Source organism: Deltaproteobacteria bacterium, from assembly GCA_019309545.1.
Classification (GTDB): domain Bacteria; phylum Desulfobacterota; class Desulfobaccia; order Desulfobaccales; family Desulfobaccaceae; genus Desulfobacca_B.
Genome location: JAFDGA010000012.1, coordinates 112527 through 163476, shown reverse-complemented (window position 1 = coordinate 163476; position 50950 = coordinate 112527). Strand labels below are relative to the sequence as shown.

The 50950-nt window shown below is 54.7% G+C and carries 52 protein-coding genes and 2 tRNA genes (1 of these 54 running past the window's edge); 11 read left to right on the top strand and 43 right to left on the bottom strand.

The window, feature by feature from the left end:
• Window positions 1-1388: UDP-N-acetylmuramate--L-alanine ligase (locus JRG72_05875; GenBank protein ID MBW2134748.1), on the top strand; the 1388-nt coding region annotated here is incomplete at its 5' end.
• A gap of 11 nt (window positions 1389-1399) precedes the next feature.
• Here JRG72_05875 and JRG72_05870 read toward each other — a convergent pair.
• Window positions 1400-2425: a tRNA 4-thiouridine(8) synthase ThiI gene (locus JRG72_05870; protein MBW2134747.1), complete on the bottom strand. Its 1026-nt coding sequence runs from the start codon at window positions 2423-2425 to the stop codon at window positions 1400-1402.
• A 314-nt stretch (window positions 2426-2739) separates the two neighbouring features.
• On the opposite strand from JRG72_05870, the gene JRG72_05865 reads away from it, so the two are divergent.
• Window positions 2740-4215, top strand: coding sequence for a GAF domain-containing protein (locus tag JRG72_05865; GenBank protein ID MBW2134746.1), 1476 nt, complete (start codon window positions 2740-2742; stop codon window positions 4213-4215).
• Between the two features lie 41 nt (window positions 4216-4256).
• On the opposite strand, the gene larE is transcribed toward JRG72_05865, so the two are convergent.
• Together larE and JRG72_05855 are read right to left on the bottom strand one after the other, a co-directional pair.
• The gene (gene larE, locus JRG72_05860; GenBank protein MBW2134745.1) at window positions 4257-5069 is read right to left on the bottom strand and encodes an ATP-dependent sacrificial sulfur transferase LarE; all 813 of its coding nucleotides are present in this window, start codon (window positions 5067-5069) and stop codon (window positions 4257-4259) included.
• Window positions 5069-6238 (bottom strand): homocysteine biosynthesis protein, encoded by a 1170-nt coding sequence (locus JRG72_05855; GenBank protein ID MBW2134744.1) that lies wholly within the window; start codon window positions 6236-6238, stop codon window positions 5069-5071. The genes larE and JRG72_05855 overlap by 1 nt, the downstream gene beginning before the upstream one ends.
• A 58-nt stretch (window positions 6239-6296) precedes the next feature.
• Between JRG72_05855 and JRG72_05850 the strand changes: the two genes are divergently transcribed.
• Entirely contained in the window at window positions 6297-6947 is a 651-nt protein-coding gene (locus tag JRG72_05850) for a MarC family protein (GenBank protein MBW2134743.1), read from the top strand.
• Here JRG72_05850 and JRG72_05845 read toward each other — a convergent pair.
• Window positions 6941-8254, bottom strand: a complete 1314-nt coding sequence (locus tag JRG72_05845) for a B12-binding domain-containing radical SAM protein (GenBank protein MBW2134742.1) — start codon at window positions 8252-8254, stop codon at window positions 6941-6943. The genes JRG72_05850 and JRG72_05845 overlap by 7 nt on opposite strands.
• A 182-nt stretch (window positions 8255-8436) precedes the next feature.
• Here JRG72_05845 and JRG72_05840 point away from each other — a divergent pair, with 182 nt between their 5' ends.
• Window positions 8437-9321 carry a class I SAM-dependent methyltransferase gene (locus JRG72_05840; GenBank protein ID MBW2134741.1) on the top strand — a complete coding sequence of 295 codons (885 nt, stop codon included), beginning with the start codon at window positions 8437-8439 and terminating at the stop codon, window positions 9319-9321.
• Window positions 9322-9360: 39 nt separating this feature from the next.
• Here JRG72_05840 and JRG72_05835 read toward each other — a convergent pair whose 3' ends face one another.
• Window positions 9361-9660 carry a hypothetical protein gene (locus tag JRG72_05835; protein MBW2134740.1) on the bottom strand — a complete coding sequence of 100 codons (300 nt, stop codon included), beginning with the start codon at window positions 9658-9660 and terminating at the stop codon, window positions 9361-9363.
• Between the two features lie 328 nt (window positions 9661-9988).
• On the opposite strand from JRG72_05835, the gene JRG72_05830 reads away from it, so the two are divergent.
• A complete protein-coding gene (locus JRG72_05830; GenBank protein MBW2134739.1) occupies window positions 9989-10411 on the top strand; it encodes a cupin domain-containing protein in 423 nt (140 codons plus the stop codon).
• Between the two features lie 18 nt (window positions 10412-10429).
• On the opposite strand, the gene JRG72_05825 is transcribed toward JRG72_05830, so the two are convergent.
• The gene (locus tag JRG72_05825; protein ID MBW2134738.1) at window positions 10430-11404 is read right to left on the bottom strand and encodes a ketopantoate reductase family protein; all 975 of its coding nucleotides are present in this window, start codon (window positions 11402-11404) and stop codon (window positions 10430-10432) included.
• A 20-nt stretch (window positions 11405-11424) separates the two neighbouring features.
• On the opposite strand from JRG72_05825, the gene JRG72_05820 reads away from it, so the two are divergent.
• Window positions 11425-11709, top strand: a complete 285-nt coding sequence (locus JRG72_05820) for a transcriptional regulator (protein ID MBW2134737.1) — start codon at window positions 11425-11427, stop codon at window positions 11707-11709.
• Window positions 11710-11753: 44 nt separating this feature from the next.
• On the opposite strand, the gene glmS is transcribed toward JRG72_05820, so the two are convergent.
• The 20 genes from glmS to JRG72_05720 all read right to left on the bottom strand — a co-directional run bounded on the left by glmS (window position 11754) and on the right by JRG72_05720 (window position 28366).
• Window positions 11754-13583 carry a glutamine--fructose-6-phosphate transaminase (isomerizing) gene (gene glmS / locus JRG72_05815; protein ID MBW2134736.1) on the bottom strand — a complete coding sequence of 610 codons (1830 nt, stop codon included), beginning with the start codon at window positions 13581-13583 and terminating at the stop codon, window positions 11754-11756.
• 115 nt (window positions 13584-13698) lie between these two features.
• Entirely contained in the window at window positions 13699-15060 is a 1362-nt protein-coding gene (gene glmU / locus JRG72_05810) for a bifunctional UDP-N-acetylglucosamine diphosphorylase/glucosamine-1-phosphate N-acetyltransferase GlmU (GenBank protein ID MBW2134735.1), read from the bottom strand.
• A 141-nt stretch (window positions 15061-15201) separates the two neighbouring features.
• Window positions 15202-15609 (bottom strand): F0F1 ATP synthase subunit epsilon, encoded by a 408-nt coding sequence (locus tag JRG72_05805; GenBank protein ID MBW2134734.1) that lies wholly within the window; start codon window positions 15607-15609, stop codon window positions 15202-15204.
• Window positions 15610-15633: 24 nt separating this feature from the next.
• Entirely contained in the window at window positions 15634-17046 is a 1413-nt protein-coding gene (gene atpD / locus JRG72_05800) for a F0F1 ATP synthase subunit beta (protein ID MBW2134733.1), read from the bottom strand.
• Between the two features lie 29 nt (window positions 17047-17075).
• Entirely contained in the window at window positions 17076-17945 is an 870-nt protein-coding gene (gene atpG / locus JRG72_05795; GenBank protein ID MBW2134732.1) for an ATP synthase F1 subunit gamma, read from the bottom strand.
• Between the two features lie 41 nt (window positions 17946-17986).
• Window positions 17987-19507: a F0F1 ATP synthase subunit alpha gene (locus JRG72_05790; protein MBW2134731.1), complete on the bottom strand. Its 1521-nt coding sequence runs from the start codon at window positions 19505-19507 to the stop codon at window positions 17987-17989.
• A complete protein-coding gene (locus JRG72_05785; GenBank protein ID MBW2134730.1) occupies window positions 19508-20059 on the bottom strand; it encodes a F0F1 ATP synthase subunit delta in 552 nt (183 codons plus the stop codon).
• Window positions 20056-20664: an ATP synthase F0 subunit B gene (locus JRG72_05780; protein ID MBW2134729.1), complete on the bottom strand. Its 609-nt coding sequence runs from the start codon at window positions 20662-20664 to the stop codon at window positions 20056-20058. Before JRG72_05780 ends, JRG72_05785 begins: the two co-directional genes overlap by 4 nt.
• Window positions 20661-21089, bottom strand: a complete 429-nt coding sequence (locus JRG72_05775) for a hypothetical protein (protein ID MBW2134728.1) — start codon at window positions 21087-21089, stop codon at window positions 20661-20663. The genes JRG72_05780 and JRG72_05775 overlap by 4 nt, the downstream gene beginning before the upstream one ends.
• 133 nt (window positions 21090-21222) lie before the next feature.
• The gene (rodA, locus tag JRG72_05770; GenBank protein MBW2134727.1) at window positions 21223-22326 is read right to left on the bottom strand and encodes a rod shape-determining protein RodA; all 1104 of its coding nucleotides are present in this window, start codon (window positions 22324-22326) and stop codon (window positions 21223-21225) included.
• Window positions 22327-22335: 9 nt separating this feature from the next.
• Window positions 22336-22941 (bottom strand): recombination protein RecR, encoded by a 606-nt coding sequence (gene recR / locus JRG72_05765; protein MBW2134726.1) that lies wholly within the window; start codon window positions 22939-22941, stop codon window positions 22336-22338.
• A gap of 12 nt (window positions 22942-22953) precedes the next feature.
• Window positions 22954-23265, bottom strand: a complete 312-nt coding sequence (locus tag JRG72_05760; GenBank protein MBW2134725.1) for a YbaB/EbfC family nucleoid-associated protein — start codon at window positions 23263-23265, stop codon at window positions 22954-22956.
• On the bottom strand, window positions 23262-24863 hold the full coding sequence (gene dnaX / locus JRG72_05755) for a DNA polymerase III subunit gamma/tau (protein MBW2134724.1): 1602 nt from the start codon (window positions 24861-24863) through the stop codon (window positions 23262-23264). Before dnaX ends, JRG72_05760 begins: the two co-directional genes overlap by 4 nt.
• Window positions 24864-24978: 115 nt before the next feature.
• Window positions 24979-25071, bottom strand: a tRNA-Ser gene (locus JRG72_05750).
• 107 nt (window positions 25072-25178) lie between these two features.
• Window positions 25179-25272 (bottom strand) — tRNA-Ser (locus tag JRG72_05745).
• Between the two features lie 63 nt (window positions 25273-25335).
• A complete protein-coding gene (tadA, locus tag JRG72_05740; protein ID MBW2134723.1) occupies window positions 25336-25887 on the bottom strand; it encodes a tRNA adenosine(34) deaminase TadA in 552 nt (183 codons plus the stop codon).
• A gap of 115 nt (window positions 25888-26002) precedes the next feature.
• A complete protein-coding gene (locus tag JRG72_05735; GenBank protein MBW2134722.1) occupies window positions 26003-26338 on the bottom strand; it encodes a hypothetical protein in 336 nt (111 codons plus the stop codon).
• A 1-nt stretch (window position 26339) separates the two neighbouring features.
• Window positions 26340-26663 carry a hypothetical protein gene (locus tag JRG72_05730; protein ID MBW2134721.1) on the bottom strand — a complete coding sequence of 108 codons (324 nt, stop codon included), beginning with the start codon at window positions 26661-26663 and terminating at the stop codon, window positions 26340-26342.
• 45 nt (window positions 26664-26708) lie between these two features.
• Entirely contained in the window at window positions 26709-26966 is a 258-nt protein-coding gene (locus JRG72_05725) for a hypothetical protein (protein MBW2134720.1), read from the bottom strand.
• Between the two features lie 47 nt (window positions 26967-27013).
• Complete coding sequence (locus JRG72_05720; GenBank protein MBW2134719.1) at window positions 27014-28366, bottom strand: amidohydrolase; 1353 nt, start codon at window positions 28364-28366, stop codon at window positions 27014-27016.
• Window positions 28367-28692: 326 nt separating this feature from the next.
• Here JRG72_05720 and JRG72_05715 point away from each other — a divergent pair, with 326 nt between their 5' ends.
• On the top strand, window positions 28693-30051 hold the full coding sequence (locus JRG72_05715; GenBank protein ID MBW2134718.1) for an NAD-dependent succinate-semialdehyde dehydrogenase: 1359 nt from the start codon (window positions 28693-28695) through the stop codon (window positions 30049-30051).
• 50 nt (window positions 30052-30101) lie between these two features.
• Here JRG72_05715 and JRG72_05710 read toward each other — a convergent pair whose 3' ends face one another.
• The 8 genes from JRG72_05710 to thrS all read right to left on the bottom strand — a co-directional run bounded on the left by JRG72_05710 (window position 30102) and on the right by thrS (window position 38352).
• Window positions 30102-31298: an aminopeptidase P family protein gene (locus JRG72_05710; protein ID MBW2134717.1), complete on the bottom strand. Its 1197-nt coding sequence runs from the start codon at window positions 31296-31298 to the stop codon at window positions 30102-30104.
• Window positions 31298-31870, bottom strand: coding sequence for an LUD domain-containing protein (locus tag JRG72_05705; GenBank protein ID MBW2134716.1), 573 nt, complete (start codon window positions 31868-31870; stop codon window positions 31298-31300). Before JRG72_05705 ends, JRG72_05710 begins: the two co-directional genes overlap by 1 nt.
• A 17-nt stretch (window positions 31871-31887) precedes the next feature.
• Entirely contained in the window at window positions 31888-33204 is a 1317-nt protein-coding gene (locus JRG72_05700) for a lactate utilization protein (GenBank protein ID MBW2134715.1), read from the bottom strand.
• 858 nt (window positions 33205-34062) lie between these two features.
• Window positions 34063-35076: a phenylalanine--tRNA ligase subunit alpha gene (gene pheS, locus JRG72_05695; GenBank protein MBW2134714.1), complete on the bottom strand. Its 1014-nt coding sequence runs from the start codon at window positions 35074-35076 to the stop codon at window positions 34063-34065.
• Window positions 35077-35131: 55 nt separating this feature from the next.
• Window positions 35132-35485 carry a 50S ribosomal protein L20 gene (gene rplT / locus JRG72_05690; protein MBW2134713.1) on the bottom strand — a complete coding sequence of 118 codons (354 nt, stop codon included), beginning with the start codon at window positions 35483-35485 and terminating at the stop codon, window positions 35132-35134.
• A gap of 15 nt (window positions 35486-35500) precedes the next feature.
• Window positions 35501-35698 carry a 50S ribosomal protein L35 gene (rpmI, locus tag JRG72_05685; GenBank protein ID MBW2134712.1) on the bottom strand — a complete coding sequence of 66 codons (198 nt, stop codon included), beginning with the start codon at window positions 35696-35698 and terminating at the stop codon, window positions 35501-35503.
• Window positions 35699-35897: 199 nt separating this feature from the next.
• Window positions 35898-36407 carry a translation initiation factor IF-3 gene (locus JRG72_05680; protein ID MBW2134711.1) on the bottom strand — a complete coding sequence of 170 codons (510 nt, stop codon included), beginning with the start codon at window positions 36405-36407 and terminating at the stop codon, window positions 35898-35900.
• Complete coding sequence (gene thrS, locus JRG72_05675) at window positions 36382-38352, bottom strand: threonine--tRNA ligase (GenBank protein ID MBW2134710.1); 1971 nt, start codon at window positions 38350-38352, stop codon at window positions 36382-36384. Before thrS ends, JRG72_05680 begins: the two co-directional genes overlap by 26 nt.
• A gap of 644 nt (window positions 38353-38996) precedes the next feature.
• Here thrS and JRG72_05670 point away from each other — a divergent pair.
• Complete coding sequence (locus JRG72_05670; protein ID MBW2134709.1) at window positions 38997-39182, top strand: hypothetical protein; 186 nt, start codon at window positions 38997-38999, stop codon at window positions 39180-39182.
• Between the two features lie 571 nt (window positions 39183-39753).
• Window positions 39754-41118 (top strand): chromosomal replication initiator protein DnaA, encoded by a 1365-nt coding sequence (gene dnaA, locus JRG72_05665; GenBank protein MBW2134708.1) that lies wholly within the window; start codon window positions 39754-39756, stop codon window positions 41116-41118.
• 5 nt (window positions 41119-41123) lie between these two features.
• On the opposite strand, the gene phoU is transcribed toward dnaA, so the two are convergent.
• The gene (gene phoU, locus JRG72_05660) at window positions 41124-41807 is read right to left on the bottom strand and encodes a phosphate signaling complex protein PhoU (protein MBW2134707.1); all 684 of its coding nucleotides are present in this window, start codon (window positions 41805-41807) and stop codon (window positions 41124-41126) included.
• A gap of 215 nt (window positions 41808-42022) precedes the next feature.
• Here phoU and JRG72_05655 point away from each other — a divergent pair, with 215 nt between their 5' ends.
• Window positions 42023-42961: a 2-dehydropantoate 2-reductase gene (locus JRG72_05655; protein MBW2134706.1), complete on the top strand. Its 939-nt coding sequence runs from the start codon at window positions 42023-42025 to the stop codon at window positions 42959-42961.
• Between the two features lie 154 nt (window positions 42962-43115).
• On the opposite strand, the gene JRG72_05650 is transcribed toward JRG72_05655, so the two are convergent.
• The 3 genes from JRG72_05650 to mnmG form a co-directional block, all read right to left on the bottom strand.
• On the bottom strand, window positions 43116-43730 hold the full coding sequence (locus tag JRG72_05650) for a protein-L-isoaspartate(D-aspartate) O-methyltransferase (protein ID MBW2134705.1): 615 nt from the start codon (window positions 43728-43730) through the stop codon (window positions 43116-43118).
• A gap of 173 nt (window positions 43731-43903) precedes the next feature.
• Entirely contained in the window at window positions 43904-44605 is a 702-nt protein-coding gene (locus JRG72_05645) for a ribulose-phosphate 3-epimerase (GenBank protein ID MBW2134704.1), read from the bottom strand.
• Window positions 44606-44745: 140 nt separating this feature from the next.
• Window positions 44746-46638 carry a tRNA uridine-5-carboxymethylaminomethyl(34) synthesis enzyme MnmG gene (gene mnmG, locus JRG72_05640; GenBank protein MBW2134703.1) on the bottom strand — a complete coding sequence of 631 codons (1893 nt, stop codon included), beginning with the start codon at window positions 46636-46638 and terminating at the stop codon, window positions 44746-44748.
• A 126-nt stretch (window positions 46639-46764) separates the two neighbouring features.
• Here mnmG and JRG72_05635 point away from each other — a divergent pair, with 126 nt between their 5' ends.
• On the top strand, window positions 46765-46959 hold the full coding sequence (locus tag JRG72_05635) for a hypothetical protein (GenBank protein ID MBW2134702.1): 195 nt from the start codon (window positions 46765-46767) through the stop codon (window positions 46957-46959).
• A 51-nt stretch (window positions 46960-47010) separates the two neighbouring features.
• Here the strand turns inward: JRG72_05635 and JRG72_05630 are convergent, their stop codons facing one another.
• The 5 genes from JRG72_05630 to JRG72_05610 all read right to left on the bottom strand — a co-directional run.
• Window positions 47011-47400, bottom strand: coding sequence for a hypothetical protein (locus JRG72_05630; protein MBW2134701.1), 390 nt, complete (start codon window positions 47398-47400; stop codon window positions 47011-47013).
• Between the two features lie 131 nt (window positions 47401-47531).
• On the bottom strand, window positions 47532-48803 hold the full coding sequence (locus JRG72_05625; protein MBW2134700.1) for a glutamyl-tRNA reductase: 1272 nt from the start codon (window positions 48801-48803) through the stop codon (window positions 47532-47534).
• A complete protein-coding gene (gene ccsB / locus JRG72_05620) occupies window positions 48800-49630 on the bottom strand; it encodes a c-type cytochrome biogenesis protein CcsB (protein MBW2134699.1) in 831 nt (276 codons plus the stop codon). The genes JRG72_05625 and ccsB overlap by 4 nt, the downstream gene beginning before the upstream one ends.
• Window positions 49631-49691: 61 nt before the next feature.
• Window positions 49692-50375: a bifunctional precorrin-2 dehydrogenase/sirohydrochlorin ferrochelatase gene (locus JRG72_05615; protein MBW2134698.1), complete on the bottom strand. Its 684-nt coding sequence runs from the start codon at window positions 50373-50375 to the stop codon at window positions 49692-49694.
• Between the two features lie 167 nt (window positions 50376-50542).
• A protein-coding gene (locus JRG72_05610) for a YdcF family protein (GenBank protein MBW2134697.1) crosses the window boundary here: on the bottom strand, window positions 50543-50950 show its 3' portion. Its footprint extends 369 nt past the window's final position; the window shows 408 of its 777 coding nt (coding positions 370-777); its start codon lies beyond the right edge, outside the window; the stop codon is at window positions 50543-50545.

Below are 50950 nucleotides of genomic sequence, written 5' to 3'. Positions count from 1 at the left end.
ATCTGCTCGGCATCTGCGGCACCGGGATGGCGGCCCTGGCCGGGATCCTCAAGGAACAGGGATACCGGGTCAGCGGCTCCGATGAGCATCCTTATCCGCCGATGAGCACCTTTCTGGAGAATTTGCAGATTCCGGTGCTGGGCGGCTATCGCCCAGAAAATCTCAGCCCGCGGCCGGACCTGGCAGTGATCGGCAACGTCATCCGGGCCGAAAATCCCGAGGCCCAGGCGGTGCTGGCCCAGGGCATCCCCCGCCTGTCGATGCCGGAGGCCCTGAACCGGTTTCTGGTGCGCGATCGCCAGGCCCTGGTGGTCAGCGGCACCCATGGCAAGACCACCACTGCCTCGCTGTTGGCCTGGCTGCTGGACGCGGCCGGGCGCGACCCGGGCTTTATGATCGGCGGCATCGTCAAGAATTTTCAGTCCAATTACCGGGTCGGGCAAGGGCCGTTCGTGGTGCTGGAAGGCGATGAATACGACACCGCCTTTTTTGATAAACGCCCCAAATTTTTGCTTTTTCAGCCCCGGTTGGCTATCCTCACCTCGATAGAGTTCGATCATGCGGATATTTATGCTGATCTAGGGCAGGTGACCCAGGCCTTTGAGACCTTTGTGACCCAGATGCCCACGACCAGTGAGTTGGTGGCCTGGGGCGATGCTCCTTTGGTCCGATCGGTGAGTGGACACAGCCCTGTTCCCGTCTGGTTCTATGGTCTGAATTCTAATGCTGCCTGGCAGGCCCGGGACCTGGAGCCGTTTGGGGCCGGGATGCGCTTTAGGGTTTATCGGCAGGGGAAATTTTGGGAGCGATTCTATGCCCCTTTGGCGGGCCGCCATAATGTCCTCAATGTTCTGGCGGTGCTGGCCAGCCTGAGCTCGCTGGGAATCGACCGGCAGATGCTCAAAGCGGCCCTGCCGGACTTTGCCGGGGTCAAACGCCGCCTGGAAGTGATCGGCGAGTTTGGCGGCATTACCGTGGTGGATGACTTTGCCCACCATCCCACCGCGGTGGCGGAGACCTTAAGAGCGGCCCGGGGCCGTTTTCCGGGCCGCCGCCTGGTCGCCGCCTTTGAACCCCGGACTAATACCAGCCGCCGCCGGATCTTCCAGCAGGATTATGTCCAGGCCTTTAAGGAGGCTGACCTGCTTCTGGTGCGTGAACCGCCGGATCTATGGAAAGTTCCCGAAGACGACCAATTTTCCTCGGTTCAACTGGCCGCGGAGCTGGAGGCTCAGGGTCAGCGGGCCCGCTATTTTCTGGACACCGATAGCTTGCTGGAAGGGCTGCTAACCGAAGCTACGTCTGGGGATATTATCCTGGTGATGTCCAACGGCAGTTTTGATAATCTAATCCCCCGCCTGATCCATGCTTTAACCACGGCAGCCTAATTCCCCCGAACTCAGTGAATCAACAGTTCGTGGAAAACCTGCTTAGGCTGGCGCCGGGTCATAACCACCTCCCGGCCATTCGGCCCCTCCACAATCACCGGAATTGGCTTTTCCTCCGGGGCATCGCTGTAGCTGGTGCAGATGGCCGCAGCCTTTAGCACCGAGGCCTCAGAATTAGCATTAGGAATTAAGGCTAAAGGGCCAGGGAAATTGCTGACCCGGAGACAGAGGTCAGTGGCCTGGCTAAGGGCGGCGATAGCCTCATTATCGCGTTGATGGCGGCCTACGACTAGCTTGGTCGAGGGACTTAAGCGGAAATGCCGTCCCCACTTGAGAAGCTCCAGATCGCGACGGCTGATCTGTGGCTGGTGCTGAAGCAGGTCCCGGAGCCGGGCTGCAAAACCGGCGTTAGTCAACAAACACCCCCCGGCCGGAGAGGGATAGTTGGTGATGCCATATTGGGCGGCCAGGGCCATCTGCCGTTTGCGGCCACGGCCGCTGAGATTCAAAAGCTGGTTCCGGTCCACCAGACCCTCTAATTCGGGCCGAGTCGGTTTCAACAGCCGGGCACATAACGGCCGCAGCAGCACATCCGCGTAGCCGGACTCCCGGGCAACGAGATTGAGCGCCCCCTTATGCTGGCTGAAAGGCCGCTGCCCCAGGACCTCGCCAGTAAATAAAAAATCATATCCGGCCGCGGTCATAATCTTCCCGCCTTCGCGCAGCATCAGGATATGACAGTCGATGCAGGGATTGAGCTCCCGGCCAAAGCCATGGGGCGGCTGGCGCAGCAAGGGGAGAAACTTTTCGGTCAGGTCCTCGACTTTAAGCGGCAGGTCTAGCTGGGCTGCCGACTCCAAGGCCCGCTCAGCCCCGAAAAAGGGGGTGGTCCAGACCAGTCCGGTAACCGCGATCCCCTGGTGCCGCAGCAGAGACACTGCCAACATGCTGTCCAGACCGCCGGAAAACAGTCCGAGTGCGGTAATATGCTTCATCAATAGGGGTAACTCTCCAGATCCGATCTCCAGACATATCATACCAAGAATTTAATAATAAGTCGCAAGCAAAGGGATATTTTTGTAGGGGCTTGATTTATCAAGCCCTTGAGGGTGCAATGCCTCATTAAGGGAGAAGGGAATGTCAGATCAATTATAAAAATCAGATCTGAGATTTAACTATAAAAGATTTTTGCGGGGAGGTTAGGGGGATCGCAGGCCTCCCCGCAAGCTCCTTTCCACCCCCTAAAGGATAGCCGGGGCGTTGGTCAAAAAGAATTTTCCCAAAAAAGATAAATATTAAATATAATATATTCATTAAATAAATCGAAGGCCCGGGTGGGAGACAGGTCGGGATGACGGTCCGCAGCGGAAAAGACTGTCTGGATTCAGGTATCCATATTCAGAATTTAATTGATATCGGGATCGCCCTCAGCAGTGAAACCGATCTTACCAGGTTATTAGAAAAGATTGTCTCCGAACTGCGCCGCTGGACCCAGGCCGATGGAGGCAGTCTCTACTTGCGGGAGGAAGATGCGCTCCATTTCGCAGTCGCCCAGAATGATACTCTGGCTCGCCTTCGGGGTTGCGATTGCCAGCTTTTTAAGCCCTACCGAATCCCTATCAATGAGGGGAGCATTGCCGGTTATGCCGCTCTTACCGGCACTATTCTTAATATTCCCGATGTCCGTCAACTTCCACCGGAGTTCCCTTATCACTTTAATGCCTCCTATGACATCCGTTTTGAATATCAGACCTGCTCTCTTCTGGTCGTGCCCCTTAAGGATCATTTGGGGGAGGTATTGGGGGTGCTGGAACTGATCAATGCCTTGAATGATCAGGGGGAGGTGATCCCCTTTGATCCCCGCTACGATGATATTGTCCGCTCACTGGCTTCACAGGCGGCGGTGGCCATTAATAACGCCCGTCTCATCCAAACTATCAAGGGTCTGTTTGAAGCATTGATGATCTATTCGGTTTCGGCCATCGATGCTCGCAGCCCCCATACTGCTGGACATTCCCGCCGGGTGGCGGCCTATTCCCTGGCGCTGGCCCAGGCCATCAACGAGGCTGCGCAGGGCCCCTTTGCCGAGGTGAATTTCAGCGAGCCGGAGTTGGAGGAGTTACGCTTCAGTGCCTGGCTGCATGATATCGGAAAAATCGGAGTTCGGGATTGTGTCCTGGACAAAAACCAGAAGCTGGCCCTCGAGACTATGAATGCAATCCGCTGGCGGTTTTACCTGGCTCAGTTCCAGGCCATTACCCCTGAGCAGCAACAATCCCTCGAAGCTGATTATCGTTTCCTCGAGCAGCTGAATCAATTAAACTACCTGCCCGCCGAGGCCCCGGAGCGATTACATGGCCTGGCTCGGCAGCTAGTCCGTCTGCCTTCGGGAACGACTCAACCTTTGCTTACGGAAGCGGAACTCTCCGACCTGCTGATTTTACGGGGTAACCTGACGCCCCAGGAATATGCCGAGATCCAGAGCCATGTTCTCCACACTATTAATATTTTACAGAAAATTCCTTTTAGTAAACATCTGGCCCAAGTGCCCCGCTATGCTGCCGCCCATCACGAGCGATTGGATGGCTCCGGGTATCCCTTTCACCTGACTGCTCCAGATCTTCCTTTACAGGCCCGGATTTTGGCGGTAACGGATATTTTTGATGCCTTGACTGCTACTGATCGACCTTATCGGGCTGCCTGTACGGCGGATCAGGCCTGTGAGATTTTGAGGGCCGAAGCCCACAAAGGAGCCCTGGACAAAGATTTGGTCGAACTTTTTATCTCCAGGAAAATCTACCAACAAATTCTGGATAAGGATGACTGAGCCGTTATACCCTTACCTCGCCAGCAATCTCTGGCAGATAACTACGGATTCATGCTGCCGGTTTGATAGCCCTTTAAATCCAGAGTCAGATAACGCCAGCCCAGGCGTTTAGTAAGCATCATCAGCGTGGCGCGTAGTTCCGCTGACAGCAAGCGGGCCCAGTTCTCAGTAGGCAATTCCAGGCGCACCAAGGAGCCGTGCACACGCCACCGCACCGGGGCCAGACCTTGGTTAAGCAGAAATTGCTCCGCGGTGGCAACCTTCTCCAGATCGGTGCGCGTCAGCTGGGTGTAAGGCGGGAAGCGGGTGGCCAGGCAGCTCTGGGCTGGCTTATCCCATCCCTGCAAGCCCATTTCCTGACTCAAGCTACGGATTTCGGCTTTAGTAAGGCACATTTCCTGCAGGGGACTTCTGACTCCCAGTTCCCGGGCCGCCTGATGTCCTGGGCGGTAGTCTTCTAAATCATCCCGATTGGCGCCATCGAACAGCACCTCTCCGCCCCACTGGGCCAGCACCTTTAGCGCCAGGTGATAGATCGCGGTTTTGCAGGCATAGCAACGTTGCGGGGTATTCTGGCGAAAATCAGGAAGGCTTAAAGGATCAAACTCCAGCTCGAACTGGGTGACTCCCAGGTTGCGGGCCAATTGCCGGGCCTCGACCCGTTCCTGGGGGAGATTATGGGGACCGTACAGGGTCAATGCTGCCAAACCCTCACCCATAATATCATGCGCCACTTTGAGCAGCAGCCCGGAGTCGACGCCGCCGGAGAACAGAAGCACTCCTTTTCGCCAGGTGCTAATTAAGTTTTGGAGTCGGGTCAGCCGGTCGGCTAATTCGGGGACGAGAGAAGGCATCAGGATGAGGGCAATAACTCTACCGGTTCACCCAACTGGAAGCGCCCGGTCATAATCCACTCCTTCAAGGTCAGGGCAATCTCCCGGGCCCGGACTAGGCTGGATAAAGGCACGGTCTGCACTTCCTGGCCAGCCACCGTAACAATTCCACTTTTCAACTGGGCATAACTCACCTGACCCAAAATACGGCCCGTACCCTGAGGATAATCCTCGCTATAATCGATCACCGGAGCAAAGATTTCCTCGTCCGATACCGCGCAGTAATGGGCAATTTCCTCATTCAACAAGGGAATCGGCACCCCCAGCCCGACTGCCAGTGAACAGCCATAGCCTAAGATGCTAACTCCCACCAGATAGCGGGAATTCATCTGTTTTAAATCACCGATGACCATCAGAGTGCCGGCCGGCCTTAGGGGCACGCCGTTTTCCCCCCGGGGCACGGCCGGATTGTGTTGAGTACCAGGCCAACAGACATAGCCCACGCCTCCTCCCAGAAAGATGCGGGTGCCAATGCCAATGGTGCGATAAAAGGGGTCATTGAGTAAGGGACTGAGTTGACCGGCGGTGCAGTAATTGGCATTGCCGGCCCGGGGTCGCAGCGGTCCCATATAGGTGTAAATGATGTGGTTGGAGAGATTTATAGCGCAGTTGTAATTCTGATAAGCATTTCGGGGGTTACATAGCACCGCGTTGACGGTTCGGGCCAGGGTCAGCTCTCGCTCCACTCTCTTATTGGGGTAACAATCGGTCCCATAGCCTTCGGCCACCAGGTGCACACTTTTGCCATCCACCAGCTCCTCAATGACATGGCCGCCGCCATATTTAAACTCCCCTGGGTAGACCTTGTTGAGCGGATCATCCAGGGCCGGCTCAGTTGCTCCCAAAAAGACATCTACCGCGGCCAGGCCGCCATAGGCCGGGACCCCGTTGAACCACACTTTGGAGGCCCGGATCGGCGGCTGGCTCTGGCCGAAATTGATAAACGCCCCAGAAGAACACATGGGTGAAAAGGTCCCGGTAGTAACTACATCCACGGTGCGGGCTGCCTCGACTTCTCCTTTCTCGCGCACCAAGTCAATAATCTCATCAGCGGTGACTACTATGGCTTGACCTTTTCTAATCTTCTCGTTAATCTCCTGGTAGGTTTTATTGACTTGATATTTTGCCATAAATTATCCTTAAAAGAAGAAATCTAACTAAGTTGGCACCTGATTTAGGATAAGGGTCTTGGAGCTTTGGGAAAGTACTGGGAGCTTTTTCATTACCGCCTTAGTCTCCCTGTTCATCATTATCGACCCCTTGGGAAATATTTTTCCTTTCCTGGCATTGTCGGCCAATTACCCTCCCCCTACCCGCCGACGGCTGGCCTTCCGGGCTTGCTTGACCGCCTTCCTCATCCTGACCGGATTCCTGTTTCTGGGTCGTGCTTTACTAGATTACTTCGGTATTACCATTGCCGCCTTCCAGATTACCGGGGGGCTGATCCTTTTCCGGATCGCCTTTGAGATGCTGGAGGGGCGCAGCCCGGTTACCCGTCATTATACCTCAGGCAGCCTGGATGCCCGCGATTACCGTGATATTTCTTTGGTGCCGCTGGCGGTGCCCTTGTTAAGCGGGCCGGGGGCGATCTCCACCGTCTTGGTACTTAGTAGTCGGGTCTCCCAGCCCTTGGAGATTGCTGCTCTGTTCGTGTCTTTGGCCCTAATATTGCTCTTTGCTTACCTGGCCTTCTGCTTTGCTACCCGGCTGGCCGAAGTCCTCAAGGAATCCGGCATGCGTCTGGTGACCCGGCTCATGGGCCTGATCCTGGCGGCGCTGGCCGTGCAATTTGTCCTGGATGGCCTCCAGGCTGCCTTTGAGTTTCTCAGACCTCAATAAAAATCCACCGGATCGATGCGCCGATTGACGGCCCAATGAAAGTATAGATTACTGGGCAATCCCTGAAAAATATAGGAATTGGGAGGCCTGAGCAAACGCCGCCAGATAGAGGGGAACGAGTAGAACTTCTGAAAGCAGCGCCAGACCCCGGCTTCGCATTCTTCTGGGGTCATATGTTTGGGATAAAAGTTGCAGATCATGCCCAAATACTTTTCGGCCTCAGGATTATGAATCCGGCCTTCCTGATTGAGTTGATCCCACATCGGGGTCCCGCGGCGCGGGGTCACCGAATTGAAAAAGGCCATGGGGGCTTTGATACGCTCCAGGAAGTCCAGGGTTTCATTGAATAAGCCCATCTGGTCGCCATCCAGACCAAACATGAAATTCAAGGAATAAAAGATCCCCCTTTCCTGCAGTCGTTTCAGCATCCATTCGTAGTCCGCCACCGGATTCTGGACCTTTTCAATCGAGGCAATGCTTTCCGGACAGACATTTTCAATGCCGATGTTGACATGGTAACATCCAGATTTCTTAGCCAGATCAAGCAGCTCCTCATCCCGGGAGGTGTTGATCGTCCATAAACAGCTCCAGCGGATATTTAAAGGGATTATCCCCCGGAACAATTCTTTGGCATAATCCCGATGGCCGGTGAGATTGTCGTCGATAAAATAGATCTTCTTTAATCCAGTGATACGCACAATGGCCTTGATTTCTTCCAGAACTTCCCCAATCGGCCGGCGGCGATAGGTATGCCCGTAAACTATGGGCACCTCGCAGAAGCTGCAATGGTAGGGACATCCCCGTGAAGTCTGGGTGGGCGCAATCTTCACCCGATAGCGCCGAAAGTCGAATAACTCCAGCCGGGGCCGTGGTAAACCGACCATATCATGGAAACCTTCTGCCTGATAACGCCGCTTAAGACAACCGCGGCGGGCGTCTTCGAGTACCTGCTCCCAGACTGCTTCAGCTTCCCCCACCACGACCGCGTCGCAGTGTTCCATGGTCTCCTCAGGGTGCAGGGAGACGTGGAAGCCGCCCATCACCACTGGCACTCCTCGGCAGCGAAATTCCTGGGAAATCTGAAAGCCCCGCTCCGCGGTCGCACAGGTGGCGGTGATTCCGACCAGATCATAATGACGATCATAGGGAATGGGGCGGAGACGATCATCAACTACTTCGACCTGAATATGACGAGGGGTTAAACCGGCCAGATAGGGAATGGTCAACCCTAGGAGCCATCTGGTTTTACTACGCAAAATACGTTTATTGGGATAAAATGTGGTCGGTTGCACCAACAAAATTCTCACTGGCTGTTTTCCTCCTTGCCACCGCGGTGCCGGTAGCTCTATCCTATTTTACTAAATCCTAAGATTGGAAAAATCAATAAAAAATTTGACCCGACGGCGGCATTGTATTACGATATAAGTCAATTTAGGATCGGGAACTGAGCAGTCGCTCCCCCTATCCGGTCGGCCCCAGAGAGAGTTTTTTGCGCCTGATAAATTGCCCCCTGTGTGAGCAGGACCATACCCGCCGAGTGCATCAAAGGTCTTTCCTAACTCTGACCGTCACCACGGTCCTATGCCCGGGTTGCGGGTTAGTCTATCATAACCCGGTAGTCGAAGACCAGGACCGGATGGCCTTGGGCCTAAGCGCGCGGCAACTGCACACTAATGCACCGATGGATGCTCGTCATCGGCGCCGGGTGCAACGCCGGGCCGTCTACCAGCACGATTTTCTCAAGCCCTGGGTGCGCCCCGGCCTGATGGGCTTGGAGGTCGGGGCCGGGTTGGGCGTCCTCAGCGCGGGGTTGCAACAACAAGGGGTTCAGATCTTGGGAGTGGAGCCGGACCCCCAACAGGCCGAATATGCTCGCCGGCAATTTGGACTTACCATGGTAACGGGGCGGTTCGAAGAACTAGATTTATCCGGTCAGCAGTTCGACCTGATCCTGGCCTCGCATGTCATTGAGCACTTTCCAGACCCCCTAAAATTCTTGATCACGGCCCGCTCTCTGGCCGCCCCGGGGGGACGGCTTTTCCTGGAAACGCCCAATATTCTTGTCCCCAAAGTGGGGCCGCGGCGGGTGTTCTCGATCCCGCACAACTTTTATTTTACCCCTCAGACCCTAACCTGGATGCTGCTCAAGGCCGGCTGGCAGGTTGAAAGAACCAGAGTTTTCAGGCGGGATAGTTTTTTGGTACTGGCCCGGGCCAGCCAGGTCCAGATCCCCTCCCTCGACCCCGCCCACCCCTTTCAGGTATGGCAGGCCATCTGCCGCCACCGTTATCTCTATTACCTCAAATTTCTCTTCCTGCTGCGCAAAATTCCTGCCTGGCAACGACACTGGATGTATCAGTTCCAGGAATATTAACCGGTCTGAGCTCTTTTTCAGACACCGATTTAGTGGCCGCTACTTCCGCTTCAGAGGGATTACCCTGGCTTTAGCTTCGGGTTCCGGGGGCGACTGTAAGGGAGGAGGCTTTGGAGGGATTAGCTCCAGACGCACAGGGGTTCCCCCCATGGTAAATTCTTGGCCATTTATTTGCACATCTTCCAGGATCCAAAATATACTCCGCAGGGGAATCCCCAGGACCAGCAGTTCGACCTGGTACCAGCCCCGTTTAACATCAGGAGTGATATCATTGATGCGGGCAAAAAAAGCTGGTTTCCGGTCCATGTGCACCAGAACCAGGTCATTGATCGTTGCCATACAAGCTCCGGATTCGATATAATAAAATCACGGTTCCAATATGGTAAATTACTTTACCATAACTATCCTAAAATGCACAACGTCATATCACTCAGAGCATTTAAAAGGTTAATTTGAGGTGAGGGCCGGGGGGGACCCCCGGCCCTCACCTCTAGCTCCCCTCCCAACCTCCCTTAAGAGGTTGGGGGAGAGGGTTTGAGAAAGGGGGGATAGGGGTCTCCAACCCTTAGCCCCCTCTCCCAAGAGCTGTTTTTTTCTAACCCCAATTCATTTATTTTATAAACTGAGTAATATCTTAAGCTTCAAAATGGAGAAAATCGGAAAACCGATGACGACAGAGACCAACCAGCCCCAATTTTTAGACTTGAGGGATGAAATTAAACGAGATGAGCGTGGTTTGGCATATTTCCCTTTCCGGGAGGCGACTGTTACCTGTGAAGGGGCAACCATCCTCAAGAGCCTTCATTTAGTGTCCATATTACCCGGCCAGGTGCGGGGCAACCACCAGCACCCTCACAAGCGGGAATGGCTCTATGTATTCCACGGAGAAGGCAACTTTGTCTGGCAGGATGATCAGGGGCAAAAGCACCAGCGACGGTTGGCCGGTGACCGGACCATGGTAATCATACCTCCCGGGATGCCGCATGCTCTTAGCAATGATGGCTCCCAGGTCCTCTATCTGCTGGCCTGGCGGATTCCGGAAAGGTTCGAAGTCAGCGAGCCGGACACAGTGCCCAGCCCGATCCCTTGAGAACGGGCTAAGTTATGCTTATGCTGCGCTTTTCTCAGCTTTCTGCTCACCTTGGCAAGTTGATCCGGCTTCCAGAAACCTAATCAGGTGACAGAGGGTTTGGTTATAGGGGGTAGTCAGCCCCAATTGATCCGCATAGCGGCAGATGGCGCCGTTTAAGGCATCGATTTCGGTGCGCCGACCCCGGCGGAGGTCCTGTAACATGGAGGGCAGATGCGCGGCAGTAGGCGGCACCAGGTTCTCCAGGAAATGCTGAAAGTAGCTTGTGGCGCTCGGCTGACTTAAAGGAATCGCCAGAGCCGCGGCTACCTGATAAATCTCCTGGATCAGGGCCAACATCAAATCCCGGGTGGCGGGATTATCCGCCAGAGCCCCGTAGGCCACTCCCAAAATGGCTCCCAGGGGATTGAGAGCACAGTTATAAAGCACCTTATCCCATATGTGGGTGAGGATATTATCTACTATGGCGGTGGGAATGCCGGCCCGGTTGAGATCCGCCGCCAACTGTTCCAGAACGGCTGGCGAAGTCTCTTCGGATGTGGCTCCCAGCAACACTCTATCAGCGTAAACCGTGACAGTAGAGACCCCGGGCTTGGTGATCTCCGCCCCAAAGATTACCCGTGCCCCGATGGTACGGGCAGCGCCGAATTCCTGGGCCAGGATGTCGATATTGCCCAAGCCGTTTTGCACCGAAACGATCAGGCCATTTGGGGCCAGCAGTCCCTTTACGGCCCGAGCCGCGGTTAGGGTATCAAAAGACTTTACACAGAGCAGAATAATATCGTAAGGGTCAGGGGAGGGCTGGTCAGGTTGCAGAGCCGCCACCGGCCCCAGGTGGAATTGCCCCCAGATGCCGTTGACGGTTAAGCCCTGGGTGATTAGATGTTCAAAATGGGGTCCTCGACCGCCAAAGGTTACCTGGTGACCGGCATGCTGCAGCAAACCACCAAAGACCGTGCCCAGCGCCCCGGTTCCCATGATCAAATATCGCATACCGACTCTTTTCTAAAACTATGATTACTCCCCGTCAGGCTATCAAAGAATTGTTACAGGAGCAACCTCTTTCGATCCGAGAACTTTCCCAGCGCCTGTCGTTATCTGAAAAGGAGGTGCTGGATCATCTGGGCCATATTGCCCGGGCCCCAGGCCCAAGCCACCGTTTTCAGATCATTCCGGCGGTCTGCCAGCATTGCGGCTTTGTCTTCAAAAAACGGGAGCGGCTCCGGACGCCTTCCCGCTGTCCGCTCTGCCGCCAGCAGTCGATCAGCCGCCCCCGCTTTGCTCTGATACTAAAGTAGGGATAAGCAGATGAAGATGGGCAAGGCTCGCTTGCCCGGATTGGTTATTCCACCGTCACGCTTTTGGCCAGATTGCGTGGCTGGTCAACATCGGTGCCCCGCAGATCAGCGATATGGTAAGCCAGCAGTTGCAGCGGTACCACCAGCAGAATAGGGGACAGCGCCAGGGTGGTCTCCGGAACCGGGATCAAGGTTTCAACCTTTTCATACACCGGGTAATTGTCGGCTTCGCTCAGGGCGATGACCCGGCCTCGCCGGGCGACTACTTCCTCGATATTGGCCATCATTTTATCAAACACCGGGCCTCGGGTGGCCAACACCACCACTGGCAAATGCTCATCAATCAGAGCAATGGGGCCGTGCTTCATTTCTCCGGCCGGATAGCCCTCGGCATGGACGTAGGAGATTTCCTTAAGCTTTAGGGCGCCCTCCAGGGCGATCGGATAATGGATCCCCCGGCCCAGATAGAGAAAATCCTGGGCATGGACATAGCGCTGGCCAATTTCTCGCAACTTCTGGTCATAGTCCAAAACCTCCTGGACTAAAGTAGGCAATTTTAACAAATTGGCCAGTTGCTCCCGCACCTGATCCTGGGTCTGACGGCCTAGCCGGCGGGCCAGAAAAAGACTTATCAAGAACAGGGCTACCAGTTGGGTGGTAAAGGCCTTGGTGGAGGCCACCCCAATCTCGGGCCCGGCATGGGTATAAAAGACGTTTTCGGATTCCCGCGCAATCGATGACCCGACCACATTGCAGATGGCCATGGTGCGCGCTCCTTTGGCCTTGCCTTCCTTCAAGCCCGCCAGGGTATCAGCGGTCTCACCGGATTGGGAGATGGGAATCAACAGGGTATGCGGATCAACGAAGGGATTGCGATAACGGAATTCTGAGCCCAAATCCACCTCAACCGGCAAACGGCACATATCCTCCAATAAAAATTTGCCAACCAGCCCCGCATGGTAAGAAGTGCCGCAAGCCACCAGGGTGATTTTCTTAAGCTGTTGCAGGTCCTTATCAGCCAATTTAAATTCTTCCAGAAATATTTCCCCCTGGTCGGGGTCGATCCGGGTGCGGAAGGTATCAATCAGGGCCCGGGGCTGTTCAAAGATCTCTTTTTGCATAAAATGCTTGTAGCCCGCCTTCTCGGCCATGGCCGGGCTCCAGGTGATGGTGATCACCGGCCGCTTCACCGGTTGGCCGTCTTGGCCTTCCAGGGTAAAGCCGCCGTCCTTCAGGATGACCAAGTCATGGTCTTCCAGGAAGACCACCTGCCGGGTATGGTGGAGAATAGCCGGTATATCCGAGGCGACAAAATATTCGCCGTTCGCCAGTCCTAAAATGAGCGGGCTTTCCTTGCGGGTCGCAATCAGCGTGCGGGGTTCCCGGGCGTTAATTACCACCAGGGCAAAGGAACCGCGGATTTCCTTGAGCGCCAGCTGCACCGCCTGGACAAAATCCGCCCCCCGGCAACTATATTTGTAGATTAATTGCGAGACAATCTCGGTATCAGTTTCGGAAGAAAAACTATGCCCTTCCTGGATCAGGCTCTGCTTCAGCTCCAGGTAATTCTCGATAATGCCGTTGTGCACCACGGCAATATGGCCGACCTGATGGGGGTGGGCGTTGGTCTCCGAGGGGCGGCCGTGAGTGGCCCAGCGGGTATGGCCGATGCCCATGGTGCCGGACAGCGGTGACTCCTGGAGCAATTTATCCAATTCTTTCAATTTGCCCAGACTGCGCCGGATCTCCAGGCCGTTATTGCCGATGACCGCCATCCCGGCCGAATCATAGCCCCGATATTCCAAGCGTTTCAGACCTTCGAGCAGAAGGGGCATGGCCTGCTGGGCCCCTAGATAACCTACAATACCGCACATACACCCCCCATTTATTTTTGTATTTGGAAAGGAATTGTTCACGCCCAGACGCAAGGGTCGGGAAGTTATAGCATTAATTCTTGGTGGGTTTAGCGTCTTAGCGTGAATTATAATTTTACCTAGGTTTGATCTCTTTTATAACCTGGCGGCCGCGGGCGATGGCCAGTTTGTCAGGGGGGACGTCCTCGGTAATCGTGGACCCAGCGCCCACATAAGCTCCGGCACCGACGGTTACCGGGGCGACCAGGGCGGTATTACTGCCGATAAAGGCTCCTGCTTCAATAACGGTCCGATATTTCTTCTGGCCATCATAATTACAGGTGATGGTTCCGGCCCCGACATTGACCTCCGGGCCGACCTCGGCATCGCCCAGGTAGGTGAGATGCCCGGCCTTGACCCCAGTATGGATCAGCGATTTTTTCACTTCCACAAAATTGCCGATCTTGGCTCTTTCCCGGATCTCACTCTGGGGCCGCAGATGGGCAAAAGGCCCGATCTGGACCTCATCGGCAATCACGCTACCGGTGATCACCGTAGACATTTTGATGATCACCCGGGCTCCCAAAGTGCTATCAGCGATCTTGACATTGGGCTCCAGGCAACAGCCGGGGCCGATGGTCGTGCTACCCAGCAGATAACAATTTGGGTAGATTACTGTATCCGGACCGATCTGAACGTCGGCCTCGATGTAAGTGGTCTCGGGGTCGATCAAGGTAACTCCGGCCAGCATATGGCGCTCATTGATCTGCTGCCGCACCTGGCGACTGACCACCGCCAAATCCACCCGGTTATTGATTCCCTGAAAACTCATGGCCTCCGGTGCCCTAAGACTGGCAACCTGCAAATTTCGGGCCTGAGCCTGGGCGATGACATCGGTGAGATAAAGTTCCTGCTGGTCATTATCTGGTCGCAGATTCCCCAGCGCGGTAACCAAAAAAGGCACATGGAAGCAGTAAATGCCGGTGTTAATTTCCCGAATTGATAATTCCTCTGGCTTGGCATCCCGGGCCTCGACAATTTTGAGAATATTGCCTTGACCATCTTTAACAATGCGGCCATAACTGCCCGGCTCGGCCAACTCCACGGTGAGTACGGTGGCCACCACACCGGTTTGGCAATGCTGATGGTATAAAGCTTCCAAGTAAGCGCTCGGCAACAGCGGCACATCACCGCAAACTACCAGCACTGACCCTTGATAACCGCCCAGGGCCTGGCAAGCCACCTGGACCGCATGGCCGGTGCCTAATTGCGGTTCCTGGGTCACAAAGGTGACCGGAGAAGAGGAGAACGCGGCTTTCACCGCCTCGGCCTGATAGCCGACCACGGCAATTATTTTATCAACCCCCAATTTGTTCAAGGTCTCTAGGGAATAGGCCAACATAGGGCGGCCCATGATGGGATGTAGCACCTTGGCCAGTTCCGATTTCATCCTGGTGCCCTTGCCCGCGGCCAGGACAATCGCAACCAATTCTGACATTTCTGTAGCCATCATCCGAATCCAAAATCTTTAACAGATATGTTTATAATAATGAACATCAGCAGATCCGGCCTAACTGCCTAAATAAAAAGGCAAGTCTTATTAGACTTGCCTTTTTTTATATGATTGTCAACAGAAAATTTAGCGGGTAGCGACCTTCATGCGCATGATAGAGCGGCGCAAGGCCGCTTCCGCCCGGGCCCAATCTATATCGGCAGTTCTACCCATAGCCAGACGGCGTTCGGCCCGTTCCCGGGCCCGCCGGGCCCGCTCGACGTCGATTTCATGGCCGCGTTCAGCGGAGTCGGCCAGGATCGTCACCTTCTGGCCAGTCACTTCGGCAAAGCCGCCACCTATGAACAGGTACTGGACCTGGCCGCCCTTCCGGTAATACATCTCGCCAATCTCCAGGGCGGAAAGGAAGGGGATATGGTTCACCAGCACGCCGAACTGGCCTTCCACACCGGGAGCGACGACAATGTCGACCTCTTCGGAGACCACCTTGCGGTCGGGAGTAACGACCTCCAATAACAAACTCTTTTCTGCCATGATTCCCCCTTATACGGAAAGGGCTTAGCCCATGGCCGCCAGACGCTCGGCTTTAGCTACGACCTCTTCAATGCCGCCGACCATATAGAACGCCTGCTCAGGGATGTCATCATGTTTTCCTTCCAGGATTTCCTTAAAGCCCCGCACGGTATCGGGCACCGACACGAATTTACCCTCGGTCCCGGTAAATTCGGCGGCCACGAAGAACGGCTGGGACAGGAAACGCTGAATCTTACGGGCCCGAGCCACAGTGATCTTGTCCTCTTCAGAAAGCTCGTCAATGCCCAAAATGGCGATAATATCCTGCAAATCCTTATACTTCTGCAGGGTCATCTGGACGTTCCGGGCTACCGTATAGTGCTCCTCGCCCAACACCGCCGGATCCAAGATCCGAGAGGTGGAATCGAGCGGGTCCACCGCCGGATAGATGCCCAGCTCGGCGATCTGCCGGGAAAGCACCACGGTGCCGTCCAGGTGCGCGAAGGTGGTGGCCGGGGCTGGGTCAGTCAGGTCGTCGGCGGGCACATACACACACTGCACGGAAGTAATCGAGCCTTTCTTGGTCGAGGTAATCCGTTCCTGTAACTCGCCCAAGTCAGTACCCAAGGTAGGCTGATAACCCACCGCCGAAGGCATGCGGCCCAACAGCGCCGAGACCTCAGAGCCGGCCTGGGTGAAACGGAAGATGTTATCGATAAACAGGAGCACATCCTGGCCTTCCACATCCCGGAAGTACTCGGCCGCGGTCAAACCGGTCAATCCCACCCGGGCACGGGCACCGGGAGGTTCGGTCATCTGACCGTAAATCAGCGCGGCTTTGGGTAAGACCCCGGATTGTTTCATTTCCAAATAGAGGTCGTTGCCTTCCCGGGTGCGCTCACCGACGCCGGCGAACACCGAAATACCACCATGGTGCATGGCGATATTGTGGATCATTTCCATCATGATGACGGTTTTGCCGACCCCCGCACCCCCGAACATGCCCATCTTGCCGCCTCGGGGAAAGGGGACCAGCAGGTCCATCACCTTGACCCCGGTTTCCAGAACCTTGACAGAAGTATCCTGATCGACGAAGGACGGCGCCGAGCGATGGATGGGGTAGTATACTTTGGCATCAACCGGTCCCATCCCATCCACCGGCTTGCCCACCACGTTCAGGACTCGGCCCAAGGCCTCGAAGCCGACCGGCACAGCAATGGGCTTGCCGGTGTCCTTAACCGGCATCCCCCGCACCAGACCATCGGTGGTATCCATGGCGATAGTGCGGACCATATTATTACCCAGGTGTTGAGCAACCTCAACCACCAGATTATCTTCGCTGTCATCGATAGCTGGATTAGTAATTAGCAAGCCGTTCAGAATCTCAGGAAGTTTGCCTTCCTCAAATTCCACGTCAACGACTGGACCAATGACGCGGGCGATATGTCCAATATTCATAATCTCCAGGTCCTCCTCAAATTTTGGGGCTAGCCTTTGAGGGCTTCCGCCCCGCCGATTATATCCATTAACTCCTTGGTAATAGCCGCTTGTCGAGCCTTATTCATTACCAGGGTGAGTTGCTGAATCATGTCTTTGCAGTTACTGCTGGCATTGTCCATGGCCGTCATCCGGGCAGCATGTTCGCTGGTGGAATTTTCCAGAAACCCATGATAGACCCTCACATTGATGTAACGGGGCAGGAGATAGTCTAGAAATTGGGCCTCCGGGGGTTCACAGAGGTATTCCTGAGCCGGACCCTCCTCCTCTGTCACCTCCGGGCTGATAGGTAACAGCTGCACCAACGTCGGACGCTGGATGGCCATGTTGACAAACTCGGAATAGATCAGATAGACTTCCTGCACCTCGCCGTTGTTAAAGGGAGTTACTACCTCCCGGGCGACGGCGATGGCGTCATTGAAGTCAAATTTATTCCAGACATCAACATAACCCATTCGGATGTTGGCCTTGCGACGCCGGAAAAAGTCTCGCCCTTTTCGACCGACACAGGTAAGCGAAACCTCAATGCCGTCAGCCTCTTTGGCCTTAACGAACTTTTCGGCCGCAGTAATCAGATTCATATTAAAACTGCCGCATAGTCCTCGATCGGCGGTCAACAATACCAGCTCAATCTTTTCCACCAAGGGGGTCCGGACAAAAAACGGATGCGCTTCCGGTTCCACCCGTCCGGCGATGCTGCTTAACATCTGAGAAAATGCCGCGGCATAAGGACGAAATTGTTCCATCCGGGCCTGGGCCCCGCGCAGTTTGGCTGCCGCCACCATATTCATTGCCTTGGTGATCTGCTGGGTTTTTTGAACCGCCCCGATTTTTCGTTTGATATCGCGTAACGTTGCCATCGCCTCAGTTTACCCTCCTTGATTGCCGGTGGCCCCGGTCATCAGGCGGCCTGGCTGGCTTGGAATACGGTTTTGAATTCTCCCAGGGCAGCTTTCATCTTCTCATCCAGATCAGGGCCGATCTCTTTCTTTTCCTTGATTTCGGTGAAGATCTCTGGATACTTGCCTTCAATAAAATCGTAGAGTTGCCGTTCGTAGTCGCCGAGTATTTCAACCGGCCACTCGTCTAAGTATCCCCGGGTTCCGGCATAGATGATGGTGATCTCTTTTTCCATGGGCAAAGGCTGATACTGGGGCTGCTTGAGAATTTCTACCAGCCGGATGCCTCGGTTCAACTGGAACTGGGTCGATTTGTCCAATTCCGAACCGAACTGCGCAAAAGCGGCCAATTCCCGATACTGAGCCAGATCAAGACGTAGTGAGCCTGCCACCTGCTTCATGGCCTTGACCTGGGCGGCGCCACCGACCCGGGAGACCGACAGCCCGACGTTGATCGCCGGCCGCACCCCGGCAAAGAACAATCCTGGTTCCAGATAGACCTGGCCGTCAGTAATGGAGATCACGTTGGTGGGAATATAGGCCGATACGTCCCCGGCTTGGGTCTCAATGATAGGTAAGGCCGTTAAGGAGCCTCCTCCCAGCGAGTCATTTAATTTGGCCGCTCGCTCCAGGAGCCGGGAGTGATTATAAAAAATGTCGCCCGGATAGGCTTCCCGTCCCGGTGGACGCCGCAGGAGCAGGGAAATCTGCCGATAAGCCGCAGCCTGTTTGGACAGGTCATCATAAATGATCAGGGCGTGACGGTTGGTGTCGCGGTAATATTCGCCCATGGTACAGCCGGAATAAGCGGCAATATACTGCAGGGGGGCCGGCTCACTGGCGGTCGCCGAGATCACGATGGTATGTTTCATGGCTCCGTGTCGTTCCAAGGCGTCCACCACCTGGGCCACGGTAGATTTTTTCTGGCCAATGGCGACATAAATGCAAATAACGCCGGATTCTTTCTGGTTAATGATTGAATCCACACAAAGCGCGGTTTTGCCGATCTGGCGGTCGCCGATAATCAGTTCCCGCTGCCCCCGGCCAATCGGGGTCATGGCATCAATGGCCTTATAGCCAGTGTACATCGGCTCATTCACCGGCTGGCGGTCAATAACCCCTGGGGCCTTTAATTCAATGCGGCGAAACTCCTTGGCTTCGATGGGCCCCTTGCCGTCTATCGGGTTACCAACCGGGTCCAGCACGCGGCCAATAACCGCATCACCCACTGGTACTTCAGCGATACGTCCGGTCCGTTTGACAATATCGCCTTCCTTGATGTGGATATCTTCACCCAGGATGGCGCAGCCGACATTATCTTCTTCCAGGTTCAGGGCAATACCGTAGATACCGCCAGGAAATTCCAACAATTCCATGGCCATGCATTTTTCTACCCCATGAACCCGGGCGATCCCATCACCGACTGAGAGCACCGTCCCCGTCTCGGCTACCTCAACCTTGGTCTCGTACTCCTTGATCTGGGTCCGGATGATCTGACTGATTTCTTCAGCTCTGATTTCCATTTAAAAAACCTCACTCCTTTTCAAAGATTCGGTTAAACTTTGAAGTTGGGTCCGTACACTGCCGTCCAAGATCAGGTCTCCGGCCCGGGCCAAGACCCCCCCGATGATCGTCGGGTCCTCTTCCACCTCCATTACTACCGTATTACCGGTAATCTTTTCCAGGGTTTCACGGATGCGGGTCAAGGTAGTCTCGTCCAGAGGAAACGCGGTCTTTACTTGGGTACGGCTGACGTTCTCCAACTGATCGACTAGCTGTTGGTAAACTTGAGAGATTCCCAGCACGGCATCAATACGTCGTTTGTCGAACAGCAGTTTAACAAAGTTTGACACTATCGGGGATAAATTGATTAGCTCAACAATGCGGAGCAAAACACTTTTGCGATCATCTTGGCTGTAAATGGGATTAATGATGGCGTTTTTGAGGTCTGGTTCCCGTTCCAGCAGATGGGCAAAAGCGCTGAGTTCCTCCCCATAATCCTTATACCGGCCATCCTCCTTGCCAATGGTCAGTAAAGCCTTGGCATAACGTCGGGCAATGGTCAGATTAATCAATGGGCTTCCACCACCTTTGTCAAGTATTCATCAACCAACCGCTGTTGGTCGTCGGCCGTAATGTGTTCTTTGATCAGACCTTCGGAAAGCTGGGCGGCCGTTTCCACCAGCTCTCGTTTTAAATCAGCGGCAGCCTTTTTCGTTTCGGCCTCAATGGTCAAGGCCGCCATTTCTTTGATCCGAGCCGCGGCCTGCTCGGCCCGCTCGATGATCCTAGCCTTTTCGGCTTCGCCTTCAGCGATAAAAATTTTAATGATCTTTTCCCGCTCTTCAGCTACGGTGGCCAGTCGGGCCTGGGCCTCGGCCAGAGCCTTTTCAGCTGCAGCCTTCTGGCTCTCCAACTCCTCCAGGTTCTGAGCGATCTGCTGTTTGCGGCCAGCAAAGAACTCCTTTATGGGTTTGGTTGCCAGTTTAATTAGAATTCCGGCAAACACCACAAAGTTTACGGTTCGCCAGATCAGGTCTTTAATTCTGGCCGCGTCATGTTCACCGCCGCCATGACCGGCCTCAGCAGCCCAAGCCACGCCGACCATCAGGACCATGCCAGCTAAGGTCAATGCCACCCCAAACCCCGTACCAATGCCTTTTCCGGTGCCTGTGCTCATGCTATCGCCCTCCCCAGAATCTTGGCAGCCAGCTCCATGGCAAAAGATTGGGCCTGAGGTTTCAGGGTCTCCCGGGCCTTAGCCATATCTTCTTTGATCTTTTTCTCGGTCTGCTCCCATTCGGTGTCGGTTTCTCTCTTTACCCGCTCCAGTAGGGATCCTTCTGCATCAGCGCCTTCCTTCTTGATCATTTCCCGCTTTTCAAATCCACTCTTGCGGGCAGCAGTGAGCTCGGCCTGGATGGTGCTCTTCACCTGTTGCTGATTCTCCGTGAGGGTGGCAATGTCACCCTCGTAACCCGAAATCCGGGCGCGGCGGTCGCTGATTGCCCCCCGGATAGGCCGGAACAACACTTGATTCAAGAGAAAGACCAGGAGCAAGAAGTTGATGATTTGTACATACAATGTCCAATTAAGCTCAATCATCTCTCTGGCCACCTCATTTAAGTTTTTGTTAAAACGACTAAATTAGACTATGTGAACTTTTCCGCAAAGTTATTTATGCATATTTACCTTATTTTAATTCTCCTGTCAAAGATTTTTTTGCAAAATCTCCGATTCACCCGGAAGGCAGAAGGCGCATGCGGATATTGAGCAGTAAACCAATACTGATCAGAGTAGAGATCAGGGAGGACCCGCCATAGCTGAACAGGGGCAGGGTGATGCCGACTACCGGCAACATCCCGGTCACCATAGAGATATTAATGAATATTTGCCAAAAAATCATGGCGATCAGGCCCAGGGCCAACAGATTGCCGAAGCGCTCCTTACAGGCCCGAGAAATCTGAAGTCCCCAGAGGATCAGTAAAATATAAAGCAAGAGCAAAAAAAAGGAGCCGGCAAAGCCCCATTCTTCCGCAAAGACGGAAAATACAAAGTCAGTATGCTGTTCCGGCAAAAAATTGAGCTTGCTTTGGGTACCCTGCAGGAAACCCTTGCCCCAGAGGAGACCAGAGCCCACGGCAATTTTGGACTGGATTATGTGATAGCCGGCGCCCAAGGGATCGTCGTCGGGATTTAGAAATGTAAGGATGCGTTGTTTCTGATAATCCTTGAGAAAATGCCACAGCAGCGGCGACAACAGCAATAAAGACGCCCCCAAAGCCATTAATATCTGCCAGCGGACTCCGACGAAGAGAACCATCGTCGCAGCGATTAGAGCGATTAAAAAGGCCGTGCCCAGATCCGGTTGCTTGACGACCAGAGCAAAGGGGATCAAGGCCAGAATAAAAGGCACCAGCAGTTCCCGCAGGTTTAAGGGGTCTAGCTGCTCGCGCGGCGAAAAGTGGCGGGCCAGAGCCAGGATGATGGCCAATTTAGTCAATTCCGAAGGCTGAAAGGACAGCGGCCCCAGAGGTAGCCAACGCTGGGAGCCGGATACCACCTTCCCGAATACCAGGACCAGCACCAACAAGACCACCGTGAGCCAGAATAGCGGATAGGCAACTTTCTCCAGATTACGGTAGTCAAACAACAAGGTCATCAACATCAGGCCGAAGCCGAACCCCAGCCAGTAAAGTTGCTTGATATAAAGCGGGGTGTCCTGCCTGGCGGCCTGACTGAGACCGGCACTGTAAAGATTTAGAATCCCTAGGCTCACAATGACCAGTACCAATCCTAGCAGAAACCAATCAAAATTATGGATTAAGCGCCGATCGATCAGCATCTTGATTCAAGCTTCCACCCGATGCCGCAAGGCCTCTTTGAGGGTCTGCTGATCGCAGTATTTCATATCGCCTCCCATCGGGATACCATAGGCGATGCGGGTTACCTTCACCCCTCGTTTGCGAAGCTGCTCGGACAAATAAGCGGTAGTACTCTCGCCCTCCAGGCTGGGGTTCAGGGCCAGCACCACCTCCTGGAGGCCTTCCGGCTCCAGACGGGCCAGTAGTTCCGCTACCCGTAAATCCTCGGGTCCGACCCCTTCCAGGGGAGAAATCAGTCCTCCTAAGACATGATAAACTCCCAGAAAGAACCCGGCCCGTTCCAAGGCCAACAGATCGCCGGGGTCGGCAACCACACATAACTGACCCTGGTGGCGGCTGGCGTCGGCACAGATAGGACAAAGTTCCTGATCGGCAAAGGCAAAACAGCGGGAGCAGAGCCGGATCTTATCCTTTAACTCAGTGAGAGCCTGGGTTAATTCGACGACCTCGGCCGCGGAGGCCCGCAACAAGTAAAGGGCCAGGCGAGTTGCAGTCTTTTCGCCGATCCCCGGCCATTTGCTTAAACAGGTGATTACCTTCTGGAGGGGAGCCGGATAGATTCCTTTGGGCATAGTGCCGGAGACTCACATCAGACCAGGAATTTTTAGTCCACCGGTTAGTTTCGACATCTCTTCGCTCACCATTTCCCGGGAGCGATTAAGAGCATCATTTACCGCGGCCAGCACCAGATCCTGAAGCATTTCCACATCGTCAGGATTGACCACTTCCGGATCGATACGCACCGAGACCAATTCCTGGCGGCCGTTGACAACCACTTCTACCATGCCTCCGCCAACCTGGGCGGATACAGTCCGTTCGCCCAATTCTTCCTGGATGGCCATCATCTTGCTTTGCAGCTTCTGGGCCTGTTTCATCAGATTGCCGATATTCTTCAAGGCGATTCCTCCTTTTTGGCCGACTGTTGCCGGTCTTCGGTAACCCATTGCCCGCCGAAGATCTCCAGCACCTGCTGTTTAATCTCGGCCATGGTAGCCGGTTTTGGGGAAGCCGCCGGCGGCGGGGCGGCAGGGGGCGATAGAGACGGTCTGATGGAGAGTTGATATTGGCTGCCAAAAAAATCCTCCGCCAACTCGCGTAAACCGGTTAGGTGCTGCTCCCCGAGGGCATTCCAGCCCTGGCCCAGGGTAATTACCAGGTGCTGCTCCTCCTCCTTTTCCAAACGGCTCTGTTGTAATGCCGCAGCCACAGAATTTCCCATCTGTTTCTGCACCAGTACGACAAATTCCGGCCAGCGCTGGGCCGGAGGCTTTGATTCTGATAATTCTGGTACCTTAGGCTGATCAGCCACCGGGCTAGAGACGGCTGCCTCAGGGCTGGCCTCTCCGCTGGCCAGCCGGGCTTCGAGGGCGGCCAGACGTTCGAGCCATTCCTCTATCGGCACTACGGGTTCAAGATGGACCAAACGCAGCAGTAGAATTTCCAGGGCCAGGCGCGGAAAACTGGCCCGGCGCAGGTCTTCGCTGGCTTTAAGCAGTTCATTAAGAAGATTAAACAGATAGGGTAAGGGACGCTGTTGGGCCAGACCCTGAAGTTGCTGCCATTCCGGGTCAGCCACTTCGACCAGGGACCGGGCCTCGGGGACCAGGGCAGCGAGCAATAAATGACGGCTATAGAGCACCAGATCCTGATAAAAGCGCTTCAGATCTAGCCCATGTTCGTGGAGTTCCTCCACCAGTTGCAGCACTTCCGCTCCCCGGCGCTGGATAATCGTCGTCAGGGTCTGGAGCAGCACCCGGCGATCGGTTAACCCCAGGATGCGGGCGACTTCGGCGGCACTGACTTGCCGGCCTCCAAAGGTCACTACCTGGTCCAGCAACCCCAGGGCGTCCCGCAGGCTGCCCTCGGCCTCCGTAGCCAAGAGTCGCAGCCCCTCCGGTGCCAACTGCCAGCCTTCCTGGGCGGTCAGACGGGCCAGATGCTCCTGGATCAAGGGGGCCGGCAGGCGCTTGAAATCATAGCGCTGACAGCGGGATAAAATGGTCACCGGCACCTTATGCGGCTCGGTGGTGGCCATGACAAACAGGACATGCGACGGCGGCTCTTCCAGGGTTTTGAGCAGGGCATTAAAGGCCTCTTTGGTGAGCATATGGACTTCGTCAATAATATAGACCTTATAACGGCCGTGTGCCGGTAAGTATCTGATATTTTCTCTAAGTTCCCGGACCTCATCAATGCCCCGATTGGAGGCCCCATCGATCTCCAGGACATCCAGACTATGGCCCTGAGTGATCTCCTGACAGGACTGACATTGGTTGCAGGGATGGGCCGTCGGCCCCGACGCGCAATTCAGCGCCTTGGCCAGAATGCGGGCCACCGAGGTTTTGCCCACCCCGCGGGGGCCGCTGAATAGAAAGGCGTGGGCTACTCGCCCTTGAGCAATGGCATTCTTCAGGGTCTGGGTGACATGCTCCTGTCCCACCACCTCTTCAAAAGTCTGCGGACGCCACTTGCGGGCCAGTACCAGATAAGACATAAAAATGCAGTTTTCTGTTTTCGGTTTTCAGGTCAGAAGCAGGAAAACTCGCTTGAGCTAATACTCAATAACTGACAACTGAAAACTTTATAATTGACAACTGAAAACTTTATAATGGCGGAGAGAGAGGGATTCGAACCCTCGGTACACCTTTTGGGCGTACACGCGATTTCCAGTCGCGCCCCTTCAGCCTCTCGGGCATCTCTCCATAAAAAAGTTCCGGGTTTTTAGTTTTCGGTTTTTAATTAAGCTAAATCTATTTGGTGCAAATAATCTATAACTGAAAACTAACCAATTCCAACTGACCACTAATCATGGCGGAGGGGGTGGGATTCGAACCCACGTGGGAGTGATTAGCCCCCAAGTCGATTTCGAGTCGACCCCGTTACGGCCTCTTCGGTACCCCTCCAGCTTTTATTTACACCCTTACCCTGGCCCTCTCCCTTCAGGGAGAGGGGGGATAATGGACTTTTTACAATTCTTCCAAACTTTGGGATCGGGCCTCTTGTCTGGAGCTTGCAGCCTGCCGCCGGGTGCGAAAAAACTCCTGAATCAGGGCCCGGCATTCTGCTTCCAGCATGCCGCCTTGCACCTCCAGCCGATGATTCAACCGAGGGTCAGCGGGAATCTGGTATAGGGAGATGCAAGCCCCGGCTTTTGGATCCGGCGCGCCGAACACCAGCCGTTGCACGCGGGCCTGGATTATCGCCCCCAGGCACATCAGACATGGTTCAATAGTAACATAGAGGGTAGTGCCGGGCAATCGGTAATTTCGGACTTTGGCCGCGGCCTCCCGCAACGCCAAAATTTCAGCGTGCGCGGTGGGATCAGCCAGCTTAATGGGCTGATTATGACCCCTTCCCCAGATCTCCCCATCCGGCCCGACCAGCACCGCTCCCACCGGCACTTCGCCCGCGGCCAGGGCCTTTCGCGCCTCACTCAGGGCCTCGTCCATATAAGAGGAATTTCGAGTTTCGAGTTTCGAGTTTCGAGTAAGATCGGGAAGGCGCTCTGGATCTAACATATATTATTTTGGAAAATTTGACTCTGGCCTAATAGCTAAACTCAGTCCCAAGTAGCCGATATGATTATAATTTCTGTCTAGTCAAACAGAAACCAGAAAACTCACCACCCGCGCCTCACCCCAGATACGCCATAGCCTCCTGTTCATAACGTCCCAGCAGGTCCAGGGCCTGGTATTCCTGGTCCAGCAGCTCCTGGTAGCGCCCGGAATAGGCAGCCGGTGGTGTTTGCTGCTGCAATTCCTCTACCGCCTGTTGGCCCAGCAGCCGGACCGCCTCGCGGTCGGGCGGCCCGGCCAGTTTAAGATAACGCAAGCTCTCCGGGAAATCGTCCTCTTCCAGGGCCGCCAAGGCCCGAGAGCGGTAATAGCCCTCGGGCATCAGGCCCGATTCTTCCACGGGCTCGACCAGCAGCCAGCGGCCCAGACGAAAGAGCAGGTTGAGACCCAGCATTTCAGGCTTTCTGGGCCGACATCCCCGCTTCCACCATCCTGAGAATGGTCTCCCGCAGTTCAGGCAAATCTTCGGTCAGCTCATCAATCCGTTTAGCTACCTGGCGGTAATCTTCTTCATCACTGAGCCGGGCCCGGACGATGGTGTCCTGCAAGGACTCGCCCAAGCGGCGATCCAAACGCCACAGGCCGACCGCGGCCCCCACCAACTCCAGCAAACCGTGGGTGATATGGTAGCCGGTGATTTCAGTGATGGTTACGTCAGCCGCCAGCCCGATTAAGGCCCCGGCTAATCCACCCTTAACGGAAAGGTTTTGTTTAGACATGGGTCTTTCTCGCCAAAAAAAGATTTTTTACTCCGGAGGTTTGATTTATTCGACCTGCGGCGGGACGGGAATCTTGACCTTGGCCAATCCCTGAACCAATTTTTCCGTCTCCGTCAGCATCCGTCCGATATGACGGTCCTTTTCCTCTATGCGGCGCTTCAGGTGGCGGTTTTCCTCCCGCAGGCGCTTGACTTCCGAGCCCTTAAACAAACCTTTGATCTTGATTCCGGCCAGGGTGAGCCCTACCCCCAAAATCAGGCCGGTCCCCAGACCTAACATAAGATCCACTATATGGAGCTCCATTCGGACCTCTTTAACGAGAAGTTATCAATTACAATGGCTTTTGTCAATCAGACCGGCGGTTCCAGGTCACTAGCACCAAAGCTGGACATACCCCGGGAATGGGTCAACTCATGGACTCGCTGTCTGGTTTCGTCCCAATCCAGCGTCAGAAATTCCCGCTCCCGGAGCAGCCAACGGCCATCAGCCATCACATCTTTGACATCAGCAGCCCGGGCCGCATAGACCAGGTGTGAATAAGGATCATAGAGCGGGGTCAGATGGGGCTGGTCCAGATCGAGGATGATCAGGTCGGCAGCTTTCCCCGGGGTTATGGTCCCGGTGCGGTCTGCCAGACCCAGGACTCGGGCGCCCTCGCGGGTGGCTAGAGCCACGACCTCGGGGGCGGGCAGGCAGGTGGGATCGAGGCGGATAACCTTATGGAGCTTGGCGGCCAGGGCCATTTCCCCAAACAGATCCAAGTTATTGTTGGAGGCGGCGCCATCAGTGCCCAGTCCGACGCAGATGCCTTTGTGCAACAGCTCAGGAACCGGGGCCACGCCGGAGGCCAGCTTCAGGTTGCCTTCCGGACAGTGGCTGACCTTGACGCCGCGGCGGGCCAGGATTTCCTGGTCGGCTTCATCCACCCAAATGGCATGGGCGGCGACCGTCAGGCTATCGAGGATGCCCAGCGAGTCCAGGTAAGCCACCGGGCTCAGACCATGCACTTGTTTCATCCGGTCAACTTCCGCCTGGGTTTCGGCCAGGTGGATGAAAAAGGGCAGATTCCGTTCTCGGGTCAGGGCCTTGGCCTGTTGCAGGGTGCCAGCGCGGCAGGTATAAGGGGCATGACAGAACAGGGTAGAGGTGACCAGCCTCTGTCCGCCTCCAGCCCCGGAATCGATAAATTCGGCCGCCACTTTTAAATTATCCTGCGGATCCGGCACCCCAGGAACGGGGAAATCCAGCACCCCCTGCGCCATGACGGCGCGCAGCCCTGTCTCCAGATAGGCGTGGCGGGCGGCCGCGGCAAAAAAATAGCCATCGCCCACGGTAGTGATGCCGCCCCGGAGCATTTCGGCAATCGCCAGCCGGGTGCCCCAGTGGACGAATTCGGCGTCTACATACCGAACCTCAGCGGGAAAGATATATTTATGTAGCCAGTCTTCCAGAGGCAGGTCATCGGCTAGTCCCCGGAACAGGGTCATGGCCGCGTGGGTATGGGTATTGATCAGACCCGGCATCACCAGGCTGCCCTGGACATCCAGTTGCTCCCGGGCGGCGGGCAATTCGGCAGCGCTGGCCTCCTGTCCGACCGCGGCGATGCGGTCGCCCTGCACCGCCACATAACCGTTGGCCAGAGGTGGCACCCCTGGCTCCAGGGTGAGCACCAAGGCATTATGGATCAAGTGATCGAATTCCATTTAAAAACCCAAATACCAGGTTTATAGTCTTATTCCAAAGCCAAGAACCAGAATTTCATAGATATCTTAAAGCCTTGGACGGTGGACCGATGATTTGGGGCCTCAGATTGATGATATTATCAATGATTGTGTAATATATTATAAATAATTTCGTCTGCCAAGAACCGGGCTGGATCTATGGTTAGGCTCAAATTTCAAATTATCGGCATTTCAGGTGATAAAATTTTCCAGAAATGATATTAAATCGCGGTGCCGCAACAGGCTCAACCTGGAATAAGATGGAAAAACCTTAGGGATCAGGTGCTATAAATAACAGAGGCGACAATATGCAAAGCATCAATCCGGCCACCGGCCAAGTCATTAAACAATACCCTGAACACCACCTTTGGGAATGTCAAGATATTCTTCTAAGGGTAGATAAAGCCTGGAAATCCTGGAAATCCACCTCTTTTTCGGAAAGGGCTGCCCTAACCAAACGGGTGGGCCAGGCATTACTGGCACACCAGGACCAGTACGCCCAACTGATCACCCAGGAAATGGGTAAAATCATCAAAACCGCTCGGGCCGAGGTGGAAAAGTGCGCCTTCATTTGCGACTACTATGCCGATAATGCCGAGGCCATGCTGGCCGACGAAGCAATTCCCCTGGAATCCGGCCGAAGTTTTGTCAGCTTTGAGCCGATCGGTGTGGTGCTGGGGATCATGCCCTGGAATTTTCCCTTCTGGCAGGTCTGTCGCTATGCCGTCCCAGCCCTGATAGCTGGCAATGCTTGCGTCCTCAAGCATGCCTCCAACGTCCCCGGCTGTGCCCTGGCCCTGGAAGAGGTCTTCCGGCAGGCCGGCTTCCCAGAGGATATTTTCCGCACCCTGCTGATCCCTGGCAGTCAGGTTGAGCCCTTGATTGGCCACGAGGTCATCAAGGGGGTAGCCCTCACTGGCAGTGAAAAAGCTGGCAGCCAGGTGGCGGCCGCCGCGGGCCGACATCTAAAAAAGACCGTCATGGAACTGGGGGGGACGGACCCTTTTGTTGTCCTCGAAGACGCGGATTTCGACCTCTGCTGTACCCTGGCGGTCAAGGCTCGGATGCAAAACGCCGGTCAGACCTGTATTGCCGCCAAACGCTTTATTGTGTTGGAAAAGGTTGCAGCCGCGTTTGAGGCTCGCCACAAACAGTTGGTGGAAAATCTGGTGGTCGGTGACCCCTTGAAGGAGGAGACTAACTTAGGCCCGCTGGCCCGTGCCGATCTGCGGGAGCAACTTCACCAGCAGGTCCAGGATTCAATTAAAATGGGAGCCCGGCTGGTTACCGGCGGGAAAAGTCTTGATGGCCCCGGGTTCTATTATACCCCCACCATTCTGGCCGAGGTCAAAAAAGGCATGCCGGTTTATGATCAGGAGACCTTTGGCCCGGTATCCGCCCTCATCACGGTTAAAGATGAAGAGGAGGCTATAGCTGTGGCCAATGACTCCCCTTACGGTCTGGGAGGCAGCATCTGGACCCGAGACCTAAAACGCGGCGAGCGTCTGGCCCGCCGGATTGAGTCCGGCACCGTGGTGGTCAATACCATGACCAAGTCGGACCCCCGCCTTCCCTTTGGCGGGGTCAAAAGATCCGGCTATGGCCGCGAAATGTCCCACTACGGCATCAAAGAATTCGTCAACATCAAGACTATTTATATTGCCTGAGTTAAAGCCCGAAAGCGAAGACGGGCGGTTAGGGGCTTCGGCGAACCAGTTCATACTGGCTTAACCGCTATACCTGGGGGAGAGACGGTCAGCCATTCCACTCCAGTCGGGGTGATGCGGCCGGTATCCTCCTGGCCGATCATCCCGATTTCCGGCAGGAAAAATTTGGGTTCAAAGGCCACCACCATATCGGCTTCGAAGGGATAAGGGAAATGGGCGCTGAGGAGAGGGAATTCGTCCGCCTCCAGCCCCACGCCATGGCCGATGAAGCGCACCCGATCCTGGCCCACCCCCATGAAATAATCTTGGCGACCCCGGACTCGCACTTCCTCCCAGAGGCAGTTATAAATATCTCCAGGCCTCACTCCGGGACGGGCTTCGGCTTCAAACATCCGGTACAGGTCTTCAACTACTGCAAAGGCTTCCCAGGCGGCCTCAGGCAGGGACCCCAGGGCATACATTCGGGTCTGATCAATGATATAGCCGTTGACACAGGCCAGAAAGTCGATGCTGATCGGTTCCCCCGGGGCCAGCCGCTTCCATCCCGCTCCCTGGGGGAAGGCGGGGCTGACCCCAGTGCCGCCGCTCGGGGTGTCCGTATAAGCGGCCTTAAGCCCCGAAATCCCTGATAGTACGTGACCGAAAAACAGTTCCAGATTCCAGCGCCGGATGCGCGCCAGGCCTTGATGGCCCAAACGGCGCAGATGATAGACCACCGCGGCGTCAAGCTCCAATTCAGTCATTCCGGGTTTGAGCAGGTCGGTGGCCATCTGGAGAGCCTGGTCGAGGAGAGCCGCGGCCCGGCGCTGTTGCTCGATTTCGTAGGCGCTTTTGATCATGCGCTGGCGACGAATGATGGTCGAGGCATCTATGATCTGATTCCGGGGGAAAACCTGCTCGCCCAGCTTTAAATACAGGGCAGCGGGCAGGACATCCAGCTCCAGCCCGATTACGGCTTGCCGGCTCAGGCCCGCCTTTTCCAGTATGCTATGGAGATCTTTAAAATTATTAAAATTTCGGACCTGCCAGACCGAGCCTTCCGTGTCGAGGCGCTGCTGCGGCCGGCGTACTGCTAAGATCGGCTGATCCTGGGCGGGCACGGCCAGAAAACCGTCCACCACGGTGCCGCTATAATAGAACAGGTCGGTATTCTGGGCGATCAGCGCCAGATCAATTTTATGGCTCACTAACTGGCGCTGTAGATGAGTAATGCGGGACTCAATTTCGACGGTGGGCACTCTTTCCATCAGGTCTCCGGGGTATAAATCAGCACCTCCAGGCTCTCGGCCCCCTGCGCGCCCAGGACTAGGGTTTTTTCGATATCCGCGGTGCGGCTGGGGCCAGTAAGCCAGCTGACCAGCCCGGAGGGTTCCTGGGCGGTCCACTCCAGGGCCTGGGCCAGGGTCAAGGTGGCTCGGTCGGCGGGGACGATTACGATCTGCTTACGGGGACGCAGGGATAGCCGAAAAGCTAGGGGGGACAAGGCATTGATCAAAATGCTGCCGGTCTCCGGAATGGCTCCCGCTGCTACGGTTACTGCAGTGTCTATGTCTGCGGTCCAGGCCTGGTCGGGGGACAGATGGGAAAGGAAGCTTACCTCTGTTACTCCCCGATTCCCTAGGCGAGAGGCTACTTCCTGCAGCCAGGGATGATCCTCTAGAACCAGTGGCGGATGCCCGCGTGTGGCCAGGGCCAGGGCCAACTGATCGGGCCCATGCACTTCTTGTCCATGAGCTCGGGCTTCGGTCAGCCGGCTGAAAAGTAGATACAGATCAAGCGCTAGATCGAAAATTGTAATTGCTCCACTGGTGTTAACCAAGTCAAGTGCCGGTGATTCTAAGAAACCGATTTTTGCTTCGACTGCATCATGCGATGATAACTCTGTGGAGCCAATTCTGGCAAGCAGCGTCCCGGTCCCCACAGATATTTTTGTCCGGTGGCCGGTAAATGCTGCCGGACCAGCCGCAGCCAAGGTTCCAGGCCACGATAGAGACGGGGCCGGGCCATAATCGCCGCGGCGCCCTGCATCAAAAGACGCAGTCCACGATGACGGGTACTCTGAGCGCGGCGCCGTGCAATTTTATCGGCTAAATTGATCTTAACCGGACAGATCAGGCTACAGGCCCCGCACTGAGTGCATAGATCGGTCAGATCTGTGCCATGGCTTAGAAACGGAGCCAGCAGGATGCCGATGGCGCCAGGATAGACCTGACCGTAAAGATGGCCGCCCCCTAACTGAAAGATCGGGCAGATATTCAGGCAGGCCCCGCACCGCAGGCAGTAAAGCGCCTCCTGCCACTCAGGGTGGGCAGCCAACCGCCGCCGGCCATTGTCCAATAGAACCAGGTAAAAGGCCTGATTTCCATGGGGCTGCTTTTTCAGACCACCGATAAAGTTAACATAGGCGGTCAGCCGTTGGCCGGTAGCGCTGGCCGGTAAGAGACGCAAAAAAACCTCGAGGTCGGTCAGCCGGGGAATGATTTTTTCGATTCCCATCAGTGCCAGGTGCACCGGCGGGACCGTGGCACTGAGCCGCAGATTGCCTTCGTTCTCCAGCATTACCAGGGTGCCGCTGGCCGCGGCGGCAAAGTTGACTCCGGTAATCCCCATCTGGGCTTCCCAAAAGCTAGGGCGCAAAAATCTGGCACCCTGGCGGCTGAGACAGGAAGGATCGGTCTGAGGCCTTACCCCCAGCCGGTCACTGAACAGGTCGGCGATCTGTTCCCGGTTAAGGTGCAGGGCCGGGGCGGTAATATGACTGGGGCGGTTCCCGGCCAGTTGGACAATAAATTCCCCCAGATCAGTCTCGGAAACCGTTATCCCGGCGGCCTCCAGGGCTGGATTGAGATTGATTTCTTCGGTAGCCATGGATTTGGCTTTGACCACTGCCTGGACCTGGTGTCGCCGCGCCACCTCCAGGATCAGCCGGCGGGCCTGAGTCGCATCTTCGGCCCACAACACCTCGCCGCCCCAGCTTCGGACCTGGCGCTGTAATTGTTCCAGGAAGTCATCCAGATGATCGATAACCTCGGCCTTTATCGCCCGGGCCTGCTCACGCCAGGCTTCCCATTGCGGGTAGGTCCCCACTATTTGCTCCCGGGCTGCTAACGCTCGATGGCTGGCGACTCGAACCGAGGGATGGGTTTCAGTCATTTTTCTTATTGATCTTATTTAGGAAAACTACCAAGATTAGTAGCGGCACAGTTTTTGACAGTCCTAGTCCAGTACATTTTTATGCTGTGTACTCAATTCTGTGCGGCTAAGCCACAGCAAGTAATAATAGTTTAGAATTCAGCAAATTAGCAGCCTCAGGGTCGGATGGCTCAAAAAGTTCTTGAATTTTGTAGATTCCACCGATTGAGGTGTAAAGTTCGCAGCAGTTCCTGCAAAGAGAAGTTTGCAATATTGTGGTGCATTGGGTCATAGTCCGAATTCTCCACGTCTGAGCAATAGCTTGTCCCGATTTCAGTGCATCAAGGTGTTGGAGTTTTCGAACTTTTTCGTTAAGTTGACCGGGCAGTTGTTATCTACTGTTATATTAGTCAAAGTAGTCCCCCCCATTATGCACAACTTTCCTTTGAGGGTAGCGAGGTAAGGGATCGGGAAACCCCGAAACAAAGCCCGTTTAGGCGGTCAGATAATTTAGTTCTGTCCTTAGCATATAAAGCTTTACTTATTCTGTCTGGACAAATTATAGGTAGCACTGAAGGCAAAGGGGAACTTGTGATCCTTCCGGACCAACTAGATACCGCGTTGACCTTTCACATTCAGAGCAGTTCACTTTGCGGTCTTAACGGAGTGTATATCTTACCTATAATCTTCTTCTTGATCGGCTTTTCAGTCATCATTGTTAATTTTTTACTACAAGAGATAGAGGTTGTCAACTATTTGGAATTTTGTGGGTAATAAGGCCAAAGGCGCCCTTTTAGATCAATCAGGATGCTTAAAAGAAGTTGGCTGTTGAGGATATATCAACGGGGGCCAAGTTGTAACCAGTAGGAATAACCCGCCTTAGAATTGTCTCAGAAAGCGGAGATCGTTTTCGAAGAACAGGCGCAGGTCGTCGATGCCGTATTTGAGCATGGCAATGCGTTCGATACCCATCCCAAAGGCAAAGCCGGTATAAACCTCGGGGTCATAGCCCACAAAGCGGAAGACCTCGGGGTGGACCATGCCAGCCCCGATGACCTCCAGCCAGCCAGTCTCTTTGCAGACCCGACAGCCGGCCCCGCGGCAGATGACGCAGGCGATATCGACTTCGGCACTGGGTTCGGTAAAGGGGAAGTAACTGGGTCGGAAACGCAGACCTACGGAAGGATCGAAAATCTCATGAACAAACACCCGCAACACCCCCTTGAGGTCGGCAAAAGTGATATGTTTGTCGACCAAGAGGGCTTCCACCTGATGGAACATCGGGGTATGGGTGAGGTCGGAGTCGCGGCGATAGGTCTTGCCGGGGGCGATGATCCGGACCGGCGGCGGCTGTTTTTCCATTACCCGAATCTGCATGGGCGAGGTGTGAGTCCGTAAGACGATATTTTCCGAGACATAAAAGGTGTCTTGCATATCCCGGGCCGGATGGTCCTTGGGGATGTTGAGAGCTTCGAAATTATAGTAGTCGGTTTCCACTTCCGGGCCTTCAACCACTTCAAATCCCAAGCGGACAAAAATGTCGCAGATTTCGCGGGTGATCCGAGTGATAGGGTGGAGGCGGCCCAGGGGCGGACGCCGCCCCGGCAAGGTGACGTCCAGACCGACCGGGCGGCGCCGCTGCCGCGCCTCTTCCTGGAGGCGTTCCCGAGCTGCGCTGAGGGCCTGTTCCAGGGCCTGTTTGATCCGGTTGGCTTCCTGTCCCACCTGCGGCCGTAATTCCGGGGACAGCTCTCGCAGCGACCGCAAGATCTTGGTAAGCGTTCCTTTGCGCCCCAGATAGTAAACCCGCAGAGCTTCCAGGGCCGCGTCATCAGCGGCCTGAGCGATCTGGGCAGCGGCCTGGTGCTCCAGGTTTTTTAACTCTTCCAGCATCAATCTGATTAGCCGATGTGGGGAATCAAGTAGCTAAAGGCCTCAATTCAACCGCTTAGCCCGCTTGCCGGGCGACCTCGGCAATCCGGGCAAAGCCGGCCGGGTCATTAATGGCCAACTCTGCCAAGATCTTGCGATCCAGGCCAATCCCGGCTTTCCTGGCCCCGCTGATAAAGCGGCTGTAAGAGAGTCCCAGAGGACGAGTGGCGGCGTTAATCCGGGTGATCCACAGGCTTCTGAACTCCCGCTTGCGGACCTTGCGGTCCCGATAAGCGAAAGCCAGACCCCTCTCCACCGCTTCCCGGGCAGAGCGATACAACCGCCGCCGGCCGCCGCGAAAACCCTTGGCCAGCTTGAGATATTTTTTATGACGGGCGCGGGCCCGAACGCTGCTTTTGACTCTCGGCATGACACCCCTCCTGACTTATAAATAGGGCAACAATCGTTTCAGACTCTTCATATCGGTCTGATCGACCAGGGTTGCCTGGCGTAGTTGCCGTTTCCGTTTAGGGCTTTTTTTGGTCAGAATATGGCTATGAAAAGCCTTGCTGCGCTTGAGCCGTCCGTTTCCAGTGGCTTTGAAGCGTTTGGCAGCGCCACGGTGGGTTTTTAGTTTGGGCATTTTAGATTCCTCTTTGGAAGCGCAAAGCCTCCTGGCTAATAATATTTGCTAGGTTTAATCCGGAATGGGGGAAAGGAGATGTAACTCTGAAGATATTGAAATTCTAAATTATTTTTACCCCCAAACCTAACCCTCCCCCATCAAGGAGAGATAAAAGTGGGTTTCTGGATAAACACTAGTGTTGTTATGTAAAATTAAACTACTTGGGGGCCAGGATCATAGTCATATGACGGCCTTCAAACTTGGGCTGCTGTTCTACCACCCCAATATCTTCTACGGCCTCGGCGATCTTTTTTAACAGATTATAACCCAACTCCGGATAGGCGATTTCCCGTCCTCGAAAGACCAAAGAAACCTTGGTCTTGTCTTTTTGACCCAAGAACCGGCGGATGTTCCGGAGTTTAAAGGCAAAATCATGCTCTTCGATTTTGGGCCGGACCTTTACTTCTTTAATCTGGACAATGGTCTGTTTTTTCCGGGCCTCCTGAGTTTTCTTGCTCTGCAAATACTTAAATTTGCCATAATCCATAATCCGGCAAACCGGAGGCGTGGCTTGGGGGGCAACTTCTACTAGATCCAGGTGTTCTGCCGCGGCGCGTTCCAGGGCCTCGCTCAAGGGCATGATACCGATCTGGCTCCCATCCGAGCCGACCAGCCGCACCTCAGGGGCAGTGATCTCCCGGTTAATGTTTACCTTCTTCTGGATGATACCCTCCTCCTGTGTTGTCTGGGAATTGTTTCACGGTGGTCGGTATCTGCCCTTCCCTTTTTAGGCGCTGGACAAGTTCGTCAATCACCACGTTTTTTATTTCGGTGCCATCTAACCGGCGGACTGACACGGTCTGGGAAGCCACTTCCCGATCCCCAATGATTATCATATAAGGAATCTTTTGCAGCTGGGCTTCCCGGACTTTTAATCCCAGTTTTTCATTGCGAAAGTCTTTTTCTACCCGCAGGCCGGCCTGCTGCAGCCGGTCGGCAACCGCGGCCGCAAAGTCCTGGGCCCGATCGGTGACGGGCAACAGAATTACCTGCACCGGAGCTAACCACACCGGGAAGGCCCCGGCATAGTGTTCGATTAACACACCTAAAAATCGCTCCAGCGACCCCAGGATCACCCGGTGCAACATCACCGGCCGGTGACGGTTGCCGTCTGGCCCCACATAATTCAGATCAAACCGCTCCGGCAAGGTAAAATCGCACTGAATGGTCGCGCATTGCCAGCGGCGATTCAAGGCATCCTTAAGCTTAATATCGATTTTCGGCCCATAAAAGGCCCCTTCACCCTCACAGACCAGATAAGGCAGGTTCCGGGCGTGTAAAGCTTTAATCAGGGCCTGGGTGGCCAGTTCCCACTCGGTGTCCGTCCCGATAGATTTTTCCGGCCGGGTCGACAGTTCTACCTCATATTGGAAGCCGAACACCGCCATGACCTCGGCGACAAAATCGATGACCCCGGCGATCTCTTCCTCTACCTGGTCAGGCGTACATAGAATATGGGCATCATCCTGGGTAAATTGCCGGACCCGGGTCAGGCCATGCAAAACGCCGGATTTTTCGTGGCGCTGCACCGTCCCCAATTCAAAATACCGCAGGGGTAATTCCCGATAACTGCGAATCCGAGATTTATAAATCAGCATATGGGCCACACAGTTCATCGGCTTGATGCCGTAGGCCTGGCCCTCGACTTCAGTAAAATACATGTGTTCCCGGTAATTTTCAAAATGGCCGGAGCGTTTCCAGAGGTCCAGTTTGAGCATCTGGGGTCCGATGACCAGTTGATAGCCCCGCTGCAAGTGTTCCCGGCGTTCAAATTCCTCAAGTAAATACCGGATCATTGCCCCCTTGGGAAGATAAATCACCATCCCCGGCCCGGCCTCTTCTTCGATGATAAACAACTCCAGTTCGCGTCCTAAGCGGCGGTGATCCCGACGCTTGGCTTCTTCCAGATAATGGAGGTATTGGGCCAGTTCTTCCGGAGATGAAAACGCGGTGCCATAGATCCGCTGCAGCATGGGCTGACGTTCATCGCCGCGCCAATAGGCCCCGGCCACACTGGTCAGTTTGAAAGCCGGGATATAGCCCGTCGAGGGCACGTGGGGACCCCGGCATAGATCGATAAAATCTCCTTGTTTATAGATACTTATCTGTTCCTCGGTCAGTTCCTCTAACAACTCCAACTTGTAAGTTTCGCCCAGACGCGAAAAAAGCTGGACCGCCTCCTGGTGGGTAACCTCCTGGCGGACAAAGGGCAAGTCCTGGTCGATGATTTCTTGCATCCGGGCCTCAATGCGCGGCAAATCCTCGGGAGTAAAGGCTTGGGGGGCATCGAAATCATAATAAAAGCCGGATTCGGTGGCCGGACCAATGGTAACTTTGACCCCGGGGAAAAGGCTGCGTACGGCTTCGGCCATAATATGAGAGGTGCTGTGCCGCAAAATCTCCAATCCCTCCGGGGTGTCTATCGGAATCGGCGATATAATACAGTCTTCATTAAGTTGATAAGTCAGGTCCACTTCCCGGCCATCTACCCGGGCCGCCACTACTTGATGATCAGTGGCCACCCCCAGAATTTTCAGGGCCTGCGCCACGCTGACCCCAGACTCCAGGGTAACGCCGCGGCCTTGGTTCAGGTTTACTCGGATCTCTGCCATAGTAATCTCATAAGAAGTAAATTTCAGGCGGTCAGCTATTAATTTGCGGTAAAAACATGTAGTTATGTTTCAAAGAGATAGATATATCCGAGCCTCGGCCTGCCGTTAGTCCTTTAGCTTCACTCTCCTGATAACAGAGGGCTGCCCCCGAGACAGTTACCACAAAAAAAGCATCCCCAGTAACCACGGCGGATTACTCCAGATGCTTATCCCGGTTACATACTGTTTATCTGCTGCCTTACTGGATTCAAATTCTGCGTTTTAAACACCCTGCCGAACTGCCAGGGTCCGGCCCATTCAAGTCTTGATGGTCGACCAAAATTTCGCATAACTACCGCTTCCTGTCAAGAGATTTTATTATTCCTGAAGCCGATTGTTTCACCATTACCGGCTCAAAAGCTCAAAATAGAAATGTCTCCCCGGTGGAATAATTGACACCCAGAGTTAAAAACCAACTCTCGCCTGAGGCTGGGGGTTAATTTTTTCTCCCCTTCCATTTTATGACAATAGCTATAATTGACGAGGGCTCTAAACTTGTCGGAAAGATTCTTTTTATCTCCCCAAAAATTTGCCCCTAAAAAAGGCATGGTTTTTGCAGAAAGTAAATCACGTCAGGGGGATCGATTGCACGAGGGGGGGACAAAATGGACCTCAAATATATCATTGCCACCTTGATTCTGAGTGATTTCTATCTAACTATGCCGTTGAAAGAACGCCAGGCCTTGGTGCAAAGATTATACACCCTCTATGGCCGGCACCCATATGGCGTGGTCGCTGGCGAATCAGGGGATGACGTTATATCCAGGGCCGCAGTCCGGGTGCGGGAGTAATCGCCGATGCTGGGCGGCTCCCAGCCCCCGGACGGAAGGGTGTGGAAGGGGAGACCGGGAGGGGTAAATAGATCTATACTTTTCCAGCTGCTGAAATGATTCTCTACTCTGATGGAAAGATCCTTGAGTTGGGGGAGATTTGTTTCCGGTTATTTTGCCTTCAATTTAGATCAGCTTTCCGGTTCCTGGTCCAAAAAAATTTTTTTTGGAATTTTTGGTTCAAAATCACCACAATGGCGATTTTTGCCAGGGAATTTTTCCATTAGCTATGGAAACAGGAAAAAAAATGAGGAAAGGCGAGATCTAAGAGGCAATTTCGTGAGTCTTACCTCTGTCGGTGTAAGGCCGATGTTTGAAGCGTATTAGAAAAATGTTTTCCCGCAGGGAGCCAGGCTTGTGCCCTTGGACTCTTATGTTTCCGGCCCCTCGGGATTGAGTAATTCCTTCCGGAGCTAATTGTTATTTCCGGGACAGCGGCTTTGACAACCGCCCGCGTCTCGGATAATTTTCCGTCCATAATTTTTAAATCTAACAACTTCGACCTACCTCTCCAAAAAATCAGGATAAGGGAATGGAGCCTGCTTGGATTGATATCAAGCATAGGCTGAAAAGCCGGCTCCCAGCCTCAGGATTCAAACTGTGGATTGAACCACTGCAAGCCAGCCGTGGTTCCCAGGGTGAATTAGTGCTGGGATGTCCAAATGCCTTTACTTTGCACTGGGTACGCGCCTATTACCTGGAGCTGATCCGAGAAGAGGTGCAACAGGTCTTAGGTAAGGGTTTCCCTTTTGATCTGCGAGTGTTACACCCCTCACCCCGCAAGCTTTCGACCCCGCTGCAGCGGCAGCCAGTGCTGCCTGGGGTAAAGCCCTCACCGATTCCCGCACGCGGGCTGAATCAAAGCTTTACTTTTGAACATTTTGTCGTCGGTGCCTCCAACCGGTTTGCCTTTCAGGCCTCACAGGCTCTGGCCCGAAATGACACGGTATATGGGCGGACCCTGTTTCTGACCTCCTTGCCCGGCTTGGGGAAAAGCCACCTGTCCCAAGCAGTAGGTAACCATATATACGCCCAAGGCCCTGACCATCGGGTCTTTTATCTGACCGCCGAGGATTTTGCCAATGAAATGGTGCTGGCCCTGAAACAGGGGCAGATAGAGCGCTTTAAGGAAAAATTCCGGCGCCAAACCGATATCTTACTGCTCGAGGATGTGCATTTTTTAAGCGGCAAGGAAAAAATTCAGAGTGAATTGTGCTATACTTTGGACTGCTTGGCCGATCAACAGAAAAAACTTGTTTTTACCAGCAGTTACGTTCCGACCGAAATTCCCGGCCTCAAAAAAGAGCTGTGCTCCCGGCTTAGTGCGGGGGTGATCACCCCGATCGAGCCTCCCGATTTTGATACCCGGGTCAAAATACTAGCCAAAAAGTCTGATGATCGGGGAATTCGGATCAGTCGTCAGGTATTGGAATGTCTGGCCACCTATGTGACTCAAGACGTCCGCCAGATGGAGAGTGCTTTGGACAGCCTGGTGGTCAAATCGTCTCTGCTTTCCGCCCCGATAACGATAGGGTTGGCTGAGGAGGTGTTACACAACTTCCGGGTGACCACTGACAGCTTGAGTATGGAGGCCATTCAGAGACTTACCTGTAAGGTCTATCAGATCAGTCTGGAGGAGTTAACCGGTCGGTCGCGCAAAAAAAAGCTGGTACGGTCGCGGAATCTGGCCATTTATCTCTGTCGCCATTATACTCAAAAGACACTTAAGGAGTTGGCCCGAGCCTTCCGGCGCACCCACTCGACCATCCTGCACGCTCTGGATAAGGTAGAGCGGGAACTGAAAATTTCCCCGGCTTTAGGGCAGGAATTGAAATTTTTGGAGCAAAAGCTGCAAAACCCCGCTACCGCTTGCCGTCTCTCGAACTTGGAGCGCTGAAGCCCTCAGATACATCGGGCGCTGAGTATCCCATCCTCGCAGCGGTGTTTGATTACCTTGCCTTCCACAAAAAAGACGATGTCCTCGGCAACGTTGGTGGCCAGATCAGCAATCCGTTCAATATTTCGGATAATAATAATATAATGGACCGAACGCCCCACGGCCGGGGTATCTTTGAGCATAAAATCTAATAATTTTTGGATATATTCGTCATCCAAAGTGTCAACGTCAACGTCCCGTTGACAGACCTGGACGGCCATCGTGGGGTCCTGGCGGATAAAGGCCTCGATACTGTTGCGGACCATATTCAGGGCAATATCAGCCATGGCCTTCAAGTCGATGGGTAGGTTTAAGGGAGGCCGCTGGTTAAGCTCCAGGGCCCGTTCCGCGATATTCACCGCCTGGTCGCCGATGCGCTCTAACTCGGCGTTAATCCGCATCGAGGCAGTGATAAATCGCAGATCCGTGGCCAGCGGCTGACGCAGCGCCAGCAGTTTCAGACACTGCTCGTCAATTTCGAGTTCCATGTCATTTATGGCTAAGTCGCCAATAATGACTTCTTTGGCCAACTCGGAATCGCGGTTCAGCACAGAAATAATACTGTTCTGTACGGCTTGCTCAGCGGCATCGGCCATACGCAGCAGATTCATCTTTAAATCCGCCAGCTCTCTGTCAAATTGCCTGAGCATGGTTATCCTCTTCTTGAGCTTTGCAGTAATTTTAACATAAAACTAATAAACTTGTGAACAAAGGCAATTAGACTGAATAGAATACCACTAGGGTTGGGCCCCCATTGCTCATAATGTCTAGACTTTTTTGGCAAAACCGTCCCTGATCATGGGTTTGGAACTTGACGGAGGGAGGGATTTGGGTTACGTACCATGCAGCTACCCCTGCGGAGACGATGGTGAAAATTGCTATCATCGGGCCAGGTGCCCTGGGCTGCCTGTTGGTAGCCCGGTTACAGAAAGTGGCTGCGGTAATATGGCTAGTAGACTACCGTCCGGACCGGGCCGCCTTTCTCCAGAACCGGGGTATCAGGTTCATCACCCTGGATGGCCAGGTAGAACACATTCCAGTCAACTGTACCTGCCAGGCCGGCATTATCGGTCCCTGCGATCTGGCCATTATGAGTGTCAAGGCGCACCAGACCAGGCGTGCCGCCCAGAGCTTGCCCCCTTTAATGGCCGAGGGCGGACTGGCCCTGACCCTGCAAAACGGTATCGGCAATCTGGAGCAGATAGCCGCGGTGGTCGGCCCGGAACACTTGCTGGCCGGAGTAATCATGCACGGGGTGACCTTGTTGGACTGGGGGCAAGCCCGGCATGCCGGACCAGGGAAAACCATTCTGGGCATTCCGCCCGGCTCCCAGGTCCGTCAAGACCAATTAGCAGAGTGGGTGTCCCGGTTCCAGGCCGCCGGATTCGATTGTCAGAGTGCCGCGGACATTATCGCAGTAATCTGGGATAAGCTTTTGGTCAACGTCGGGGTCAACCCCTTAACCGCCCTCACCCGGCTGCTCAATGGGGGGTTGTTGAAAGTCCCCGAGGCCTGGCAGGTAGCCCGGGCCGCGGTTCAAGAAGCCCAGGCAGTAGCCCAGGCCACGGGCATTGCCATCAGCCCGGACCCCTTGAATCTAGTCCGCCAGGTCTGCCAGGCCACCGCCCGCAACCGCTCCTCCATGTTACAGGATGTGCTGGCCCAGCGCCCAACGGAAATCGAGGCCTTGAATGGCCAAATCGTCGCTTTGGGCCAGCAATTAGGGGTGCCCACCCCGGTTAATACCACCCTTAGCCACCTCATCCGGGCCCTGGAAAAATCGTATCGGCCCTCGCCAGAGTAATGAGCTAAATGTTATTTCCAAGCCTTTAAAAAGATTAGTATCCGGGTAAGACCAGGGGGACCGCCGGCCCCCCGCCCTCCCCTCAAGCTCCCCCTCCCAACCCCCTTTAAGGGTTTGGCCAAAGGGGTAGGGGTATGGCAATTCCCCCCAATTGCTATCGGGCTATTTGTGGATTTACCAGCGGCACAAAACTGACCGGACAGATGCGTTCGGTTGTGAAGCGGTCCCCGTGTTTGGTAAGGCGGGTTAAGATCTGGAAGCCGCCAAAGGTTTTGAGGGGAATGATCAGCCGCCCCCCTTCCTGGAGCTGGGCCTTCAGGGCGGGGGGCACTTCCGGAGCCGCGGCAGTTACCAGAATGGCATCAAAGGGGGCATATTCCGGCCAGCCCAGGTAGCCGTCGCCACTTTTGACTTTGACCTGGGAATAACCTAATTTGGCCAATCGGGCGGCGGCGGTCTGGGCTAACTCTGGGATCAATTCGATGCTATAAACCTGTTCTGTCAAACAGGCCAAAACCGCGGCCTGATAACCGGAGCCGGTGCCCACTTCCAGCACCTTCTGGCCCGGCTGGATTGCGGCCCACTGGGTCATCAGGGCCACGACATAGGGCTGTGAGATCGTCTGCCCGGCGGGGATGGGCAAAGGAAAATCACCATAGGCCTCGGGAGCCATGCTGGGGTCGACAAACAGATGCCGCGGCACCCGGGTCATGGCCGCCAGCACCCGAGGGTCGGTAATATCCCGGCCCCGCAGATCTCGCTCCACCATCCGCTGTCGCGCCTCTGGGTAGGAATCAACCGCCATGATGGCATTGCTACCCACCAACAAACCGGCCGCCAGGACCAGGATAACCAGGACTGCACTTGTGGTGCTAAACTTTGCAGCCATTAATGGCGTTGCCTCCCTAAGGCTTCAGCAAACTTTTGGTTGGTTCAGGTTAGCTATTTATCGCCACAATCCCGCCCGGTTTCGGCTTTCTCTTTTTGAGCCGCGGCGATTTTGGTCCTAAGCTCAGTGATCGCTTCAGAGTAATCGGTCTTGCCAAAAATGGCGCTGCCGGCGACATAGATGTCGGTTCCGGCCTGGGCCACCTGGTCAATGGTCTTGCCATTGATACCGCCATCAACTTCGATCTGGATGGGTAAATGACGGCGGTCAATGAGCTCGCGTAACTGGGCAATCTTAGGGACCACCGCGGGGATAAAATCCTGGCCGCCAAACCCCGGATTGACGGTCATCAACAGCACCAAGTCGACTTCGTCCAGCACGTAGGTGACGTACTCCAAAGGCGTGGCCGGGTTGAGCACCACCCCCGGCTGACAACCCAGGCGGCGGATTTCGGTCAGAGTGCGGTGCAGATGGGTAGAGGCTTCGACGTGCACCGAAATGATTCTGGCCCCGGCCTCGGCAAAATCCGCAATATAGCCCTCGGGTTGGGCAATCATCAGATGGACATCCAGCGGCAGGCTGCAGATCTTGCGCAACGCTTGGACCACCGGCGGGCCGATGGTGATGTTGGGGACAAAATGACCATCCATCACATCGACGTGGATCAGATCGGCTCCGGCCGCGGTGACGGCCTGAATTTCTTCTCCTAAGCGGGCAAAATCGGCCGACAGGATCGACGGCGCAATCAGGGCCATGATGTTGTTCCCCTTCTTTCTATTCTATATGATCTGCTAAGATAGCTGAGCCGAGGCCGTTGTGCAACCTTTTTAACTTTGAGCTTCCCAGCCGGATAGAGTGTTTATCAGCTTGCCAGAAGATCCCGCTTCTGGTCCGGTCACGACTTGACAGCGGGTTTATGCTCCGGCCAGCGTTTTAGATAGACCAGCAAAATGGAGAGCGCCGCCGGGGTGACCCCGGAAATGCGGGCCGCCTGACCCAGGGAAATGGGCTGGATCTCCTTGAGCTTTTGGCGGATCTCATTGGAAAGGCCGGGGACCGCGTCATAATCAAAGTCTTCCGGGAGGCGTTTTTGTTCCAATCGGGCAAATTGCTGCACCGCCTCCATCTGGCGGCGGATATAGCCCTCATATTTGTATTTGATCTCCAGCTGCTCGATTACCTTCTCCGGGATCGCAGGATTTTCCCCGGCCAGACGATAAAGGGCAGGCAGGTTAAGCTCCGGGCGTTTCACCAGTTTCAAAATGGGAGTCGGTTCTTGCAACGGCGTAGTGCCTAGATCCTGCAAGGCCAAATTTACCTGGGGCAAGGGATAAAGACGTTTCCCGGCCAGACGGGCCTCTTCTTCGGCCAGCAGGCATTTTTTCTCTTGCAGGGCCTCCAGAGCCAGCTTATCCACCAGCCCCAGTTCATAGCCGATTTCGGTAAGCCGCAGATCGGCGTTGTCCTCTCGCAGCAGCAGGCGATATTCGGCCCGCGAGGTGAACATCCGATACGGTTCCCGTGTCCCTTTGGTCACCAGGTCATCCACCAACACCGCCAGGTAGGCCTGGGACCGATCCAGCAGAAAAGGCGGGCGGCCCTGGATTTGGCAGGCGGCATTGACCCCGGCCCACAGTCCCTGGGCCGCGGCCTCCTCATAGCCCGAGGTGCCGTTGATCTGTCCGGCCATGAACAGCCCTCGAATCGCCTTGGTCTCCAGGGTGGGTTTGAGCTGGGTGGGCTGCACAAAATCGTATTCGATGGCATAGGCGGGGCGCATGACCTCCGCCGCTTCTAGACCGGGGACGCTGCGGAACAGCTGCAACTGGATTTCCACCGGGAGGCAATTGCCCAGACCCTTGGCATAAATTTCTTCGGTTTCGCGGCCCTCTGGTTCCAGGGTGACCTGATGAGAAGGCTTATCGGCAAAGCGCATCACCTTATCTTCCAGCGACGGGCAATAGCGGGCGCTCACCCCTTTGATAACCCCGCTGTAGAGGGGAGAATGCTGGATATTATCCCGTACCCAGCGATGCGTTTCGGCGGTGGTGTGGGTGACATAACAGGAAACTTGCTCAACCTCTAGGGAATTGGTCTGCCAGGAGAACGGCCGGGGCCGATCGGCGCCCTCCAGACGGGCCAGCGCGGTAAAATCGATGCTGGAGGCCCGCAAGCGCGGCGGGGTGCCGGTTTTCATCCGGCCCATCTGAAATCCCAGAGCCTGTAAATTAGCGGCCAGACGGGTTGAAGCAAATTCGCCGGCACGGCCCGCGGCAATCTGAGTGGGACCGATATGGATCAGACCATTCAAAAAGGTGCCGGTGGTCAGAAGCACGGCCCGGGCCCGATAACAGAAGCCCAGGGACTCGACCACCCCTACTACCTGGCCGTCCTCCACTAGTAGTTGATCCACCATGGCCTCGCGGAGATCAATGCGATGCTTTTTCTCCAAACAGGCCTTCATGGCCAGCCGATAGGCCTGTTTGTCACACTGAACCCGGGTCCCCCACACCGCCGGGCCTTTAGAAAGATTGAGGGTGCGGAACTGGATGCCGGTCTGATCGGCCAGATAACCCATGACCCCACCTAGGGCATCGATTTCTTTAACCAGATGCCCCTTGGCCAGACCGCCAATGGCCGGATTACAGGCCATCTGGGCCATAGTATCCAGATTGATGTTAAACATCAGCACCTTGAGACCCATCCGGGCCGCGGCCAAGGCCCCTTCGCAACCGGCGTGTCCGGCGCCGACCACAATCAGGTCATAATCTTTGGGGTAGAATATCATCTGCTGAGACAATGTAAGTTTGAATTATTTCTGCTGATGGTTTAAATGAATGTATGAGCAAGATGGTTACGGAGTCAGGAATCTGAGGCACCTGATAACTTCCCCTGATGCTAAGGAGGCAAAAACATGGTCCATCGGACTTTTAAGGTTTTGAAACCAGAAGGCGAGATTGCTGTCGCACAACGGCCTGAGGCGGTGGTTGAATTCTTAATCTATCCCAAAACCGGGGAAAAGATCCAGTTCGAAACGTCCCGTCAAGACGCTTTTGATTTCGCTATGGAGCTGCACCAACATCTTCATCGTCTGGGTCCCTCCGGCTAAAGTCTTAGCCCTTCAGCCAGCTTCAATTCCTCCGGGAGGAACCCGGGACAATCAGCGATGCCAGTCAACCTCCCGGAGCAATTCGACAAATTCCGGCGATTCGGTGTAATTCTTCAGGGCCTGCTGAAAATTTATCCAGGCCTCCCAGAGATCCAGCCACTGTTGATTATGCCAGTAGTAGGGACTTGATTCGCCGCTCTCCTTAAGACGCAGAAATTCCTGATATTCCTCCTCACAGGCCGGGCAGAAGCGGTATGGTCCTTTATGGCGTTTATAAATATCCTGGGTATCGAACTGGATGCCACATTTGGAGCACCGTGCCAGACACCGGCTACACTGCATTACTCGTCGCACTTCCTCCAGTTTTTTGGCCTTCTCTATGCCGGCCTTCTTCTTTTTTTCGATCTGGAGCCGATCTTCTATATCAATAACCTTGCTCATGGGATGATTCCTATTCTTTTGCTAGTTACCTATATACATAACAATCAAGACGGGAACCGTCAATAGAGGATTGTCGGTCACTTACAGCCCGGGGGAATCCCAGTAATATTTTTTAGAATTATTTAAATGGGCTAGCGTTCCCGGTCCAAGTTAAACAGCCGGCGGATATAGTCGATTTCCCGAGATGGGTCTTTGGGGTGGTGGTTCCTCTTCATGTAGAGGATGGGGTCATGCAGCAATTTATGAGTAATGGATTGGGTCAACACCTCCAGGGATTTGATCTGCTCCGGGGTGAGCGGACCCAGTTGATTTAGGGTCTTTTTCAACTCGTTACGGCAGATGTGGTCGGCCTTTTCCTGCAAGGCAATGATGGTGGGATAAACCGCCAGGGACTCCCGCCATTGCAAGAATTTCAGGACCTCGCTGGCGATGATGCGCTCTGCTTTTACTGCCTCTTGCTGGCGATAGCGGATATTGACTGCAATAATGCCCTGTAAGTCATCGATATTATAAAGATAGACGTTGTCCAGGGTATTGATTGCAGGGTCTAAATCACGGGGGACGGCGATGTCAATCAAAAACAGGGGCTGTTGCTTGCGCAAGCGCATGACCCGCTTGACCTGCTCCCGGGTCAGAATCTGTTCGGTTGCCCCCGTGGAACTGATCAGAATATCGATTTTTAATAACTGGTGTTCCAACTCGGCCAGGCTGATCGCTTCGCCCCCGAAGCGCTGGGCTAATTTCAAGGCGCGCTCTAAGGTGCGGTTGGCGACCACTATCTGGGAGACACCGTAGCGTTTCAGATGCTCGACCGCCAACTCAGCCATCTCCCCGGCCCCGACCAAGAGCGCGGTTTTATCAGTCAGGGAGCCGAAAATTTTGCGGGCCAGCTCTACTGCGGCATAACTGACGCTCACCGCCTGGCAGCCGATGCCGGTTTCGCTTCGGATGCGTTTGGCTACTGAAAAAGTTTTATGCAACAACCGGTTAAGGATAGCGCCAGTGGCATGTTGTTGAGTGGCCTGCCGATAGGCTTCTTTTACCTGCCCTAAAATCTGTGGCTCTCCGACTACCATCGAGTCCAGGCCGCTGGCCACCCGAAACAGATGCTGCACAGCCTCGCCTTCCTGATAGATATACAGACCCTTTTCCAGGTCTGCGGATGAGACCTCGGCAAGATTTAATAGAAAAGTTTGTACCTGGGGCAGGGTCGCCGGAGGATCAGGGGTTGTAAACAGCACTTCGATCCGATTACAGGTAGAATAGAGCAACACTTCCTGGAGGCCGGAGACACTCTTTATGCGCTGATATCCGGCAGCTGCATCTTGCAGACCACCGGCCAGTTTCTCACGCAACTCCAGGGGCGCGGTGCGATGATTGATACCGAGCAGGATCAGATTCATGGCTGGCGGACAAAACTCGCAAAACTATGGTAACCTTGCAGCCACAGGTTAGCACCTACAAAAGTTACCATCAGGACCATAAAGCCCAGAATGGCCATCAGCGCTGCCCGTCGCCCCCGCCAACCCACGGCCAGCCGCTCATGCAGCAAAGCCGCGTACAACAGCCAGGCGATCAGCGTCAGGGTCTCCTTGGGATCCCAGCGCCAGAAGCTCCCCATAGTATATTGGGCATAAATCGAGCCGGTGATGATGCCCGCAGTTAGCAAGGGAAAACCGATGGTAAGACAATAATAATTTAAGGCGTCCAGGGCTTCCAAAGACGGCAGGCGGCGATAGAAAAAGCCGAACTTTTTATTCTTGAGTTGATGTTCCTGCACCAGATAAAGGATGCCGCCCAAAAAGGCCAGAGTAAAGGTGGCGTTGCCCAATAGGGCGGTAGCAATATGAAATGACAGCCAGAAACTTTGTAACAGCGGTGATATGGGGCCGGGCTGGGGTAAAATCAAAGCCCCGGTAAGGGTCAGGGCCGCAAATGGGGCAACCAGGGTCCCCAGCACCCGGATAGGATGGCGCCAGGTAAAAAACAGAAAGGCAACCACCAGCGTCCAGCTAAATAACATCAGGGTTTGCCCCAGGCTGGCGACCGGAAAGTAACCCTGCTCCTCAATGGCCAGGATCAGAGTCAACGTATGCAGACCCAAACCCGCGCTCATTACCCAAACCCCATAGCGATACAGCGACTCTTTCTGGATCAGCAAGTATGCCAGCCAGATGGCCGTAGCGCCGAAATAACCCACAAGGGCCAGGGAAAGGATCAGGGTTTCCATCCAGCTTCCATTTCGGAAAGAAACAGGTTATCAAGTCGTATCAAGAATGCGCGGCCATAACTCAAGGCTGGGCTAGGGCCACAGTCGGTAAACTGGCCAAATCTTCTAAAGACAAAACCGGGCTCAGGATTTCCTGCATGATCTGTTGGGCCTGCTTATAATCCTTGGCCATCAGGGTCTCCCGCAACGGGCTGTTTACCAATCGGGTGAACAGGGCCAAATTGTCGGGATGATCGCGCCGCCGGGCCAGGACTTTTTCCCGAATGGCACCCAATAGTCTCAAGTAAGGTCCATACTCCGGCCCCAAATATTGCTCTAGCTCCTGGCGCAACTTTTTGGCCAGGGCCGGGCTCAGACCGCCGGTGCCGATAGCAATGGTCAGCTCCCCCCGACGTAGGGTCGCAGGCACCACAAAAGAACATAAGGCCGGGGTGTCGACGATATTCACCGGCAGGCCCCGTTCCTGGGCCGCCATGCTGATCTGCTGGTTGAGTTCAGGGTCGTCAGTCGCCCCGATTACCAACACCATACCCTCTAGTTGAGCCGGGGAAAATTCATCTTTAAGGTAGCGAATGGCCCCCTGCTGCCACAGACCTTGTAAGTTTGGGGTAATCTCGCGACTGACCACCGTGACTTGAGCACCAGCCGCCAGCAAATCCTCTACCTTGCGTTCCCCCACTGCTCCGCCTCCGACGACCAGACAGGGCTTATCGACAATATTTAAAAAAACTGGGTAAACTTTCACCTTATTTCCAGTCTAAGGATATTATTACCAATTTATCAAGGTTATGGAGGCAATGCAAGGAGTTTCCGAGGGCTGCTGGAGCCAGCTTGATCTCCGGGAAGATGATCTTGGCAGAGGCCCTTTAAAAAGAAACGGTTTAAGGCGAGGGCGGTGAAAGATACCAGGCTCTATTGCCCGGCCCGACTAGGCCAAATGGTCAGATAGGCCAGACCCAGGTATTCATGGATGGCGGCTTGTGTGATGGTTAAGGCAGAACCGGAAGGAATATAATCATGATAGAAAAAATCTGTAACATTGCGAAAATCAGCCGGCGCAGGAATGGGCCGCATCTCTAAAAGCTGGAAAATCCGCAGGGCGCGGGGCAGATGGTACGCCGAAGTGACCAACAGAAATGGAGCATCTTTAACCAATGGCTTAACCCCTGCAGCATTGGAATAGGTATCGATAGAGTCCGTCTCCGCCACCAGTTTCTCCGCTGGCACCCCTTGACTCTGGGCAAAGGCCACCATCTTTTCTCCGTTACTAACCTTCATAGACGCAAGTTTCCCCCCACTCATGATCAGGGTGGGCTGCCC

Bases quoted from the DNA above. Each gene is read 5' to 3' on its own strand.
- JRG72_05735 (MBW2134722.1), bottom strand. From the start codon at position 26,338: ATGCTGGGTCTCAACCTGCTCTTTCGTCTGGGCCGCTGGCTGCTGGTC.
- JRG72_05715 (MBW2134718.1), top strand. From the start codon at position 28,693: ATGCAAAGCATCAATCCGGCCACCGGCCAAGTCATTAAACAATACCCT.
- JRG72_05725 (MBW2134720.1), bottom strand. From the start codon at position 26,966: ATGGAGCTCCATATAGTGGATCTTATGTTAGGTCTGGGGACCGGCCTG.
- thrS (MBW2134710.1), bottom strand. From the start codon at position 38,352: ATGGCAGAGATCCGAGTAAACCTGAACCAAGGCCGCGGCGTTACCCTG.
- ccsB (MBW2134699.1), bottom strand. From the start codon at position 49,630: ATGGAAACCCTGATCCTTTCCCTGGCCCTTGTGGGTTATTTCGGCGCT.
- rplT (MBW2134713.1), bottom strand. From the start codon at position 35,485: ATGCCGAGAGTCAAAAGCAGCGTTCGGGCCCGCGCCCGTCATAAAAAA.
- JRG72_05835 (MBW2134740.1), bottom strand. From the start codon at position 9,660: ATGGCAACGATCAATGACCTGGTTCTGGTGCACATGGACCGGAAACCA.
- atpD (MBW2134733.1), bottom strand. From the start codon at position 17,046: ATGAATATTGGACATATCGCCCGCGTCATTGGTCCAGTCGTTGACGTG.
- phoU (MBW2134707.1), bottom strand. From the start codon at position 41,807: ATGCTCAGGCAATTTGACAGAGAGCTGGCGGATTTAAAGATGAATCTG.
- JRG72_05730 (MBW2134721.1), bottom strand. From the start codon at position 26,663: ATGTCTAAACAAAACCTTTCCGTTAAGGGTGGATTAGCCGGGGCCTTA.
- dnaA (MBW2134708.1), top strand. From the start codon at position 39,754: ATGGAGCCTGCTTGGATTGATATCAAGCATAGGCTGAAAAGCCGGCTC.
- JRG72_05855 (MBW2134744.1), bottom strand. From the start codon at position 6,238: ATGGCAAAATATCAAGTCAATAAAACCTACCAGGAGATTAACGAGAAG.
- JRG72_05630 (MBW2134701.1), bottom strand. From the start codon at position 47,400: ATGAGCAAGGTTATTGATATAGAAGATCGGCTCCAGATCGAAAAAAAG.
- JRG72_05720 (MBW2134719.1), bottom strand. From the start codon at position 28,366: ATGGAATTCGATCACTTGATCCATAATGCCTTGGTGCTCACCCTGGAG.
- JRG72_05830 (MBW2134739.1), top strand. From the start codon at position 9,989: ATGACGACAGAGACCAACCAGCCCCAATTTTTAGACTTGAGGGATGAA.
- JRG72_05870 (MBW2134747.1), bottom strand. From the start codon at position 2,425: ATGATATGTCTGGAGATCGGATCTGGAGAGTTACCCCTATTGATGAAG.
- JRG72_05635 (MBW2134702.1), top strand. From the start codon at position 46,765: ATGGTCCATCGGACTTTTAAGGTTTTGAAACCAGAAGGCGAGATTGCT.
- dnaX (MBW2134724.1), bottom strand. From the start codon at position 24,863: ATGTCTTATCTGGTACTGGCCCGCAAGTGGCGTCCGCAGACTTTTGAA.
- JRG72_05865 (MBW2134746.1), top strand. From the start codon at position 2,740: ATGACGGTCCGCAGCGGAAAAGACTGTCTGGATTCAGGTATCCATATT.
- JRG72_05790 (MBW2134731.1), bottom strand. From the start codon at position 19,507: ATGGAAATCAGAGCTGAAGAAATCAGTCAGATCATCCGGACCCAGATC.
- JRG72_05780 (MBW2134729.1), bottom strand. From the start codon at position 20,664: ATGAGCACAGGCACCGGAAAAGGCATTGGTACGGGGTTTGGGGTGGCA.
- JRG72_05710 (MBW2134717.1), bottom strand. From the start codon at position 31,298: ATGGAAAGAGTGCCCACCGTCGAAATTGAGTCCCGCATTACTCATCTA.
- JRG72_05670 (MBW2134709.1), top strand. From the start codon at position 38,997: ATGGACCTCAAATATATCATTGCCACCTTGATTCTGAGTGATTTCTAT.
- atpG (MBW2134732.1), bottom strand. From the start codon at position 17,945: ATGGCAACGTTACGCGATATCAAACGAAAAATCGGGGCGGTTCAAAAA.
- JRG72_05700 (MBW2134715.1), bottom strand. From the start codon at position 33,204: ATGACTGAAACCCATCCCTCGGTTCGAGTCGCCAGCCATCGAGCGTTA.
- JRG72_05805 (MBW2134734.1), bottom strand. From the start codon at position 15,609: ATGGCAGAAAAGAGTTTGTTATTGGAGGTCGTTACTCCCGACCGCAAG.
- tadA (MBW2134723.1), bottom strand. From the start codon at position 25,887: ATGTTAGATCCAGAGCGCCTTCCCGATCTTACTCGAAACTCGAAACTC.
- rpmI (MBW2134712.1), bottom strand. From the start codon at position 35,698: ATGCCCAAACTAAAAACCCACCGTGGCGCTGCCAAACGCTTCAAAGCC.
- JRG72_05645 (MBW2134704.1), bottom strand. From the start codon at position 44,605: ATGGCCCTGATTGCGCCGTCGATCCTGTCGGCCGATTTTGCCCGCTTA.
- JRG72_05775 (MBW2134728.1), bottom strand. From the start codon at position 21,089: ATGATTGAGCTTAATTGGACATTGTATGTACAAATCATCAACTTCTTG.
- mnmG (MBW2134703.1), bottom strand. From the start codon at position 46,638: ATGATATTCTACCCCAAAGATTATGACCTGATTGTGGTCGGCGCCGGA.
- JRG72_05650 (MBW2134705.1), bottom strand. From the start codon at position 43,730: ATGGTGGAGCGAGATCTGCGGGGCCGGGATATTACCGACCCTCGGGTG.
- pheS (MBW2134714.1), bottom strand. From the start codon at position 35,076: ATGCTGGAAGAGTTAAAAAACCTGGAGCACCAGGCCGCTGCCCAGATC.
- JRG72_05655 (MBW2134706.1), top strand. From the start codon at position 42,023: ATGGTGAAAATTGCTATCATCGGGCCAGGTGCCCTGGGCTGCCTGTTG.
- glmU (MBW2134735.1), bottom strand. From the start codon at position 15,060: ATGTCAGAATTGGTTGCGATTGTCCTGGCCGCGGGCAAGGGCACCAGG.
- glmS (MBW2134736.1), bottom strand. From the start codon at position 13,583: ATGTGCGGTATTGTAGGTTATCTAGGGGCCCAGCAGGCCATGCCCCTT.
- recR (MBW2134726.1), bottom strand. From the start codon at position 22,941: ATGCCCAAAGGAATCTATCCGGCTCCCCTCCAGAAGGTAATCACCTGT.
- JRG72_05825 (MBW2134738.1), bottom strand. From the start codon at position 11,404: ATGCGATATTTGATCATGGGAACCGGGGCGCTGGGCACGGTCTTTGGT.
- JRG72_05625 (MBW2134700.1), bottom strand. From the start codon at position 48,803: ATGAATCTGATCCTGCTCGGTATCAATCATCGCACCGCGCCCCTGGAG.
- JRG72_05820 (MBW2134737.1), top strand. From the start codon at position 11,425: ATGATTACTCCCCGTCAGGCTATCAAAGAATTGTTACAGGAGCAACCT.
- larE (MBW2134745.1), bottom strand. From the start codon at position 5,069: ATGCCTTCTCTCGTCCCCGAATTAGCCGACCGGCTGACCCGACTCCAA.